Origin of the sequence: Polaribacter cellanae, from assembly GCF_017569185.1 — a bacterium.
Classification (GTDB): Bacteria; Bacteroidota; Bacteroidia; order Flavobacteriales; family Flavobacteriaceae; genus Polaribacter; species Polaribacter cellanae.
In genome coordinates this window covers 173,015-230,685 of record NZ_CP071869.1, presented here as the reverse complement: position 1 = coordinate 230,685, position 57,671 = coordinate 173,015, and the positions used below count along the sequence as shown (strand labels likewise).

General features: G+C 29.3%; 58 protein-coding genes and 1 tRNA gene (1 of these 59 cut by a window edge). 32 read left to right on the top strand and 27 right to left on the bottom strand.

The window, feature by feature from the left end:
- The 4 genes in view from J3359_RS01115 to J3359_RS01100 are tightly spaced (at most 58 nt apart) and all read left to right on the top strand, a layout consistent with a single transcriptional unit that may run on beyond the window.
- Positions 1–571, top strand: the 3' portion of a protein-coding gene (locus J3359_RS01115) for a TonB-dependent receptor (protein WP_208078915.1). Its footprint begins 878 nt before the window's first position; only the last 571 of its 1,449 coding nucleotides appear in the window; its start codon lies beyond the left edge, outside the window; its stop codon occupies positions 569–571.
- 58 nt (positions 572–629) lie between these two features.
- Positions 630–1,178: an RNA polymerase sigma factor gene (locus J3359_RS01110; protein WP_208078913.1), complete on the top strand. Its 549-nt coding sequence runs from the start codon at positions 630–632 to the stop codon at positions 1,176–1,178.
- Between the two features lie 32 nt (positions 1,179–1,210).
- Positions 1,211–1,759, top strand: a complete 549-nt coding sequence (locus J3359_RS01105) for a hypothetical protein (RefSeq protein WP_208078911.1) — start codon at positions 1,211–1,213, stop codon at positions 1,757–1,759.
- 4 nt (positions 1,760–1,763) lie between these two features.
- A complete protein-coding gene (locus J3359_RS01100) occupies positions 1,764–2,225 on the top strand; it encodes a sensor of ECF-type sigma factor (protein WP_208078909.1) in 462 nt (153 codons plus the stop codon).
- A gap of 43 nt (positions 2,226–2,268) precedes the next feature.
- On the opposite strand, the gene J3359_RS01095 is transcribed toward J3359_RS01100, so the two are convergent.
- The 4 genes from J3359_RS01095 to kdsB form a co-directional block, all read right to left on the bottom strand.
- Positions 2,269–2,463, bottom strand: a complete 195-nt coding sequence (locus J3359_RS01095) for a hypothetical protein (RefSeq protein ID WP_208078907.1) — start codon at positions 2,461–2,463, stop codon at positions 2,269–2,271.
- Between the two features lie 116 nt (positions 2,464–2,579).
- Positions 2,580–2,840, bottom strand: a complete 261-nt coding sequence (locus J3359_RS01090) for a hypothetical protein (protein WP_208078905.1) — start codon at positions 2,838–2,840, stop codon at positions 2,580–2,582.
- Between the two features lie 40 nt (positions 2,841–2,880).
- Complete coding sequence (locus J3359_RS01085; protein ID WP_208080385.1) at positions 2,881–3,573, bottom strand: HAD family hydrolase; 693 nt, start codon at positions 3,571–3,573, stop codon at positions 2,881–2,883.
- Positions 3,574–3,584: 11 nt separating this feature from the next.
- Positions 3,585–4,316 (bottom strand): 3-deoxy-manno-octulosonate cytidylyltransferase, encoded by a 732-nt coding sequence (gene kdsB / locus J3359_RS01080; protein ID WP_208078903.1) that lies wholly within the window; start codon positions 4,314–4,316, stop codon positions 3,585–3,587.
- Between the two features lie 102 nt (positions 4,317–4,418).
- Here kdsB and J3359_RS01075 point away from each other — a divergent pair, with 102 nt between their 5' ends.
- Both J3359_RS01075 and J3359_RS01070 read left to right on the top strand, forming a co-directional pair.
- Positions 4,419–4,586 carry a lmo0937 family membrane protein gene (locus J3359_RS01075; RefSeq protein ID WP_207972193.1) on the top strand — a complete coding sequence of 56 codons (168 nt, stop codon included), beginning with the start codon at positions 4,419–4,421 and terminating at the stop codon, positions 4,584–4,586.
- Between the two features lie 175 nt (positions 4,587–4,761).
- Positions 4,762–5,226: a DUF4199 family protein gene (locus tag J3359_RS01070; RefSeq protein WP_208078901.1), complete on the top strand. Its 465-nt coding sequence runs from the start codon at positions 4,762–4,764 to the stop codon at positions 5,224–5,226.
- 161 nt (positions 5,227–5,387) lie between these two features.
- Here the strand turns inward: J3359_RS01070 and J3359_RS01065 are convergent, their stop codons facing one another.
- Positions 5,388–6,260, bottom strand: coding sequence for an OmpA/MotB family protein (locus tag J3359_RS01065; protein ID WP_208078899.1), 873 nt, complete (start codon positions 6,258–6,260; stop codon positions 5,388–5,390).
- 173 nt (positions 6,261–6,433) lie between these two features.
- The gene (locus J3359_RS01060; protein WP_208078897.1) at positions 6,434–9,130 is read right to left on the bottom strand and encodes a valine--tRNA ligase; all 2,697 of its coding nucleotides are present in this window, start codon (positions 9,128–9,130) and stop codon (positions 6,434–6,436) included.
- A 124-nt stretch (positions 9,131–9,254) separates the two neighbouring features.
- Here J3359_RS01060 and J3359_RS01055 point away from each other — a divergent pair, with 124 nt between their 5' ends.
- A complete protein-coding gene (locus J3359_RS01055; protein WP_208078895.1) occupies positions 9,255–9,662 on the top strand; it encodes a DUF1573 domain-containing protein in 408 nt (135 codons plus the stop codon).
- On the opposite strand, the gene J3359_RS01050 is transcribed toward J3359_RS01055, so the two are convergent.
- Positions 9,659–10,999, bottom strand: a complete 1,341-nt coding sequence (locus J3359_RS01050) for an aspartyl protease family protein (RefSeq protein ID WP_243765969.1) — start codon at positions 10,997–10,999, stop codon at positions 9,659–9,661. The genes J3359_RS01055 and J3359_RS01050 overlap by 4 nt on opposite strands.
- A gap of 154 nt (positions 11,000–11,153) precedes the next feature.
- Between J3359_RS01050 and J3359_RS01045 the strand changes: the two genes are divergently transcribed.
- The 10 genes from J3359_RS01045 to lipA all read left to right on the top strand — a co-directional run bounded on the left by J3359_RS01045 (position 11,154) and on the right by lipA (position 19,971).
- Positions 11,154–12,344, top strand: a complete 1,191-nt coding sequence (locus tag J3359_RS01045) for a pyridoxal phosphate-dependent aminotransferase (RefSeq protein WP_208078893.1) — start codon at positions 11,154–11,156, stop codon at positions 12,342–12,344.
- Positions 12,345–12,453: 109 nt separating this feature from the next.
- A complete protein-coding gene (gene murB / locus J3359_RS01040) occupies positions 12,454–13,482 on the top strand; it encodes a UDP-N-acetylmuramate dehydrogenase (RefSeq protein WP_208078891.1) in 1,029 nt (342 codons plus the stop codon).
- 581 nt (positions 13,483–14,063) lie between these two features.
- Complete coding sequence (locus J3359_RS01035; RefSeq protein ID WP_208078889.1) at positions 14,064–14,921, top strand: neutral zinc metallopeptidase; 858 nt, start codon at positions 14,064–14,066, stop codon at positions 14,919–14,921.
- A 128-nt stretch (positions 14,922–15,049) separates the two neighbouring features.
- Entirely contained in the window at positions 15,050–15,253 is a 204-nt protein-coding gene (locus tag J3359_RS01030; RefSeq protein ID WP_208078887.1) for a membrane or secreted protein, read from the top strand.
- 15 nt (positions 15,254–15,268) lie between these two features.
- Positions 15,269–16,375, top strand: coding sequence for a glycosyltransferase (locus tag J3359_RS01025; RefSeq protein WP_208078885.1), 1,107 nt, complete (start codon positions 15,269–15,271; stop codon positions 16,373–16,375).
- Positions 16,366–16,929 carry an RNA polymerase sigma factor gene (locus J3359_RS01020; RefSeq protein ID WP_208078883.1) on the top strand — a complete coding sequence of 188 codons (564 nt, stop codon included), beginning with the start codon at positions 16,366–16,368 and terminating at the stop codon, positions 16,927–16,929. Before J3359_RS01025 ends, J3359_RS01020 begins: the two co-directional genes overlap by 10 nt.
- 2 nt (positions 16,930–16,931) lie before the next feature.
- The gene (locus J3359_RS01015) at positions 16,932–18,152 is read left to right on the top strand and encodes an Nramp family divalent metal transporter (RefSeq protein WP_208078882.1); all 1,221 of its coding nucleotides are present in this window, start codon (positions 16,932–16,934) and stop codon (positions 18,150–18,152) included.
- A gap of 38 nt (positions 18,153–18,190) precedes the next feature.
- Complete coding sequence (locus J3359_RS01010; RefSeq protein WP_208078880.1) at positions 18,191–18,520, top strand: hypothetical protein; 330 nt, start codon at positions 18,191–18,193, stop codon at positions 18,518–18,520.
- Entirely contained in the window at positions 18,507–18,815 is a 309-nt protein-coding gene (locus J3359_RS01005; protein WP_208078878.1) for a type II toxin-antitoxin system RelE/ParE family toxin, read from the top strand. Before J3359_RS01010 ends, J3359_RS01005 begins: the two co-directional genes overlap by 14 nt.
- 286 nt (positions 18,816–19,101) lie before the next feature.
- The gene (gene lipA / locus J3359_RS01000) at positions 19,102–19,971 is read left to right on the top strand and encodes a lipoyl synthase (protein WP_208078877.1); all 870 of its coding nucleotides are present in this window, start codon (positions 19,102–19,104) and stop codon (positions 19,969–19,971) included.
- Positions 19,972–20,468: 497 nt separating this feature from the next.
- Here the strand turns inward: lipA and J3359_RS00995 are convergent, their stop codons facing one another.
- Together J3359_RS00995 and J3359_RS00990 are read right to left on the bottom strand one after the other, a co-directional pair.
- On the bottom strand, positions 20,469–21,827 hold the full coding sequence (locus J3359_RS00995) for a pyridoxal-phosphate dependent enzyme (protein WP_208078875.1): 1,359 nt from the start codon (positions 21,825–21,827) through the stop codon (positions 20,469–20,471).
- A 75-nt stretch (positions 21,828–21,902) separates the two neighbouring features.
- Entirely contained in the window at positions 21,903–23,138 is a 1,236-nt protein-coding gene (locus J3359_RS00990; protein ID WP_208078873.1) for an ABC transporter permease, read from the bottom strand.
- Between the two features lie 4 nt (positions 23,139–23,142).
- Between J3359_RS00990 and J3359_RS00985 the strand changes: the two genes are divergently transcribed.
- Together J3359_RS00985 and J3359_RS18475 are read left to right on the top strand one after the other, a co-directional pair.
- Positions 23,143–24,390 carry an exo-beta-N-acetylmuramidase NamZ family protein gene (locus J3359_RS00985; RefSeq protein WP_208078871.1) on the top strand — a complete coding sequence of 416 codons (1,248 nt, stop codon included), beginning with the start codon at positions 23,143–23,145 and terminating at the stop codon, positions 24,388–24,390.
- 153 nt (positions 24,391–24,543) lie between these two features.
- Positions 24,544–24,666 (top strand): GIY-YIG nuclease family protein, encoded by a 123-nt coding sequence (locus J3359_RS18475; RefSeq protein WP_208080383.1) that lies wholly within the window; start codon positions 24,544–24,546, stop codon positions 24,664–24,666.
- A gap of 305 nt (positions 24,667–24,971) precedes the next feature.
- Here J3359_RS18475 and carB read toward each other — a convergent pair whose 3' ends face one another.
- The 4 genes from carB to rpmH form a co-directional block, all read right to left on the bottom strand.
- The gene (gene carB / locus J3359_RS00975) at positions 24,972–27,827 is read right to left on the bottom strand and encodes a carbamoyl-phosphate synthase large subunit (protein WP_208078869.1); all 2,856 of its coding nucleotides are present in this window, start codon (positions 27,825–27,827) and stop codon (positions 24,972–24,974) included.
- Between the two features lie 74 nt (positions 27,828–27,901).
- On the bottom strand, positions 27,902–29,422 hold the full coding sequence (gene eptA / locus J3359_RS00970) for a phosphoethanolamine--lipid A transferase EptA (RefSeq protein ID WP_208078866.1): 1,521 nt from the start codon (positions 29,420–29,422) through the stop codon (positions 27,902–27,904).
- On the bottom strand, positions 29,409–30,251 hold the full coding sequence (locus J3359_RS00965; protein WP_208078864.1) for a phosphatase PAP2 family protein: 843 nt from the start codon (positions 30,249–30,251) through the stop codon (positions 29,409–29,411). The genes eptA and J3359_RS00965 overlap by 14 nt, the downstream gene beginning before the upstream one ends.
- Positions 30,252–30,413: 162 nt before the next feature.
- Entirely contained in the window at positions 30,414–30,575 is a 162-nt protein-coding gene (gene rpmH / locus J3359_RS00960; RefSeq protein ID WP_088352940.1) for a 50S ribosomal protein L34, read from the bottom strand.
- A gap of 223 nt (positions 30,576–30,798) precedes the next feature.
- On the opposite strand from rpmH, the gene pyrG reads away from it, so the two are divergent.
- Positions 30,799–32,412, top strand: a complete 1,614-nt coding sequence (gene pyrG / locus J3359_RS00955) for a CTP synthase (RefSeq protein ID WP_208078862.1) — start codon at positions 30,799–30,801, stop codon at positions 32,410–32,412.
- Positions 32,413–32,617: 205 nt separating this feature from the next.
- Complete coding sequence (gene yidC / locus J3359_RS00950) at positions 32,618–34,513, top strand: membrane protein insertase YidC (RefSeq protein WP_208078860.1); 1,896 nt, start codon at positions 32,618–32,620, stop codon at positions 34,511–34,513.
- Between the two features lie 141 nt (positions 34,514–34,654).
- Here yidC and J3359_RS00945 read toward each other — a convergent pair whose 3' ends face one another.
- Together J3359_RS00945 and J3359_RS00940 are read right to left on the bottom strand one after the other, a co-directional pair.
- Complete coding sequence (locus J3359_RS00945) at positions 34,655–35,788, bottom strand: cysteine desulfurase family protein (protein WP_208078858.1); 1,134 nt, start codon at positions 35,786–35,788, stop codon at positions 34,655–34,657.
- A 23-nt stretch (positions 35,789–35,811) separates the two neighbouring features.
- Positions 35,812–36,360: a DUF8465 domain-containing protein gene (locus J3359_RS00940; RefSeq protein ID WP_208078856.1), complete on the bottom strand. Its 549-nt coding sequence runs from the start codon at positions 36,358–36,360 to the stop codon at positions 35,812–35,814.
- Positions 36,361–36,423: 63 nt separating this feature from the next.
- Between J3359_RS00940 and J3359_RS00935 the strand changes: the two genes are divergently transcribed.
- Positions 36,424–37,107 (top strand): low molecular weight phosphatase family protein, encoded by a 684-nt coding sequence (locus J3359_RS00935; RefSeq protein ID WP_208078854.1) that lies wholly within the window; start codon positions 36,424–36,426, stop codon positions 37,105–37,107.
- Here the strand turns inward: J3359_RS00935 and ppk2 (J3359_RS00930) are convergent.
- Positions 37,055–37,840: a polyphosphate kinase 2 gene (gene ppk2, locus J3359_RS00930; RefSeq protein WP_208078852.1), complete on the bottom strand. Its 786-nt coding sequence runs from the start codon at positions 37,838–37,840 to the stop codon at positions 37,055–37,057. The two genes, J3359_RS00935 and ppk2 (J3359_RS00930), sit on opposite strands and share 53 nt — an antisense overlap.
- Before the next feature lie 5 nt (positions 37,841–37,845).
- Positions 37,846–38,697, bottom strand: coding sequence for a polyphosphate kinase 2 (ppk2, locus tag J3359_RS00925; protein WP_208078851.1), 852 nt, complete (start codon positions 38,695–38,697; stop codon positions 37,846–37,848).
- 110 nt (positions 38,698–38,807) lie between these two features.
- Here ppk2 (J3359_RS00925) and J3359_RS00920 point away from each other — a divergent pair, with 110 nt between their 5' ends.
- Positions 38,808–39,758 carry a lipid A deacylase LpxR family protein gene (locus J3359_RS00920; RefSeq protein WP_208078849.1) on the top strand — a complete coding sequence of 317 codons (951 nt, stop codon included), beginning with the start codon at positions 38,808–38,810 and terminating at the stop codon, positions 39,756–39,758.
- A gap of 244 nt (positions 39,759–40,002) precedes the next feature.
- Here J3359_RS00920 and J3359_RS00915 read toward each other — a convergent pair whose 3' ends face one another.
- Positions 40,003–41,427, bottom strand: a complete 1,425-nt coding sequence (locus tag J3359_RS00915; RefSeq protein ID WP_208078847.1) for an ATP-dependent DNA helicase — start codon at positions 41,425–41,427, stop codon at positions 40,003–40,005.
- Positions 41,428–41,530: 103 nt separating this feature from the next.
- On the opposite strand from J3359_RS00915, the gene J3359_RS00910 reads away from it, so the two are divergent.
- From J3359_RS00910 to J3359_RS00900, 3 genes are read left to right on the top strand one after another with little or no spacing between them, the layout of a single operon-like run.
- Positions 41,531–42,262 carry a hypothetical protein gene (locus J3359_RS00910; RefSeq protein WP_208078845.1) on the top strand — a complete coding sequence of 244 codons (732 nt, stop codon included), beginning with the start codon at positions 41,531–41,533 and terminating at the stop codon, positions 42,260–42,262.
- 10 nt (positions 42,263–42,272) lie between these two features.
- Positions 42,273–43,067 (top strand): DUF3822 family protein, encoded by a 795-nt coding sequence (locus J3359_RS00905; RefSeq protein ID WP_243765968.1) that lies wholly within the window; start codon positions 42,273–42,275, stop codon positions 43,065–43,067.
- On the top strand, positions 43,064–43,618 hold the full coding sequence (locus J3359_RS00900; protein ID WP_208078842.1) for an RsmD family RNA methyltransferase: 555 nt from the start codon (positions 43,064–43,066) through the stop codon (positions 43,616–43,618). The genes J3359_RS00905 and J3359_RS00900 overlap by 4 nt, the downstream gene beginning before the upstream one ends.
- A 64-nt stretch (positions 43,619–43,682) precedes the next feature.
- Here the strand turns inward: J3359_RS00900 and J3359_RS00895 are convergent, their stop codons facing one another.
- The 5 genes from J3359_RS00895 to J3359_RS00875 are packed head-to-tail and all read right to left on the bottom strand — an operon-like array spanning position 43,683 to position 48,761.
- Positions 43,683–44,636 carry an AAA family ATPase gene (locus J3359_RS00895; RefSeq protein ID WP_208078840.1) on the bottom strand — a complete coding sequence of 318 codons (954 nt, stop codon included), beginning with the start codon at positions 44,634–44,636 and terminating at the stop codon, positions 43,683–43,685.
- Positions 44,636–46,021 carry a peptidylprolyl isomerase gene (locus tag J3359_RS00890; protein ID WP_208078838.1) on the bottom strand — a complete coding sequence of 462 codons (1,386 nt, stop codon included), beginning with the start codon at positions 46,019–46,021 and terminating at the stop codon, positions 44,636–44,638. Before J3359_RS00890 ends, J3359_RS00895 begins: the two co-directional genes overlap by 1 nt.
- The gene (locus tag J3359_RS00885) at positions 45,987–46,832 is read right to left on the bottom strand and encodes a hypothetical protein (RefSeq protein ID WP_208078836.1); all 846 of its coding nucleotides are present in this window, start codon (positions 46,830–46,832) and stop codon (positions 45,987–45,989) included. Before J3359_RS00885 ends, J3359_RS00890 begins: the two co-directional genes overlap by 35 nt.
- Positions 46,832–48,469, bottom strand: a complete 1,638-nt coding sequence (locus J3359_RS00880; RefSeq protein WP_208078835.1) for a peptidylprolyl isomerase — start codon at positions 48,467–48,469, stop codon at positions 46,832–46,834. Before J3359_RS00880 ends, J3359_RS00885 begins: the two co-directional genes overlap by 1 nt.
- A 10-nt stretch (positions 48,470–48,479) precedes the next feature.
- Positions 48,480–48,761: a DUF493 family protein gene (locus J3359_RS00875; protein ID WP_208078834.1), complete on the bottom strand. Its 282-nt coding sequence runs from the start codon at positions 48,759–48,761 to the stop codon at positions 48,480–48,482.
- Positions 48,762–48,857: 96 nt separating this feature from the next.
- Here J3359_RS00875 and J3359_RS00870 point away from each other — a divergent pair, with 96 nt between their 5' ends.
- The 5 genes from J3359_RS00870 to J3359_RS00850 all read left to right on the top strand — a co-directional run bounded on the left by J3359_RS00870 (position 48,858) and on the right by J3359_RS00850 (position 53,351).
- Complete coding sequence (locus J3359_RS00870; protein WP_208078833.1) at positions 48,858–49,400, top strand: AAA family ATPase; 543 nt, start codon at positions 48,858–48,860, stop codon at positions 49,398–49,400.
- The gene (locus J3359_RS00865; protein ID WP_208078832.1) at positions 49,397–51,289 is read left to right on the top strand and encodes a RecQ family ATP-dependent DNA helicase; all 1,893 of its coding nucleotides are present in this window, start codon (positions 49,397–49,399) and stop codon (positions 51,287–51,289) included. The genes J3359_RS00870 and J3359_RS00865 overlap by 4 nt, the downstream gene beginning before the upstream one ends.
- Position 51,290: 1 nt before the next feature.
- On the top strand, positions 51,291–52,235 hold the full coding sequence (gene fmt / locus J3359_RS00860; protein ID WP_208078831.1) for a methionyl-tRNA formyltransferase: 945 nt from the start codon (positions 51,291–51,293) through the stop codon (positions 52,233–52,235).
- A gap of 191 nt (positions 52,236–52,426) precedes the next feature.
- Positions 52,427–52,699, top strand: coding sequence for an HU family DNA-binding protein (locus J3359_RS00855; protein WP_088324842.1), 273 nt, complete (start codon positions 52,427–52,429; stop codon positions 52,697–52,699).
- 94 nt (positions 52,700–52,793) lie between these two features.
- Positions 52,794–53,351 carry a YqgE/AlgH family protein gene (locus J3359_RS00850; RefSeq protein WP_208078830.1) on the top strand — a complete coding sequence of 186 codons (558 nt, stop codon included), beginning with the start codon at positions 52,794–52,796 and terminating at the stop codon, positions 53,349–53,351.
- A 172-nt stretch (positions 53,352–53,523) separates the two neighbouring features.
- Here the strand turns inward: J3359_RS00850 and J3359_RS00845 are convergent, their stop codons facing one another.
- The gene (locus J3359_RS00845; RefSeq protein WP_208078829.1) at positions 53,524–54,357 is read right to left on the bottom strand and encodes an aminotransferase class IV; all 834 of its coding nucleotides are present in this window, start codon (positions 54,355–54,357) and stop codon (positions 53,524–53,526) included.
- Between the two features lie 98 nt (positions 54,358–54,455).
- Positions 54,456–54,839 (bottom strand): START-like domain-containing protein, encoded by a 384-nt coding sequence (locus tag J3359_RS00840; RefSeq protein WP_208078828.1) that lies wholly within the window; start codon positions 54,837–54,839, stop codon positions 54,456–54,458.
- Positions 54,840–54,949: 110 nt separating this feature from the next.
- Here J3359_RS00840 and J3359_RS00835 point away from each other — a divergent pair.
- Positions 54,950–55,023, top strand: a tRNA-Met gene (locus J3359_RS00835).
- A 97-nt stretch (positions 55,024–55,120) separates the two neighbouring features.
- On the opposite strand, the gene J3359_RS00830 is transcribed toward J3359_RS00835, so the two are convergent.
- Both J3359_RS00830 and J3359_RS00825 read right to left on the bottom strand, forming a co-directional pair.
- Complete coding sequence (locus J3359_RS00830; protein ID WP_208078826.1) at positions 55,121–56,014, bottom strand: IS1595 family transposase; 894 nt, start codon at positions 56,012–56,014, stop codon at positions 55,121–55,123.
- Positions 56,015–56,123: 109 nt separating this feature from the next.
- Positions 56,124–57,374 carry an SGNH/GDSL hydrolase family protein gene (locus tag J3359_RS00825; RefSeq protein WP_208078824.1) on the bottom strand — a complete coding sequence of 417 codons (1,251 nt, stop codon included), beginning with the start codon at positions 57,372–57,374 and terminating at the stop codon, positions 56,124–56,126.
- Between the last annotated feature and the right edge of the window lie 297 nt (positions 57,375–57,671).

Below are 57,671 nucleotides of genomic sequence, written 5' to 3'. Positions count from 1 at the left end.
TTTCGAAATTACTTTAAGTAATTTAAGTGCAGAAGGAAAAATTAACGAACGAGATTTCTTAGACAGAGCAGAATTATTATGTTCTCTTGGGCAAAATGTTATGATTACCAGTTTTCAACAATATTTTAAATTGGTAGAGTATTTTAGTGAATTTACAAAAGAGAGAATGGCATTGGCAATGGGTGTTCACAACCTTATTCAAATTTTCGATGAAAAATACTACCGAAATTTAAGTGGTGGAATTTTAGAAGCTTTTGGTAAACTTTTCTACAGAGATTTAAAAGTTTATATGTACCCTTATAAAGATAAAGCGTCTGGAGAATATATAAACAGCGATAATTTAAAGGTACATCCAAGAATGAAAGAATTGTATAAATTCTTTAAAAACAACGGAAAACTTATAGATATAAAAGACTTCGATCCAGAAATTTTAGAAATTTTCTCTAGAACCGTTTTAAAAATGATTATGGATGGAGAAAAAGGCTGGGAAGAAATGCTGCCAGAAGGAATCGACGATTTAATTAAACAAAAAAGATTGTTTGGCTACTCTCGTTCTCGCGTAAAAAAATAAATTTCGTTTTTAAATTAAACCTTTTTAAAAATTAGTTGTCCTATAAAAAAAACCAATCTTGACAGACGAAATTGTTCTAGTAAAACAACTTAAAACCCCTCAAACACGAGATAAAGCGTTTAGAGAATTAATTTCCCTGTACAAAGAACGATTGTATTGGCATATTCGTAAAATAGTAATTTCGCATGACGATGCAGACGATGTTTTACAAAACACCTTTATTAAAGTTTACAAAAATATCGATAAATTTAACCAAAAAAGTAAATTATTTTCGTGGATGTATCGAATTGCTACAAACGAATCTATTTCCTTTATTAATAAAAGAGCAAAAGAAAGAAATGTAGATATTTCTGAAATACACGAACGATTAGCCTCTACTTTAGAGAGTGATGTTTTTTTCTCTGGGAACGAAATTCAGCTTATTTTACAAAAAGCCATTGCAACACTTCCACAGAAACAACAGTTAGTTTTTAATATGAAATATTTCGAAGAATTAAAGTACGAAGAAATCTCTAACATCTTAGAAACTTCTGTTGGAGCATTAAAAGCCTCTTACTTTCACGCAGTTAAGAAAATAGAAAGTTATATAAAAAATAAAACCAATTAAACCTTTATACAAAAATAGGGTCTAAAAGATATATGGAAAAAGATATTAAAAATAGCGAAGATTTTTTAAAATCGATTACTGGTAAAAATACTGGTTTTTCTGCTCCATCGAATTATTTTGATACTGTAGAAGATCGTTTTTCTTCATTTATTTTTGAAGAATCTCTACCAAAAAAAAATATATTTAAAGTACCAGACAATTATTTTAATACTTTAGAAGACACCATTTTAAATACGGTTGCTCCTAAGAACAAAAAAACAAAAGTAATTTCTTTAAAATCTAGAATTTTAAAATTAATTCCTGTGGCTGCTGCTGCATCTATTTTACTTTTTATTGGGTTAAATTACTTTAATACTTTAAACAATACAACAGAAGTAAATTTTGACTCTGTTGCAGAAACGGATATTGAAAATTGGGTAGTAGATAATTTTAATGAACTATCGAACGAAGATTTTGCTAATGTTTTAAATAGCAATATTATAAACGAAAATGATTTTGCTTTTACAAATATTAAAGATGATGCTATTGAGGATTACATTATTTCTACAGAAAACGCATCTATTTTAAACGAAATTGATTAAAAAAATGAAAAAAAATATTTTAACTTTTACATTTTTATTTCTATCTCTTTTCCAAGTATTTGGACAAGAAAAAAAAGAAAGCAGAGAAAAAATTAAGGCTTTAAAAGTTTCTTATTTTACAGAAGAGCTCCAACTCTCTAGTGTTGATGCTGAAAAATTTTGGCCTATTTACAATGTGCATGAAGAAAAAATAGATAATTTAAGGAACAAATGGAGAGTAGATATTAAAAATAAAATTAAAGATGCTGGTAATTTAGAAGACTTATCTGAAGCTGAAGCTAAAAAGCTAGTTTTAATGAATGAAGACCTTGGTAAAAAAATGATTGCAGAAAAAGAAGATTTCCTAAAAAAAGTATCGCAATTTCTTCCTTATAAAAAAATATTAAAATTGTATATTGCTGAAAGAGAATTTGGTAGAAAACTAATGCGAAAATACGGAAAAGACAAAAAGAAAAAAGAAAAATAGATATTCTTAAAATAAAAAAAAGAGGCTAAAAAGCCTCTTTTTTTTATTTCATTAATGTCATACAAACATATAATTCTGGTTTGTTTGCTGTAAATTGTTTAAGCCAAATTGTTAACTCATCTATTTCGTAAGGTAACAATCTATTAAGGGCTTTTTCTAACTCTTTGCAAAATAAGTCCGAATTAAAACTTACTTTTTTTAATACAGTTTTCGTGTATTCAAACATTGCTCTTGCCATAGTTGTAATTTTAACGTAATAAATAATCCATTTCGTATAACTCCCCTCAAATTTAAGCAAAAAAACCATCAATTTTTAATTGATGGTTGTTAAATAATGTTTACAAAATGTTAATGTTACAGTTTGTTCGCTTTTTCAATTAAAGCAGTTGCCTTTGTTTCCAATTCAGCATTTACTTCTTTTAAATGTGCTTTTTTATTTTCTACACCTTTTGCATTAATCTTTCCAATTAATTCATCAAAAGTTTCAATAGTTTCGTCGATAATTGCTTCAGCTTTTTCTTTATCTGCATTTGCATGCATTTTTTCTGAAACGTATCCTATAATATCTCCTAATGTATAGTTGATATCTTTTTTTAAGTTTTTTATACTTGCCATGTCTTTTTTATATTTAATGCTACAAATTTAGCGTATTTATTTAAATGAGCGATAAAACTTCGTTGATATTTGTTAATGTAGCATATTCCGCATTTTCTTGTTCTTTCTGTGAAACCTCTTCATGCACCCAAGTCGTGTGAAAAGGAACGTGAATTGCAGATGCTCCAATGGCTATTAATGGTAAAACGTCTGACTTTAAAGAGTTTCCAATCATTAAAAATTCTTCTGGTTTTATATCTAAATGTCCAATCAGTTTTTTGTAATCTTTCTCTTTTTTGTCGCTCATTACTTCTATATGATGAAAGTATTTTAGCAAATTCGATTTTTCTAACTTTCTTTCTTGGTCTAACAAATCGCCTTTTGTAGCAACAATTAATTTATATTTTCCTTGCAGAGATGCTAAAACGTCTTCAATTCCTGCTAAAAGTTCAATGGGTTTTTCGAGCATTTCTTTTCCAATGTTCAATATTTTTTCGATGGTTTGTTGCGAAATCTTATAATTAGATAGCTCCAAAGCACATTCTATCATAGAAAGTACAAATCCTTTTACTCCATAACCATAATGGATTAAATTTTTAATTTCGACTTTAAAAAGCTCTTGATCTATCTTATTTTTAGTTTCGTATTTAGAAAGTAACTTGGTAAACTCCTCCTCTGCTTCTCTAAAGTAGGTTTCGTTTACCCACAAAGTGTCATCTGCATCAAAAGCAATTACTTTTATAGTTTTAGGAATTCTATTCAAATTTATAAGTTTAAATATTTTTTTGCTTTTTCTAAATCTTCAGGAGTATCAATACCAACAGTCTCCACAGAAGTTTCTATCATTTTTATTTTTTTTCCAATTTCTTGGTAACGAATGGCTTCTATTTTTTCTGCAGTCTCTAAAGGTGTCATTGGTGTTTTGTAAAAATCCAATAAAGCTTGTTTTCTAAAAGCATAAACGCCTTTGTGTTTGTAATATTTTACATCTACGTTTGTATCTCTATGATAAGGAATTACACTTCTCGAAAAGTAAATGGCTAAATTATTTACATCTGTAATTACTTTAACGTTATTAGGGTTTTCTATATCTTCTTTATTTGTAATTTGTACTTTTAAAGATGCTAAGTCTACTTCATTTTTAATATCTTCTTTAAAGACATCTATTAGTTTAGATAGAGAAATCTCATCTATAAAGGGCTCATCTCCTTGAACATTAATTACAATATCTGTTTGGATATCTTCTACAGCCTCTGCAATTCTATCGGAACCACATTCGTGTTCTTTTGTACTCATAATTACATTTCCACCAGCATTAGAAATATTTTCTCTAATAATTTCCGAATCTGTAACCACATAAACTTCGCTAAATAAATTGGTGTTTAAAGCAGCTTCATAGGTTCTTAAAATTATAGATTTTCCTCCTAAATCTTTCATTAATTTACCAGGAAAACGAGATGCACTGTAACGTGCAGGAATCATTGCAATAATTTTCATACCTGTCTTTTTAGATGCATCAAAGATAATATTTAATTGAATAGAGTTAATCTTTGCTATACTATTTTTATAATTTTGAATTGAACAAAAAAAATTATTATTATGAGAAGTATATTATGGCTTGTAGCTGTCGTTTGTATTATTATTTGGGCGTTAGGTTTTTTAGGAGTCGTTCCTGGAATCGCAACTGGTAGTTTAATTCACATTCTATTAGTAATCGCAATAATTGTAATTTTATACAACATTATATCTGGTAGAAAACCGCTATAATCAGCAACCAAAAAAAACATTGAAAAACCGAATGCTAACATTCGGTTTTTCTTCTTAAAAATTACAGGTTAGCAATCATAAATAATTGATACTATTTATTTTATCGATTAATTATGATAAAATTTCATAATTTTTCTTAATTTTGTTTAACCATTAACAATAAAAATTAAACATTATGTCGTCAAGTAAAATTATTATAAAACACGCATTATTAATTACCTTATTAATTGGAGGTTTTTTCTTTACCTGTAAATTATTAGGATTGGAAGAAAACCCATATTTACGTTTTTTAAACTTATTATTTGTACTTATAGGTATTAAACAAGCTATTAAAACAAATATTTTTGAAAACAAAGAAACCAATTATTCAGCAAATTTAGGAATAGGAATACAAACATCTGTAGCTGCAGTTATACTTTCTATTATTGGTATTGTAGTTTACGTAAAATTTATAAATCCCCAGTTTTTAACTGTAATGAATAATTCTTTTCTAATTGGTGGAGATTTATCACTGGCTGAAATTGTACTTACTTTACTTATCGAAGGAATGGCTTCGTCTGTTATTGGCGCTTTTATAATTATGCAGTTTTATAAAAATTACGATAAAAAAAATTACAGAAATAAAAAAGAAAATATATAAAAAGAAGTTGTTTTAAAAGTACTAAAATTTGTTATTTCGACTATAATGGAGAAATCTTATTTATTGAATTTCAATATTTTATATTCCCCTACTTTATTCGGAATGATAACTAAATTTACTTTTAAAACAGCTTCTTTTTATTAAATATTAATTACAAAAAATTAGTTTTTCTCAATTACTCCATCTTCTGCAAGTAATGCAAAAAACTTATCTAAGTTAGGTAGAATTACTATTCTTGTTCTTCTATTTTTTGCTCTATTTTCGCTACTTGTATTAGGCACCAAAGGCATTGTATCTCCTCTACCAGAAGCAATTAAACGACTTCCATCTATATTAAATTTATTTTGTAGAAGCCTAACAATAGAGGTTGCTCTTTTTACACTTAAATCCCAATTATCCTCTACAACTGCATTATTTATGGTTCTAGAATCTGTATGTCCTTCAATCATTACATCCATACTTGGTTCAGATTGAATAATATCTGCCAACTGTGTAATTAACTTATAAGCACTTTTTTTAACCCTGTAACTTGCTGTGTTAAACAACAATTTATCTGATACAGAAATCATAACCACGGTTTGGTCAATATCAATATCTATATCTTCAGAATTTTTAATATCAGAAAGACCTACAGAATTCATTAGATTATAAGAAACAGCCAAATTTAAAGAATCTTTTAACGTTTTTGCTTCTGCCAACTTTGCAGGATCTACTTTTGCCAAAGTTTCTCTCATTCGTTCTCTTGTTTTGTTTGAGATAACTGCGGTTTTACCAACCATATCTAGTTTAACATCGTTCTCGTTTTTTAGTGTTACATTATCATTTTGCAAAGAGTTAATCTTCGCATTAAAACGATCTACACGTTGTTCTATTTTGGCAAACTTTGCTTCTAAAGCTTCTTTTTCTAAAGTTGTTTTTTGAAGATTACCTTTCGTATTTACATACTTACTTTCTAAAGCAGCATACTTTTTCTTTGATACACAAGAAGTTGCAAGCAATGCAAAAACTGTAATTGGAATAAAAATTTTTCTCATCTTTTTTAGGGTTTTAATAGTTAACTTTATAACGTTAGAATAAGATTGATATTCTATTTCTAAAGTCGAAAAATCTATTTTTATATTTTTTTAACAAAATGTTAAGATAAACAAAAAATCCTTCAAAATTTAAATTCTGAAGGATTTTGTACTATAAATATTGAAGTAAAAATTTATTTTAAAGAATTTAAACTCCCAATTATCGTTTCTATTTTCGCCAAAGTATCTGCTTCTTTTTTACGTTCTAAAGCTAATACTTTTTCTGGTGCATTAGAAACAAAACGTTCATTCGATAATTTCTTTTGAATGCCCACTAAAAAGCCTTCTGCTCTTTTTAACTCTCCAGATAATTTTTCAATTTCTGCCTCTACATCTATATTTTCAATAGAAATTGGAATAAAGTATTCATTCGATTTTACTCTAAAAGATGCGCCTTCTACTTTTTCTGAAACGGTTTTTATAGTTGATGTATTTGTTAGTTTTTGAATAACTTCATTAAACTGATTTGAGTTCTTTTCATTATCTATTACAAATAACTCAACTGCATCTTTAAAAGAAATATTTTTATCTTTTCTGATGGTTCTAATTCCTGAAACCACGTTTGATGCAAATTCAAAACCTGTAATAATTTTAGAATTAAATTCTTTAACCTCTGGGTATTTTGCGATAATTAAAGCTTCACTTTTAGTTCTATCTGCAATATATTGCCAAATTTCTTCTGTTAAAAACGGCATAAATGGATGCAATACTTTCAGGTTATTTTCTAAAACTGTAATAATTGCATCGAACGTTGTTTTGTCTATAGGTTTTTGGTATGCAGGCTTTACAATTTCTAATAACCAAGAAGAAAAATCGTCATTTATCAATTTATAAATCGCCATTAAAGCGTCTGACAACCTATATTTAGAAAAATGATCTTCAATTTCTGCCAAAGCTTTTTGAAATTTCGCTTCATACCATTCTAAACCTATTTTAGCTGTTGCTGGTTGTTCTAAACTAGCATCTACTTCCCAACCTTTTATCAAACGGAAAGCATTCCAGATTTTGTTGGCAAATCCTTTTCCTTGTTGACATAAATCTTCGTCGAACATTAAATCGTTTCCAGCTGCAGAACTTAACAACAAACCAACCCTTACTCCATCTGCTCCATAATCGTCAATTAACTTTAAAGCATCTGGCGAGTTTCCTAAAGATTTAGACATTTTACGTCTTTGTTTATCTCTAACTAAACCTGTTAAATAAACATTTTGGAAAGGTTTTTCATCTTTATATTCATATCCTGCAACAATCATTCTTGCGACCCAGAAAAATAAAATATCGGGGCCTGTAACTAAATCGTTTGTTGGGTAATAGTATTTTATTTCTTCGTTTTCTGGATTTCTAATTCCGTCGAAAACAGACATTGGCCATAACCAAGAAGAAAACCAGGTATCTAAAGCATCTTCATCTTGAGTTAAATCGGAAGTTTGAAGTTGGGAGTTTGAAGTTTTTTCTTTTGCAAGCAAAAGTGCTTCCTCAATATTCTCTGCAACAACAAAATCTTCTTTTCCATCTCCATAGAAATACGCAGGAATTTGTTGTCCCCACCAAAGCTGACGAGAAATATTCCAATCGCGCACATTTTCCATCCAATGACGATAGGTATTTTCGAATTTCTTTGGAAATAAGTTGATTTCTGCATCTTCACCCAAAACAGCATCAATAGCAGGTTGTGCTAAATCTTTCATTTTTAAAAACCATTGGTCGGACAATCTAGGCTCAATTACTGCTTTGGTCCTTTCTGATGTTCCTACTTTATTGGTATGAACTTCCGTCTTTACTAAAAATCCTTTTTCTTCTAATTCTTTCGAGATTTCTTTACGAACTACAAACCTATCTTTTCCTTGATAATGCAATCCGAATGAATTTAAAGAAGCATCGTCATTAAAAATATCTATTACTTCTAAATTGTGCTTATCTCCAAGGTTCTTATCATTTTCATCGTGAGCAGGAGTTACTTTTAAACAACCTGTTCCAAACTCCACATCTACATATTCATCTTCGATAATTGGAATAATTCTTCCACATAAAGGCACAATTGCTTTTTTTCCTTTTAAATGTGTAAAACGCTCGTCATTTGGGTTAATACATATTGCAGTATCTCCAAAAATTGTTTCTGGTCTTGTTGTAGCAATTGTTAAATAAGTCTCCTCTAACTCCTCACTGTTATTTGAAGCATCTTGCTCAGTTCCCTTTCCTTCGGAAAAGGTTGAGGATAGGATTTTATACTTCAAATAATATAAATTTCCTTGTCTTTCTTCATGAATTACTTCTTCATCTGAAAGTGTTGTTTTTGCTTCTGGATCCCAGTTTACCATTCTATAACCTCTGTAAATTAAGCCTTTGTTGTATAAATCAACAAAAACTTTAATTACAGATTCCGACATTTCTGGATCCATCGTAAACGCCGTTCTTTCCCAGTCGCAAGAAGCACCTAATTTTTTTAATTGTTCTAGAATAATTCCTCCATATTCATCTTTCCAAGCAAATGCATGCTGTAAAAATTCTTCTCTAGTTAAATCGCTTTTTTTAATTCCTTTTTCTTTTAATTTCGCAACCACTTTGGCTTCTGTAGCAATAGATGCGTGATCTGTTCCAGGAACCCAACAAGCATTTTTGCCCAACAAACGTGCACGTCTAATTAACACATCTTGTATTGTGTTGTTTAACATGTGTCCCATGTGTAAAACTCCTGTTACGTTTGGAGGTGGAATTACAATGGTGTAAGGCTCTCTTTCATCTGGTGTTGAATGAAAATAATTGTTTTTCATCCAGTAATCATACCACTTATCTTCTACTTTACTTGCATCGTATTTAGATGGAATTGTCATACTTTGGTATCCTTTTTGATATTAAGTTGACAAAAATACAAAACTCTAAATTCGTAGAGAATATTAGTGATTGATTTTTTAATACAAATTATTAATCTTAATTTTACATTATAAATATTTAATTATGAAAACTTTCGGAATCTTTATAGTCGTACTTTTTATTTCATTTTCTATAAATGCTCAAGAATTTAAATTCGAAAAAGAAACAATTGACTATGGAAAAGTCGCAAAAAACTCTAATGGCGTTCGAACATTTATTTTTACAAATGTGGGTGACGCTCCATTAATTATAGACAGAATACAGTCTTCTTGTGGTTGTACAGTTCCAGAAAAACCAGAAAAACCTATAATGCCTGGCGAAAAAGGTAAAATTAAAGTTTCTTACGACACTAAAAAACCTGGTGGATTTTCGAAACAAATAACTATTTTCTCGAATGCGAAAACACCTAGAAAAATAATAAAAATAAAAGGTTTTGTCGCAAAAGGAATTTCTTTAGAAAAAGAAAAAAGCTTGTTATCGGAAGATAATTAAACCTTTTTTTGCAACCTAAATTCGAACTTTAAGATTATTCCTTTTCTATTTACAGTAATTCGAATTCTTTTATTATGCCTTTCTTTAAATTTATTTACAATGTCGTTTAAAGTATAATTATGAGCAGGTTTTCTATTAATTTTAACAATTACATCCTCTGGTTTTAAACCCGCTCTAAATGCTGGTGACCCCATAACAACTGTTCTTATTTTAAATGAAGGCCTAAATTTATAAGAAAAATTAGTTACAAAAGAAATTGTATTATTTCCATTAACTTTATTGTTATATCTATCTGTAAGCTTTTTTACGGATTCTTCTTTTACCAATTGTTTCCCATCATAAACAACATCTAAACCACTCATATTGTAATTAAAATCTTGTTTAAAAGAACCATTTTTTTTTAGCATAATTTGGCTATTAGGATAATCTAACCAAATCTTAAATCGCTTTAGAACATTCCCTCCAATACTTCCGTTTCTTTTTTTAAATTTTCTCGCATTCTTTGTGGAAGTCGTATCTAAAAAAGAAACAGTTGGTTCTTTTATATTAAAATTGCCAATTACTAATTTTGGAATTCTACTTCTGTTGCCAAATATAGCCCCACTTAAACCTTCTCCTAAAATATCTTTAAAATAGCGTTTTGGAGTTACAATGTCTTTTTTTGTATGTTCAAATAACCAAAGGGCATCACTTCCACCAGAATCAATTAATAATTTTACATCTGTTAATTTTTTTCTAATCGTATCTAACTGAACTTTTACATTAACATAGGGTTTTTTTCGATAAAATTGAATTGGTAAAACCTCGCACTTTCGGCATTTTTTATATGAGTATGTTTTGGCATTATAAAAATGTAAAACTTTTGTTCTGTAATTTATTTTTATAATAAAATTCTTCAATAAATTATACCCAATAATACCATGAATTGTTGTGCCCATTTTACTGGACAAATCAAAATAATCTTCTAAAATTACATATAAGGTTTCATTAAAACCAACAATTCCATTTAGCGATAGTTTGTTGTTTTTAGACAATAATGCATCTACAGACTCTCCTCCTCCCAAACCTCTTAAAGCTACTTTTTTAGGGTTTGATAAACCAATACTATCGTTTTCCGATAAATTAAAAATAATGGTTTTGTTTACACCAGAATCTAAAATAAAGGAAAGTTCTTTTCCATTAATTTCTATAGGAATTATAATTAAATTGTTAATTAACCTAAACTTTATCCGTTCTTTTTTAGCATCAGCATTTAAAAAACGAAAACCTTTCTGACCATAGTTTTCAGGAACTATCATCAACAATAAAAAAATTAAAGAAATTATTATTTTTTTCAAAGAAGTAAGTATTTTTGACTTCTCTAAAATACAAATTAACTTTTATCTTTTTACGCTTTTGGCAAACTTTTAACCATTAAGTTTCTAGTAGAACATTCTTTGTTGTAAAATATATTTTGCAAATTTGCAGAGATAAATTTTAGAATAAAATATTATGCCATCAATATCTAGAAAAGGAACACAAATGCCAGAATCGCCAATTAGAAAATTGGTACCTTATGCAGAAGATGCTAAAAAAAGAGGAGTGAATGTTTTTCACTTAAATATTGGTCAGCCAGATATTAAAACACCTCAAGTAGCTTTAGATGCTGTAAAAAACAACACTATAGAAACCTTATCTTATGCACGATCTGAAGGCTCTGAAGCATACAGAACCAAATTAGCAAAATATTATATAAATAACAACATTCCTGTTAACTCAAACAATATTGTAATAACAACTGGTGGTTCTGAAGCATTGCTTTTTACCATTGGAAGTATTACAGATCCAGGAGACGAAATTATTATTCCAGAACCATTTTATGCAAACTATAATGGTTTTTCTACGGCTTCTGGAGTAACAGTAGTTCCTGTAATTTCTAAAATTGAAAATAATTTTGCACTGCCAAAAATTGAAGATTTTGAGAAATTAATTACAGAAAAAACCAAAGCAATTTTAATTTGTAATCCTGGAAACCCAACTGGTTATTTATATTCTGAAGAAGAAATCGAAAAATTGAAAAAGATTGTCTTAAAACACGATTTATATTTAATTGCAGATGAAGTGTATAGAGAATTTGCCTACGATGGTTTAAAACACACTTCTGTTTTATCTTTAGAAGGTTTAGACCAACATGCCATTGTTATCGATTCTGTTTCGAAACGTTATAGTATGTGTGGTGCAAGAATTGGTTGTATTGTTTCAAAAAATGAAAATTTTATAAAAACGGCAATTAAATTTGCGCAAGCAAGATTAAGTCCTCCAACATATGCATTATTGGCAAGTGAAGCAGCTTTAGATACACCACAATCTTATTTTGATGCTGTTATCGAAGAATATGTTTCTCGAAGAAATACATTAATTACAGAATTAGAAAAAATTAATGGCGTAAAAGTTGCCAAACCTAAAGGTGCTTTTTACTGTGTTGCCCAACTACCAGTAAAAGATTCTGATGCTTTTGCACAATGGCTATTAGAAGATTTTAATTTGAATAACGAAACAGTAATGGTTGCTCCTGCAAGTGGGTTTTACTCGACAGAAGGAGAAGGAAAAAACCAAATTAGAATGGCGTACGTTTTAAATAAAAACGATTTAAAACGTTCTGTAAAAATTTTAGCAGAAGCTTTAAAACAATATAAAAATTAATATAATTTAAAAAAATTACTTTATAAAAATAGCTTATAAATGTCTGTTCGAGTGCAATCGAGAACCATTACAACCTTTCTACTGCGCTCAAGGAGACAAATAAATTACATTGAAAGTCCAACAAAACATATCACTTAAAAATTACAATACGTTTGGTATTTCTACAAATGCCAAACGTTTTGTTTCTATATCTTCTTATTACGATTTACAACAATTGATAAAAGTTGAAAAAGACCTTTTTTTAATTTCTGGCGGAAGTAATATGTTACTTACTAAAGATATCGAAAAATTGGTTGTTCATATTGATATGAAAGGAATTTCTATTGATAATGAAGATGATAATTTTGTGTATATTACTGTTAATGCTGGTGAAAACTGGCACGAATTCGTCCTGTTTTGTATTGCTGAAAATTATGGGGGAATTGAAAATTTATCTTTAATTCCTGGCAATGTTGGTACATGTCCAATTCAAAATATTGGTGCTTATGGAGTTGAAGTTAAAGATACCATTATAAAAGTAGAAGCCATTGAAATTGAAACAGGTAAAAGAGTTACTTTTTCAAATAAAGATTGTGAGTTTGGATATCGAAATTCAATTTTTAAAAACAAATTAAAAGGAAAAGTAATTTTAACTGCGGTTAGTTTTAAATTAACGAAGAAAAAACATCAATTAAATACTTCTTATGGAGCCATTGAAGCTGAATTAGCTTCAAAAAACATTAGAAAACCTACTTTAAAAGACATTTCTGATGCTGTTATTGCCATTAGAAAATCGAAACTTCCAGATCCAAAAGAAATTGGAAACAGTGGTAGTTTTTTTAAGAATCCTGTAATTTCTAAAGAACAGTTTTTAAAACTTCAAAAAGAATATCCAAACATTCCATTTTACGAAATAAAACCTTTCGACTGTGCTCAAGGAGACATTACCTACAAAGTTCCTGCTGGTTGGTTGGTAGAACAAAGTGGCTTTAAAGGAAAACGTTTTGGCGATGCTGGTGTTCACGAAAAACAAGCATTGGTTTTAGTAAATTATGGCAATGCTTCTGGTGAAGAAATTTACGCACTTGCTAAAAAAATTCAAAAAAAGATTTCAAAGAAGTTTAGAATTCCTTTAGAAATTGAAGTAAATGTAATTTAACGTGAGTTCGATTTAAGTAACAAAACAACATACAATTACATCTTACCAATTAATAAACAGCCATTTAGTTTTTTTTGTATCATTTAGACGATAGAGGAAATCTCATAACTTATTGTAAGATTTCTCTTCCTAAGTTCGGAATGTTATTGATTTACAAAAGAAAAATATTTAAGTGGTAAATAATCAATTAGTAATATATCAAACTCACGTTAATTTAAGAGTCCTTTCTCTTCAATATTTCTAAATAACGCTTTTATCTTTTGTTTTTTTTTAATTCTTCACCTGCAAATAAGAAGTTCTTGCAATGTTTTAAATCTTCTCAGTAACTAATTTTAGTTTAAAAACATCTTTTCTAAAAATAGTATAATTAAAACCCATAAGAAAATTAGCCTAAATTTTACACTATTAATATTTTACACTAAAAACAAAATTAAAACGATTTCGTATTAACTAATAACACCAAAAACAACCTTAATTTTACACAAAAAATAAAAAATTAACCTTTTTAACATAATTTTCTCATCACTCTTACGTTGTAATATATAACAAATTAAGTTCAAACCCTTAAAACTTAACTAAAAATGAAAAATTTAAAAAAATTATTATTCCTTATTACACTAACATTTTTTTTTCAAAACTGTACTACAGAAGAAAATATAACCTCTAACACAAATGGCCCTGAAAGCATAATGGAGCCAAGTAATTTAAATTTAGAAAATACAAACAGCTACACTTTAAGCAAATTTGGGAAAGATTCTTATTGGGCTAATTATATTGTAGATAGACCAACAACAGATTTTTTAAAGAAACAACACAATGCAAGTGCTACTTTTTTTGGTATGGGAAATGTACCAATATACTTTGCAGGAGGTTCTGGAACTTTTAATGCACTTTCCTTTTCTCAAGGATATATTGTTTGGGGAGAAGAACTTTTGGCAGGTGCTAAAGGTTATGGAAATGCAGCTATAGCGTATGTTGTAGCTCATGAAATGGCACATCAAATACAATTTAGAGACTCTAGAATTCCTAGTAATAATCATGTAAGTGCTACAGAGTTAGAAGCAGATGGTTTTGGTGGATATTATATTAGAAAAAAATTTACTAGCAACTGGACAACTGCTGCAGGTGCTTATAGGTTTTCACAAACTTTAGCAGGTCCTTTAGGAAGTTCTCATGGTACTGCTCCACAAAGAAGATCTGCATACAGACTAGGTTATTTATTGGCGGAAAATGGTACATATTCTAATAGAAATTTCGATTCTAACTTTTTTTATTACTTTAGAAAATATGTATTAGATGGACAACTGAAAAAAAACCTGAAAAAACCTGAAACAATTGATAAAGAAGCTCACGATAATATTTTATCTCACTTAAAAGAACTTCATGACATTTATACTGGAAAAATATCTGAAAAAGAATTTATGAATCTTAACAATTAAAACTAAATAAAATTTTAGAACTTAATTTTTTAAAAACTGTCTATAATAGACAGTTTTTTTTTGTCAAAAATTTTTCAAAAACTCAAAAAAACATAATTATTTGTATCTTTGTAAAACAATACTATTTTATGAAATTATTTTTTATCACATTAGGTTTATTAGCCCTTGCTGTTCTTGGAATTGCAATAAAAATTTGGGCAAAAAAAGATGGTAAATTTGCAGGAACTTGTGCAAGCCAAAATCCAATGTTAAATCAAGAAGGTGAAGCTTGTGGTTTTTGTGGAAAAACACCAGATCAGTTCGAAAATTGTTCTGAACCTCAACATAACTAATTCTCTCTTTAATTTATGATTTTACCTGTACTTTTCTACGTCTTTGTAGTTTTTGCAGGCATACAAATCGTATATTATCTTGTTTTTTCCTCTTTTTTATTTTTTGATAAAAAACAGCAAAAAAAATATGTGAAAGAAATTCCTATTTCTGTTATTATTTGCGCAAAAAACGAAGCTAAAAATCTACAAAAATTTCTTCCTTTTATTATTGAACAAAATTATTCCGATTTTGAAATTGTTCTCATAAACGACGCTTCTTCAGATAAAACTCGAGAAATAATGGAAGAATTCAAGAAAAAACATGCCAACATAAAAATAATTAATGTAGAAAATATTGAAGCTTTTTGGGGAAATAAAAAATACGCATTAACACTAGGAATAAAAGCCGCTAAAAACGAACATTTACTCTTTACAGATGCCGATTGTAAACCCATTTCCAAAAATTGGATTGCAGAAATGAGCAAGAATTTCACGCGAGAAAAATCGATTATATTAGGATATGGAAAATACAAAAAAGAGAAAAATTTAGTAAACCTATTTGTTCGTTTTGAAACATTGTTAACTGCAATTCAATATTTTGGTTATGCAAAGTTAGGTTCTCCTTACATGGCTGTTGGTAGAAATTTAGCGTACAAAAAAGCTGAGTTTTTTAGTGTGAAAGGTTTTATAAACCATATACATATTAAATCTGGTGATGACGATTTATTTATTAAAGATGCTGCAAATAAGAAAAATACCATTATTTGTACAAAAGAAGATAGTTTTACAATTTCCAAAGCTCCAAAATCATTTAAAGAATGGTTTCGTCAAAAAAGGAGACATATTTCTACTTCCAAACATTATAAATTTAAACATCAATTCTTTTTAGGACTCTTCTTTGTCTCTAAAGTACTATTTTTCTCTTTGGCAACTACTCTATTTTTCTATGATTCTTGGGAAATTATCCTATCGATTGTTTTGGGGTATTATTTCATTCAATTTTTAGTCGTTGGCTTTTCAGCAAAAAAATTAAAAGAACCACAAATTATCTTTTTGTTACCTTTTTTAGAAATTGGATTATTATTATTTCAATTTATTATATTTATAACTAATTTGATTTCAAAACCCAATCATTGGAAATAGACAACACAAAAATTGAACAAAATATTACAAAAGCGAAAAATGGCAATCAGGCTGCATTTCGTTTTCTGTTAGATTCTTTTTGGGGAGATGTTTACAACTATCAATTAAAACGCACGAAAAGCGAAAATGATGCAGAAGATATTGCCATTCAAACTTTTTCGAAAGCGTTTGACAAAATAAATAGTTTTGATGAAAAATACGTTTTTAAAACATGGTTAATTACTATTTCTAAAAATGTTCATATCGACTTACTTCGCAAAAAAAACAGTTCTATTTCTGTGGAAACAACCAAAGAACAAGAAGATAAAGTTTATTTGGTGGTTGATGAAAATCCAACGCCAGAAGACAAAATAATTCGAGAACAAAATTTAGCAAAATTGTTAAGAGACATTAAACAATTAAAGCCTAAATACCAAGAAGTTATTCAGTTGCGTTATTTCCAAGAATTAAGTTACAAAGAAATTTCTGAACATATTAACGAACCAATAAACAACGTAAAAGTAAAGCTTTTACGTGCTAAAAAATTGTTGTCCGAGATAATTAAGGAGTCTTAATAATGAAAAAATCCTTCTTACAATCTATAGGTCCAGGTTTGTTATTTGCAGGCGCAGCAATTGGGGTTTCTCATTTGGTGCAATCTACAAAAGCAGGTGCCGAATTTGGCTTTGGTTTGTTATGGGCTTTGTTGTTGGTACATCTTTTTAAATATCCGTTTTTTCAATATGGACCACGTTATGCAGCTGCAACAGGAGAAACTTTATTGGATGGTTATCGTAAATTAGGAAAAGGCGTTTTGGTTGCCTATTATATTATTAATTTTGCGACGATGTTTACCATTCAAGCTGCTGTAACCATTGTTACTGCTGGTTTGGCTTCACAATTATTTGGCTTTACAAACGATTTGGTTTTATGGTCTATCATTTTGTTATTTGTTAGTTTAATTTTTTTAGTTGTCGGAAAATATAAGTTATTAGATAATGTAATGAAATACATTATTGTTATCCTAACAATTAGTACCATTATTGCAGTTTTAGTGGCACTTTTTAGCACCAAAGAAGTTTTTGATGTTACTCAAATTTTACCATCAGGAACTGTAGAAATCACTTTTTTAATCGCATTTTTAGGTTGGATGCCTGCTCCTTTAGATGTTTCCATTTGGCATTCTATTTGGTCTGTGGAAAAAGACAAAACAACCATTATAAAAACCAAACCAAAAGACGCAATTTCCGACTTTAATATTGGTTATATTGGCACCCTATTTTTAGGAATTTGCTTTGTACTTTTAGGAGCATTAGTCATGTACAAATCTGGAGAAACCTTCTCGAACAAAGGAGGTGTTTTTGCTTCGCAATTGATAAACTTGTACACCAAAAATTTAGGTGATTTTTCTTATATTTTTATTGCAATTGCTGCGTTTACAACTATGTTTAGTACTACCATTACTACTTTAGATGCTTCTCCAAGAGCCATGAATAGAACCACAAAACTGTTATTTAACAAAGAATTAAAATATGGTTATTGGTTTTGGATTCTTTTCCTTTTTGCAGGTACTTTTTTAATTTTGAAATATTTTATGGATAATATGGGACTTTTAGTAAAAGTTGCTACTATTTTATCTTTTTTAACAGCGCCATTTTATGCGATTCTAAACTATGTTTTAGTCACTGGAAAACATATGCCAAAACAACATCAACCTAATATTTATTTAAAAGGTTTAAGTATTGTAGGTATTGTGTTTTTAATCGGATTTAGTATTTGGTTTTTGATGAATATATAAAATATTTGTTTATATTTATACTTTAAAACTCCATATATATGAATAGAGTGAGTGTAATTTATGAATATGATGCTATAATTGAGAAATTAGCAGACGATATTAAAAACAGTGATTTTAAAGTTCAATATTTTTTAAAACTATTGAATTTAAAAAGTAGTTTTTTTTATAAGAAAATTCGTGAAAAAAGATTTACAAGTGAAGAACTAAAATTAATTTCTAAAGATTTATATCCTGATGAATTTCAAGACTATAAAGAAGAATTAATTGATAAGTTAATAGAAAAGTCTAAACAAGAAATTAAAGAAGGTAAAGTTTCAAACTTTGAAGATATTTTACAAGAAAGTAAAATAAAATATGGAATTTTATAATATTATTTCCTCTAAATTATCTGACAAAACCTACCAAAGTAATATTGAATATTTAGAAGAATTATGGACTATTAAGGAGGTAATTAATTTTATTAAAAAGACGGAAGAAGTAATAACAATACTTAAAACTTCTCCAAGAACATTCAAAAAATACAAAAATCATAAAAGTATACACCAAATAGTAATTGTAAAACAAATTACTTTATTTTATGAAATCAATGAAAAAAATGTTCACCTTTTATTTTTCTTCAATAATTATCAAGACCCAAATAAAATTAAAAAATTATTAGAATAGTAAAATTGAATCTTTACATAAATCTGTAAACTTATTTTAAATTAATCATGAACCAGATCTACGCATCAGGAAAAAGCAATTATATATTAGAATTGACGAAAAAATTAAGTCTAAAGAAGAAAGAAATTCTTGCTTCAAATAACTTATCTGAAGGAGAAAAAAAAGCAAAAATTGCTTCCATAGATAAATCTTATCGTTGGAAAAGAAAACTCGCGGAATACTGTAACTTTTAACTTTTCTTTTCTGTTTTTTACTTCGTATCTTTGCATTCTAATAAAGAACGAAAATGGCTGTAGACTCTGTAATCCTTCCTGAAAGACCCAAAAAACCAAAATGGTTGCGTGTAAAATTACCAGTTGGTAAAAAATATACAGAATTAAGAGGTTTGGTAGACAAATACAAACTAAACACTATTTGTACAAGCGGAAGTTGCCCAAATATGGGCGAATGTTGGGGAGAAGGAACTGCAACATTTATGATTCTTGGAAACATTTGTACACGTTCTTGTGGTTTTTGTGGTGTAAAAACAGGAAGACCAGAAACTGTAGAATGGGATGAGCCAGAAAAAGTGGCACGCTCAATTAAAATTATGAGCATTAAACATGCTGTAATTACTTCTGTAGATAGAGACGATTTAAAAGATGGTGGTTCTATTATTTGGGCAGAAACTGTAGATGCAATTCGTAGAGCAAACCCAAATACAACTTTAGAAACTTTAATTCCAGATTTTCAAGGAAATACAAAACAAATAGATAGAATTATAGAAGTGCATCCAGAAGTGGTTTCGCATAATATGGAAACTGTAAGAAGATTAACTCGTGAAGTTAGAATTCAGGCGAAATACGATAGAAGTTTAGGTGTTTTAAAATACCTAAAAGAAAACGGAATGCGTACCAAAACTGGCTTAATGTTAGGTTTGGGGGAAACTGAAGAGGAAGTAATACAAACCATGAAAGATTTACGTGAAGTAAATTGCGACATTATTACGATTGGTCAATATTTACAACCTACCAAAAAACACTTACCTGTAAAGGAATTTATAACTCCAGAACAATTTAAAAAATACGAAACCTTAGGATTAGAAATGGGTTTTATGTATGTAGAAAGTGGTGCTTTGGTGCGTTCTTCTTACAAAGCACACAAACATGCTATATAATTGTTAAAAAACTCTAAAAATATATTTTCAAATAATTTTTGGCACACAGATTGCAAAAGCATAATTCGAAGAGACGTAGTAAACCTCTTTCATTGTGTAAATTTATTTGAATTAGTTAGTTAGTTAAAAAAACCATTTCGTTTGAGATGGTTTTTTTTGATTTTTTTGAAGTTTCATTTTTAAATTTTATGGTCTAGATTCAGTTTCTTTAGCAATTGCTTGTGCTTAAATCGCAAAACTGTTTTACTCTTAATAGATTTGTATAATATATTTCTGTATTAAAATTACCACAATAAAACAGAAATGGTATAAATTATGAGATTTCTTCTATCGTAGAAATAACATAAAAAACTACATATCAAAAAATAAATAAATTAAAGCAAGATTATATATTTTTTATAAAATCAATCTCACGTTATATTAACAAGCTTTCAATTGTACTCAAGCTGGCATTAAACTCAAAAATTTAAATTTAGAACAAAGAACTTTAAACCAATTTACATTGCACTAATTATGTCGTACTTTGTAATAATATGATAATTCCCATTCTCTAAATCCACCAAAACAGCCTGATTTTCTTTTGTTATCAACTTAGAAATGGCATCTAATTTTGCCGATTTTTTTACAATAGGATATGGGTTTCCCATAATATCTTTAATTGGCTTATCTGCAATATTTTTATCGGCAATAAAATTATGTAACAAAACAGATTCGTCAATAGAACCCACAAAACCATTAACATCTTTTACAGGAATTTGACTAATTTTAAAATCGCGCATTCTTTCAATGGCGTGCGAAACCAATTCTTCTGTTTGCACAGTTACCAAGGTTCTTTTTTCATCATTTTTTACCAAATCTGCAGCAGTTTTAATATCTTCTTCTAGAAAACCTCTATCTCGCATCCAATCGTCGTTAAACATTTTACCCACATATCTACTTCCATGATCGTGAAACAACACCACAACAACATCGTCTTTCGTAAAATGATGTTTCAATTGCAACAATCCTTTGATGGCAGAACCTGCAGAATTCCCAACAAAAATTCCTTCTTCTTTGGCTATTTTTCTTGTGTAAACAGCAGCATCTTTATCAGTTACTTTTGTAAAACCGTCAATTAGAGAAAAATCGACATTTTTTGGTAAAATATCTTCTCCAATTCCTTCTGTAATGTATGGGTAAATTTCGTTCTCGTCGAAAATACCAGTTTCGTGATATTTTTTAAATACAGAACCATAGGTATCTACTCCCCAAATTTTAATATCGGGGTTTTTCTCTTTCAAATATTTTGCAACTCCAGAAACTGTTCCTCCAGTTCCAACACCCACTACAAAATGCGTGATTTTCCCCTCAGTTTGTTCCCAAATTTCTGGTCCAGTTTGCTCATAATGTGCAGTCGCATTACTTGGATTGTCATACTGATTCACATACCAAGAATTAGGCGTTTCTGTTCCTAAACGTTTAGAAACTGAATAATAAGAACGAGGATCGCTTGGTTCTACATTTGTTGGACACACAATTACTTCTGCACCCACAGCACGTAAAATGTCCATTTTTTCTTTCGATTGCTTGTCCGATATTACAAAAATACATTTGTAACCTTTTACAATTGCTGCCAAAGCCAAACCCATTCCTGTGTTTCCAGAAGTTCCTTCGATAATGGTACCTCCAGGTTGTAAACGTCCATCTGCTTCTGCATCTTCAATCATTTTTAACGCCATTCTATCTTTTACGGAATTTCCTGGGTTAAACGTTTCTACTTTCGCCAACACCAAAGCATCTACCTCTTTTGTAACTGAATTTAATTGTACCAAAGGCGTATTTCCAATGGTTTCTAATATATTTTTTGCGTATTTCATATCGTAAATTTCAATTACAAAGGTAAATTATTTTTTGGGCGTTCCCTAAAGGTTCATATAAACAAAATATAATTTTTAAGCGAACTTAATAGACTTCGAAGGATTTATTTTTGTAATAATGTAAGAAGGAATCAATAGCATTAAAAAACACATAAATAAAGTTCCTAAATTTAAAAGAATAATTGCTTTTAAAGAAATATAAACTGGCATTACATTTACGTAATAAGTTTCTGGATTTAAGGTAATTAATTCGAAAAAATACTGAATTCCAATAATAGATAATCCAATAACATTTCCCCAGAAAAGTCCTTTTAAAATAAGGTAAGAAGCATTGTATAAAAACACTTTTCGAATGCTTGTATTTGTGCTTCCTAATGCTTTTAAAATTCCAATCATTTGCACACGTTCTAAAATTAAAACGAGTAAAGCAGTAATCATATTTATACCAGCAACAAAAATCATAATTATAATTATTACCCAAACATTATTATCGAATAATTTAATCCAATCGAAAACAGTTTGATTTATATCTATAATAGTCTTGCTATTTAAAGTAGCTCCAATTTTACTGTAAATTTCGTCTCCTTTTTCTTTAATTTTATCGAAATTATCTAACAAAACCTCAAAACCACCAACTTGATTTTCGGTCCATTTGTTTAGTTTTTGGACTTCTCTTATGTCGCCAATCATCATATTTTTATCAAACTGAGCAAAACCTGTGTTGTAAATTCCTGTAATTATATATTTTTTATTGGAAGGTAATTTACTCGTAGATGTTTTTAAAAATGTTGCATTAATTGTATCATTTAGTTTTAATTGTAAACGATCTACGATGGTTTTCGATAATAATACATCTCTTGTTCTTGGCTGGTTAAAATCGGGCAACCTTCCTTCTACTATGTATTCTTTAAAAAAAGTCCAATCGTAATCAGATGAAACTCCTTTAAAAATAATACCTTCGAAATCGGTTTTTGTTCTAAGAATTCCTGCTTTTTTTGCAAATATTTGCACATTTTTTATCCCTTCTATATCTTTAAATTCTGGGTAAAAATCTTGGTTAATATCAATGGGAGTTATAGAAACATCGGAATTATTATTATCGTAATTTAAAATTTGAACGTGCCCTTGAAAACCCGCAATTTTATCGCGAATTTTACCTTGAAAGCCAGATGCGATTGCCACAGCAATTAACATTACAGCAATTCCTAATGCAATTGCAGTGATTGCAATTTTTATTATTGGCGATGAAATGCTATTTTTATACTTTTTGCCAGCGATAATGCGTTTTGCAATAAATAACTCGTAATTCAAATTGATGATAAAATTAATTCACCCCAAAAGTACATATTTATTCTTATTTCTATTGTTGAATTTTCAGCTGATTTCGTGCGCCCAAAAAAAGGTTCAAGATTCAAAATTGAATGTTAAAAGTTCGAAAATTAAGGTTTTAAAAATTAAAACTGGCGCAGAACAAACCAATTTATATCTCGACTTATTAAAAGGAAAAAATATTGGGCTTGTTGCCAACCAAACTTCGGTAATAAGGAAAAAAGAAAAGAGTGAAAAGAAAAAAGAGTTTACACACTTAGTAGATAGTTTGCTTTCTTTAGATATTTCAGTAAAAAAAGTATTCTCTCCAGAACATGGTTTTCGCGGAAAAGCAGATGCTGCAGAACTTATAAAAGATGGTTTTGATACCAAAACAGGGTTACCAATTATTTCTATTTATGGAAAAAGTAAAAAACCTTCTGCAAAACAATTAGAAGGAATTGATGTGATGATTTTTGACATTCAAGATGTTGGGGTGCGATTTTATACTTATATTTCTTCGCTTCATTATGTAATGGAAGCTTGTGCTGAAAATGGAATTCCTGTTATAATTCTTGACAGACCAAACCCAAATGCTCATTATATTGATGGTCCAGTTTTGGAAATGGCACATACCAGTTTTGTTGGCAAACATCCTGTGCCTGTGGTTTATGGAATGACCATTGGCGAATATGGACAAATGATTAACGGAGAAAAATGGTTAAAAAATGGCATACAATGCGATTTAAAAGTAATTCCGAATAAAAATTATACACATAATTCTAGATATTCTTTGCCTATAAAACCTTCGCCAAATTTACCAAATGATAAAAGCATTAACTTATATCCAAGCTTAGGTTTTTTCGAAGGAACTACCATTAATGCTGGACGTGGAACAGCATTTCAATTTCAAAGATATGGAGCGCCTTTTTTTAAGAAAACGGATTTCTTTTATACTCCACAAGCAAATGAAGGTGCAAAATATCCAAAGCATAAAGGAAAAATCTGTTATGGAAAAGATTTGAGCAAAACCCCACATCTCTCAAAAATTGACTTGTCTTTTTTAATGGATGCCTACAAACAAACTCCCAAAACAAAAAAGTTCTTTGGCGAAACTTTTACCATACATGCAGGTACAAAAAAACTGCAACAACAACTAGAACAAGGTTTACCTGAAGAAGAAATTAGAGCAAGTTGGGTTGATGGTTTGGAAAAATTTAAAATTATTCGTGAAAAATATTTAATTTATAAATAACCTTGTTATTCCTATTTTCTCCAAGAATAACAAATAGAATATTTTCTTAAATTTATTCTTTAATAATTATCTTATTAAACTTTTCATTTCTAACTTTATATTTTATTCAATATAAACCCAATAAGCAATCCAAAATTCAGTAATAAATGAAAAATATTCACCAATATTACGTGTGTTTTTTGGTTAGTAAATAGAGAAACTTTATATATTGGAGCTACCAATGATTTACAAAGAAGAGTTTACGAGCATAAAATTGGAATAAAAAAGTTTTCCTGAAAAATATGATGTAAATAGATTGGTTTATTTATTTTGAAACATATAAAAATATTGAAGAAGCAGTTACCAGAGAAAACAACATAGAAAAGGAAACATGCTTGGAAAAGTAACAGACAGAGCTTAATTTACACTCCCGTCTTAAAATCTAAACAGCAACACTGTAATACAATTTCTGCATTAAAATTACTGTAATAAAAATTACTTTTTCTTTTTTACTACAAAAAAAAGGTACAGAAAATATGATTTTCTGTACCTTTTTTATTCTTCAAAATTAATTTGTTGCGGTGCTTCTAAAAAGTGTATAATTATTTATTTAAGTACATTTTTCGTCTTGCATATAAGTCGTAAAACTCGTCGTCTTTTAAACTATCGACAAATAAGATACTTTCTCCAGTAGATTTCATTTCTGGTCCTAGTTTCTTATTCACATTCGGAAACTTGTTGAAAGAGAAAACTGGTTGTTTAATTGCATAACCATCTAATTGTGGATTAAAATTAAAGTCCGTAACTTTATTATGACCCAACATTACTTTTGTTGCATAATTTACATATGGTTCTTTGTAGGCTTTCGCAATAAAAGGTACAGTTCTAGAAGCTCTTGGATTTGCTTCAATAATATAAACTACATCGTCTTTTATTGCAAACTGTACGTTTATTAAACCAACCGTTTTTAATTCTCTTGCAATCGTATGTGTATGATCTTTAATTTGTTGTAACACTAAATCTCCTAAATTAAAGGCTGGTAAAGTTGCATTAGAATCTCCAGAATGAATTCCACAAGGCTCTATGTGTTCCATAATTCCAATGATGTACACATTTCCATCTGCATCGCAAATCGCATCTGCTTCTGCTTCAATAGCTCCATCTAAATAATGGTCTAACAACAGTTTGTTATTTGGCATTCTACCTAATAAATCCACTACATGCTCTACCAATTCTTCTTTGTTGATAACGATTTTCATTCCTTGCCCTCCCAAAACGTAAGAAGGTCTTACCAATATTGGGAAATCTAACTCGTCTGCTAATTTTAAAGCTTCGTCTGCAGTTTCTGCAATTCCAAATTCTGGATAAGGAATGTTATTGTCTTTTAACATCGAAGAGAATCTTCCTCTATCTTCTGCAATATCTAAGGCTTCAAAAGAAGTTCCTATAATTTTAATTCCGTATTTTGTTAACTTTTCTGCTAATTTTAAAGCGGTTTGCCCACCTAATTGCACAATAACTCCTTCTGGTTTTTCATGACGAATAATGTCATAAATATGTTCCCAGAAAACAGGTTCGAAATATAATTTATCTGCAGTATCAAAATCTGTAGAAACCGTTTCTGGGTTACAGTTAATCATAATGGTTTCGTAACCACATTCTGCAGCTGCTAAAACTCCATGCACACAACAATAATCGAACTCAATTCCTTGCCCGATTCTGTTTGGTCCAGAACCTAAAACAATAATTTTCTTTCTATCTGTTACAATACTTTCGTTTGCAATGGTAATTTCGCCATTTGCAGTTTCAATTTCGTTTTCGAAAGTGGAATAGTAATAAGGTGTTTTCGCTTTAAATTCGGCAGCACAAGTATCTACCAATTTAAATACACGTTGTACTTTTAATTCTTCTCTTTTTGTATATACTTCACTTTCCAAACAGCTTAACATGTGTGCTATTTGTCTGTCTCCATATCCTTTTTGTTTTGCTTCTAACAATAAATCTCTTTGAATTGTATCAATTGTATAGGTAGAAATTTCTTTTTCTAATTGAAATAATTCTTCATATTGTTTTAAATACCACATGTCTATTTTTGTGATATCGTAAATTTGACTTAAAGGAATTCCCATTGCAATTGCATCGTAAATTGCGAACACACGATCCCAACTTGCATTGGTTAATTTTTCTATAATTTGGTTGTAGTTTGTGTAGCCTTTTCCATCTGCACCTAAACCATTTCTTTTAATTTCTAAAGATTGTGTTGCTTTGTGTAATGCTTCTTGGAACGAACGTCCAATTCCCATTACTTCTCCAACTGCTTTCATTTGCAAACCTAAAGTTCTGTCTGAACCTTCGAATTTATCAAAATTCCAACGTGGTATTTTTACAATTACATAATCTAAAGTTGGTTCGAATAAAGCAGATGTAGATTTTGTAATTCCGTTTTCTAATTCATCTAAAGAATAACCAATCGCTAATTTTGTTGCCACTTTTGCAATAGGATAACCTGTTGCTTTAGAAGCTAAAGCAGAAGAACGCGAAACACGAGGATTGATTTCAATGGCAATAATATCTTCTTTTTCGTCTGGCGAAACTGCAAATTGTACGTTACAACCACCTTCAAAATCTCCAATAGAACGCATCATATGAATTGCCATATCACGCATTTTTTGGTAGGTTTTGTCAGACAAAGTCATAGCTGGTGCCACTGTTATGGAATCTCCTGTATGAATACCCATTGGATCCATATTTTCGATAGAACAGATAATTACAACATTATCGTTTTTATCACGTAATAATTCCAATTCGTATTCTTTCCAGCCCATCATAGCTTTGTCAATCATTACTTCGTGAATTGGAGAAGCTTCTAAACCTCTACTTAACAATTCGTCGAAATCTTCCGATTTATATACGATTGATGCTCCTGCCCCACCTAAAGTGTAAGAAGAGCGAATTACTAATGGAAAACCAAATTCTTGTGCAATTTCTTTTCCTTTTAAGAAGGAAGTTGCAGTAGCTTGTGGCGCCATTGGCACACCAATTTTTAGCATTAGCTCTCTAAACTGTTCTCTATCTTCTGTAATATTAATGGCATCTATATCTACTCCAATCAATTTTACGTCAAAATCTCTCCAAATACCTTTATCGTCTGCTTCAATACAAAGGTTTAATGCAGTTTGTCCACCCATTGTTGGTAAAACAGCATCGATTTGTGGGTGTTCTTTTAAAATTTGAATGATCGACTTTGTAGTAAGAGGCAACAAATAAATATGATCTGCCATAGAAGGGTCTGTCATAATTGTTGCTGGATTCGAATTAATTAAAATTGTTTCAATTCCGTCTTCTCTTAAAGATCTTAGAGATTGCGAACCAGAGTAATCAAATTCACAAGCTTGTCCAATTACAATTGGTCCAGATCCAATAATTAAAATTGATTTTAGTTTGTTATTTTTTGGCATTATGTAGTTGTGTATTTAGTGCGTAAAAATAGTTAGAATTTAACTATATATCAAATTGATTATTTTATTATTAATTATTTAAAAATGCTCTTGTTTTCATCATAAATAGGGCTTTCTATTGCTAAAAAGTCTAAAACACTATGAAAAACATTTTGCTGTGATAAAAATTCGTTCTTTTTTAATTCCTTAGAATTGTCCGATAACCAAACAATAAACGGAATTTCTAATTGTTCTTTTGGTGCAATACTTGCAGGAATTCCATGCATGTACAAGTTACTTTCTCCTAAAGATTCTCCATGATCGGAAACATAAAGCATCGTGCTTTTGTATTCTTTCAATTCTTTTAATTGATTTATTAAAGTCGATAAAATATAATCTGTGTAAAGAATTGTATTATCGTATGCGTTTACCAACTCTTCTTGCGAACAATTTCCTAATTCTACACTTTTACAAATTGGTGTAAATTTATTGAATCTTGAAGGGTATTTTTTGTAATAAGTAGGGCCATGACTTGTACTGGTGTGTAAAACAACTAAAATTTTATTTTTTTTACTTGCCAATAATTGCTCGTTTAAACCACTTAATAAAACTTCATCGTAATTACAACCTTCTCCTTCACAATCTTTTTTTAGTTCTCTTCCTTGAATATAGTTTTTAATATGTACTGGTGGTTCTCCCCAGTTTGATGTTCTCCAAATAACCTCTACATCGTTTCTAAATAAATAATTTGGTAGAATTTCATATAATTTATTACTTTCTTTATGTTCTAAAATACATTTAACGCCTGCTGTTGTGTAAGTTGCACAAGAATTTGCTTTATAAGCGTGTATATTATTTATTTTTGATAAAAGTGGGGTTGTCTCCTTCTCATATCCATATAAAGAAAAATTTGCACTTCTTGCCGATTCTCCAATTACAAGAACAGCAATCGATTTTTCATTATTTTTTATGGTTGCATTTGGCAGTAAAATTTCTTGTTTGTTTTCTTGATTTTTATGATAATAAAACCTAGAAGTATTCACTACATAAGACCAAGGCATTACCAAGGCTCCTAGTGATTTTGAGTTTTTATCAATCCACAACCAATTGCTTGAATTTATATAAACTAAGGTTAAAATAAAAATAAAAGTAAGTATAATGTGCACGAAAAACTTCTTGATTTTTACACGAACTAATTTCGTTTTAACTATAAAAATACTTGGTATAATTCCTAAAAATACAATATATACTATTAAAGTGAAGGAGAAGAAAGCACTGGATTCTTCGTAATTGGTATTTAAAACATTACCAATCATAGATTTGTCTATAATAACACTATATGTATTAATAAAATAGAGTGCAATGGAATTTCCAATCGCAAAAAAAACTAACAAAAATTTACCAACTCTTCGAGAAATTGTTAAACCGATATAAAAAACAAATGCGTTTAAAACGAAGATTAAAATCGCTAAACTTCCAATTAACAAAACACCGTTTAAACTCTTATAATTAATGTTATTCGTAGTAAATTTAAATACTGGTAAATGATATAATACCAAGTTTATAAAACTTACGATAATAGCAAAACGATTTATTTTTATTTTATTTTTTAACATAAATCTTTATCATTAAATAAAATGTTGAAATAATAGCAAATAAAGAGAAGTAAAATATTATCAAGTTAGCCTTTAAAATTTTATGAACTATAGTAAGGCCGCCTGTTATTAAAATAACTATAAAAATTGGGTAATATTTTTTATTTCGAATCCATGCCCAAATATTAAATTTATTATTGATAAAAATTGCCAAAACTGCGCAAATATAACCAATAGTTGCTCCAATTAAAACGTCTAACGGATAATGCGCTCCAACGCCAACGCGAGAAATTACAACAACCAAACCTACTAAAAGAATAAAAACCGACCAAGTTATTTTAGATGTGATTTTTTTCGGCATAAAAGCAAATAACAAAATTGTAATAACACTAAACGTAGTTATAGAGTGCCCTGAAGGTAAGCTTGTTGCTCCTTTTAGAGTTTTACCAATAATTGTAAAACTCTCATTATCGAAAATTGCAGCGGGTCTTGGAACAGCAAAAACTCTTTTTAAAACATAAGAAACTATTAGTGAAATTAATCCTGATGTTAAAACTGCGCCCCAAATTTTAGGTATATAAATAATAAAAATTGTTACTAACGAAAAAATAATTAATGCATCTCCTAATTGCGTTAAATTATACTGCAAACTTGGTAATTGAGATAACTTACCATTCAAATAAAAAAATAAGTTTTCTTGAATTTTAATGTATCCATCAACAGAAAAAGAACTTTTTATAAATAAGATGAAAGCAATAATAAGCAATAATAAAAAAGGTAAAAAAAGTAATTTTAATCTTAATTTATTAAAATTGTTATTTACATTAATGTCTAATTTATTATTTAACATATTTAAATTTAATACTAAAAAACTTATTTAGAACCTCTTCTTTTTAACAACCTAAGTTACTGTACTTAATTCGTTTGTAAAAATAGTTAGCAGTTAGGTATAAAAAAAGGTGTTACTAAAAATAGTAACACCTTAATTATTAACAAATTGTTAATCATTATATTATCTTTTATGTCTTGTTTCCGAAGACACAGAAATTTTCTTTCTTCCTTTAGCTCTTCTACGAGCTAAAACTTTCCTTCCATTAGCAGAAGCCATTCTTTCTCTGAAACCGTGTTTGTTTCTTCTCTTTCTTTTCGATGGCTGATAAGTTCTTTTCGGCATTATATGTATTTTTAAATGACTTCTTTAATATTTTTTGCTCAATGAATTTACCTCATTTAAAGCGTGGGCAAATATACAACTGTTTTTATTTTTGACAAACACAATTTGAAAAAAAATGAAATATTTTTTCTTCACGCAAATCTACAATTTTTAGAAATGTTTTTACCTTTTTTATTTGACAGAATTTTTAGAGTTAGTACTTTTGCGCAAACCTAAGAATACCATGAGTAATACTAAATACGTTTTTGTAACAGGAGGCGTAACTTCATCACTTGGAAAAGGAATTATTGCAGCATCTTTAGCAAAACTATTGCAAGAAAGAGGCTTCTCTGTAACCATTCAAAAATTAGATCCTTATATTAATATAGATCCAGGAACACTAAATCCTTACGAACATGGCGAATGTTATGTGACAGACGATGGTGCAGAGACCGATTTAGATTTAGGGCATTATGAGCGTTATTTAAACATACCAACTTCGCAAGCGAACAATGTAACTACTGGTAGAATTTATCAATCTGTAATAAATAAAGAGCGAAAAGGAGAGTTCTTAGGAAAAACGGTACAAGTAATTCCTCATATTACTGATGAGATAAAACGTAGAATTCAGCTTTTAGGCAAAACTGGCGATTACGATATTGTAATTACAGAAATTGGTGGAACTGTGGGAGACATCGAATCTTTACCTTATGTAGAGTCTGTTCGTCAATTATTATGGGAAAAAGGAGAAGAAAATGCAATTGTTATTCATTTAACTTTAGTACCTTTTTTAGCTGCTGCTGGCGAATTAAAAACAAAACCTACACAACATTCCGTAAAAATGTTAATGCAAAGTGGAGTGAGTCCAGATATTTTAGTGTGTAGAACAGAACACGAAATTTCTGATGAAATTAAACGCAAACTAGCCTTATTTTGTAATGTAAAGAAAGAAGACGTAATACAATCGATAGACGCAGAAACCATTTACGATGTGCCTAACTTAATGTTAGAACAAAATTTAGATACGGTTGTTTTAAATAAATTGAAGCTTTCTTCTAAAGGAGAGCCAGAATTAAAAGTTTGGAACAACTTTTTACGCAAACATAAAAACCCAAAACACGAAGTAGAAATTGCTTTAATTGGTAAATATGTAGAATTGCACGATTCTTACAAATCGATTACAGAAGCATTTATACATGCAGGTTCTTCTAACGAAACAAAAGTAAATGTTCGTTGGGTACACTCAGAAAGTTTAACCCCTAAAAATGCTGAAAAGAAATTAAAAGGTGTTAACGGAATTTTAGTAGCTCCTGGTTTTGGAGATAGAGGAATTGAAGGAAAAATTAGAGCCGTAAAATATGCTCGTGAAAACAATATTCCTTTCTTTGGGATTTGTTTAGGAATGCAAATGGCTGTAATCGAATTCGCAAGAAATGTATTAAATTTAGAGGGTGCTTCTTCTTCAGAAATGAATAAAAGTGCAAAACATCCTGTTATTAACTTAATGGAAAGTCAAGAAAATGTGACTGAAAAAGGAGGTACAATGCGTTTAGGAGCTTGGGATTGCCAACTAAAAAAAGGTACAAAAACCTATGCTGCTTACAAATCTGAAAATATTAGCGAACGTCACAGACATAGATATGAGTTTAACAACACTTATTTAGAGCAAATTGAAGCTGCAGGAATGAAAGCTGCTGGAATAAACCCGAAAACTGGTTTGGTAGAAGTGGTAGAAATCCCTTCACATCCTTGGTTTGTGGGGGTACAATATCACCCAGAATATAAAAGTACGGTTTTAAAACCGCATCCTTTATTTGTAGATTTTATTAAAGCTTCTTTAAAACAGTCGAAACTATAGCTTGTCTGGGTTGAGCGCAGTCGAAACCTAAACTTCTCGACTGCACTCGAAGAGACATTCTAAAACGGAATACTATTTGAACTACTAACCATATCAACAATAATCATAGCAAAATAAACATAAAACAATACTGTTTTGCTACATTTGTCGCCTTTTACTTCGACAAGAAGTTTAAAGATGACAAACTGACATTTTAAAATAACACATGGAACAAAAAAAATTCGACTTCAATTCTTTTATTGGAATGATTTTATTAGGAGGAATTATTCTTTGGTGGATGAACACCAATAGTCCTAAACCTGATACAACTACAGACACAAATACTACACAAGTTGTAGATTCTACAAAGGCAACAAGTAATACAACTACAAACCCTGTTGTTAAAGAAACTACTTTCGAAAACGATTCTATTAAACAATTAGTTTTAAAAAATAAATTAGGTGCTTTCGCGCAAAGTGCAATTTCTGCTTCTAAAGGTGTTACTGTTTTAGAAAATGAAGTTGTTAAATTAACAATTGATAATAAAGGCGGACAAATAAAAGAGGCTTTAGTTAAGAATTTTAAAACTTACGACTCGCTTCCTTTATATATGATTAAAGACAATAATGCGTCTTTTAACATCAATTTTGGAACCACAGACAATAGAATTTTAAACACCAAAGATTTATTTTTTGAGCCAACTGTTACAAAAAACGGCGCAAACCAAGTAGTTTCTTTAAAATTAAAAGTTTCCAAAACCCAATTTTTGGAGTATAGATACGAAATGAAACCTAAAGACTATTTGGTTAATTTTTCTATTCGTTCTCAAGGTTTAGGAAATGTAATTAATTCTTCGAACCCTATTAATTTAGATTGGACTTTAGATGGTTATCGTCACGAAAAAAGTTTAAAAACAGAGAATACGATGTATTCTCATTACTATTATAAAGCAGAAGACGAAGTAGATTATATAAATGCTGGAAAATCGGAAGTGTTAAATGATGTAGATTGGGTTTCTTACAAACAACACTTTTTTACTTCTAGTTTATTGTCTAACAAACCTTTTAATAACGCAACAATTACTTCTACAGATTTAGTTAAAAATGAAGAGATTGATACTGTTTTCACAAAAAGATTCGAACTAAAAACATCTTTAGAATTGTCTAATGGAGAGTTAAATTATAATATGAAATGGTTTTATGGCCCAAATGATTATAATTTATTTAAAACAAAACAATTCGAAGGAACAGATTTAGCAAATTCATCTGATTTAGGTTGGGGAATTTTCGGTTTTTTAAACAGAACTGTTTTTTATCCTGTTTTTAATTTCTTAGAAGGATTTTTATCTAACTATGGATTAATAATTATTTTAATGACCATTGTTGTTCGGATTATTATGTCGCCATTGGTGTACAAATCGTATTTATCGAGCGCAAAAATGAAAGTAATTCGTCCAGAATTAACAGCATTAAATGAAAAATACCCTGGTAAAGAAAACGCGATGAAACGCCAACAAGAAACTATGGCAATTCAGCGAAAAGCAGGGGTTAGCATGATGTCTGGTTGTATTCCTGCATTATTACAAATGCCCGTATTTTTTGCCTTATTTAAGTTTTTTCCTACAAACATTGCATTAAGACAAGAAAGCTTTTTATGGGCACCAGATTTATCTTCTTATGATGTTATTTTTAAGTTACCATTTAGAATTCCTTTTTATGGAGATCACGTAAGTTTATTTCCAATTTTGGCATCTGTAGCTATTTTCTTTTACATGAAAATGAATCAAAGCCAACAAGCAAACATGCAAGCTCCACCTCAAGAAGGTATGCCAGATATGAGTAAAATGATGAAGTATATGATTTACTTCTCTCCTATTATGATGTTATTTTTCTTTAACAACTATGCAAGTTCTTTAAGTTTGTATTATTTTGTTTCTAACTTACTAACCATAGCAATTATGTTAGTAATTAAGAATTTTGTAATTGATGAAGATAAAATTCATGCACAAATCGAAGAAAATAAAAAACGTCCAGAAAAGAAGAAAAGTAAATTTCGCCAAAGAATAGACGATGCTATGAAGCAAGCGCAAGAACAACAAGCACAGCAAAAGAAAAGAAAATAATATTTTTTTATATCTAATTAAAGTCCAAAATTTTACGTTTGGACTTTTTTGTTTTAAATAGTAAAATTGTTATTGGCTGATTGAGTTACTGGATTATTTAGTAAACAAGCCCAAATAACTGAATAACTTTTCTCAGATAAACTAAACCAGCTCCTTAATTTTAGAGATTGTAAAATCTAAATCTTCTTTGGTGGTAAATTTAGAAAACGAAAAACGAATAGAGGTTTTATTTTCCTCTCCATTAAAAAGTATTTCCGATAAAACATGCGACCCCTTGTTACTTCCACTCTGGCAAGCGCTTCCTCCAGAAACTGCAATTCCAGCCAAATCTAAACTGAACAATAACATCTCGTTTTTTATTGGAAAACGAACATTTAAAATGGTGTAACTACTTTTATCTAAATCTGAAGAAAGCCCATTAAAGTGAATATTTTCTGATACTTTTTTAAGTTCAGAAATAAAATAAACCTTTAAACTTTCTATATAGTTTTTATCTTTATTTAAATTAGAAATCGAAATATCTAACGCTTTTTCCATCCCTAAAATAGCGTGTACATTTTCTGTACTCGATCTTGCACCTCTTTCTTGACCTCCTCCATGAAGCATTGGCAAAACACCAAACCCTTTTCTAAAAAATGCAAAACCTACACCTTTTGGCCCATGGAATTTATGTGCGCTTGCAACTAAAAAGTCTAGGTTTTGTTTTTGTAAATCTAAATTATAGTGACCAACTGCTTGCACAGCATCTGTATGAAACAATGCATTGTTCTTTTTACATAAATAGCCAACTTCTTCCACTGGAAGCATATTGCCAATCTCGTTATTTATAAGCATTAAACTAACCAACGTTTTTTCTTTCGATGATTTTAAAATATGCTCTAAATCTGTTAAATCGATGGTTCCAAATTCATCAATATTTACAAATTCTAAAGAAATAGTATGTGTTTTTTGTAAATATTCGCAGGTATGTAAAACTGCATGGTGCTCAATTTTTGAAGTTATTATTCGAGTAACTCCTAAATTTAAAACTGCATTTTGTAAAATTAAATTATCGGCTTCTGTTCCACTGGAAGTAAAAATAATTTCGCTGGCAGTTGCATTAAAATGTTTTGCGATATTTTTGCGTGCAGTTTCTACTGCAGATTTTGCTTTTCTACCAAATTGATGTGTAGAAGAAGGATTTCCAAAATTTTCTGCCATAGAAATTCGCATTATTTCTATAACTTCTTTAGCTATGGGTGTTGTTGCTGCATTGTCTAAATAGACTGTTTTCATCTTACAAAAATACGTTTTCTATGTTAATGCTGTACATTCTGATAAATATAAACCTCAGTAGCTCCTAAACCATATTTTTTGTAGGAAGCATCGTAATATTTTACAGGATATTTATTTAAGAGCGATTGCAATTCCGATTTTAAAACTCCTTCCCCTACTCCATGGATAAAAACAATTTTAGAAATTCGTTTGTTTATCGCGTATTCTACTTTTCGTTTTGCAGTATCTAATTGAAGATTTATCATATCGTAATTATCTAAACCTCTGGTAGATTTTACAAGTTGATTTATATGTAAATCGACTTCCATAATTACTTCTTGTTTCTCTTTTTTAAAATGACTTGGTTTCTTTTTCACATCAGAAATTTTCTCTTGTAAAATAGGGTTGTTAATATCAGAAAATTTCGATAATTTGTGTTGTTCTGTGTCGATTCGAATCAATTCTTTTTCATCAAAATTAAAAACCATACCATCTTCTGTTTCTACAGAAATTATATCTTTATTAATATTAACGACTTTTCCTTTTAAAACATCGTCTAAAACAGCTACTTTATTTCCAATTTCTAAACGCATTCTTAACTTTTTATTAATTTAGGCAAGCCTAATAATCTTTATTTTTGCTACAAAAATAGTCATATGTTAAGTACTTCTATAGTTTCCACCGAAAATTTCTTTAAAAATGCAATAAAAAATGTGCATATAAGTGAAGAAAGAAAAAATTTACTTTTTAAAATTTCGGAAGCAATCGTAAAAGAGTACTTAAAAAATGGTGTTGTAAACCTTAATTTTATCTGCACTCATAATTCGAGAAGAAGTCAGCTTGGGCAAGTTTGGGGTTTTTACACTGCACATTACTTCAAGTTAAATATCCATTCTTTTTCTGGAGGAACAGAGGTTACTGCATTTCATAGAAATACTGTAAAAACATTACAAAAAGCAGGTTTCGATTTTCAGGTTGCAGATTTTTCTCACCAAAATCCTAAATATTTAATTTCGTTTGCTGGCAGCAGAAAAACCATTCTTGGATTTTCTAAGAGATTCGATCATCCAGAAAATAAAGAACCTTTTATTGCCATTACTACTTGTAATAATGCAGATAAAAATTGCCCTTTTATACCAACTGCTATCGAAAGGTTTCATTTACCTTTTGTAGACCCAAAAGCGTTTGACGATACTCCAGAAAGAAAAGAAATGTATTTAAAAACGAATCGCCAAATTGCTGCAGAAATGCATTTTATTTTTAGTGAGGTTCAAAAACAAATTTTTCTTAAACTTCTATATCTCTGTCGTAAGGAATGCTCTTTAAAACGTGATTTATAACGTTTACTCTGGCTTCTGTTTTTCTATTTGCTCTAATAATTTTCCATGGCGAATTTTCTGTATTTGTTTTTTGGAACATTATATTTTTGTATTCTGTATATTGGTCCCACAAATCTTGCGCTCGTTCATCTAACTTTGTCATTTTCCATTGTTTTAATGGATTGCTTTTAATTTCTGCGAAACGTTTGGCTTGTTCTTTTTTAGAAATAGACATGTATATTTTTACCAAGTGAATGCCAGACTCTAAAATCATCCTTTCGAAATCATTTACCTGATTCATAAAAACATCGTACTCTTTTTGTGTGCAAAAACCGTTAACGGGTTCTAAAACTGCTCTATTGTACCAACTTCTATCGAAAAATACAATTTCTCCTGCTTTTGGAAATTGCTCTACATATCTTTGAAAATACCATTGAGTTTTCTCGTCTTCTGTAGGTTTAGAAAGTGCTACAATTCGCATGTGACGTGGGTTAATACGCTCTGTTAATCTTCTTATGGCTCCACCTTTTCCAGCGGCATCTCTTCCTTGAAAAACAACAATAATACGCTCGTTGTTGTTAATCGCCCATTTTTGCAAACGAATTAATTCTACTTGAAGCTTCTTTAATTTCTTCTGATAATCTACATAACGTAAACCTCTTTCTATATTTAAGGGATCTTTAGACAAAAGTGCTAGAAGTCCTTTTTTTGTATTTAATTTATTTACTTGTTTTGTTGTTAGTTTGTTTCCCATTTCTTTTAATCTAAATTATTGTTAGAACGATAATACCTCATTACTACATTTGGATCTGGCGTAATTGCCGTTTTTGCGTCTCTTTTTCCATCATAATCGAACTGAGAAATTACGTGTCTAATTGCTTCTAGTCTGGCTACTTTTTTATCGTTTGTTTTTACCATCATCCAAGGACTGTAAGACGTATGGGTTTTAGAAAACATTTCTGCTTTGTAATGCGTGTATTTGTCCCAAAGAATTTGTCCTTGCTTATCAACAGGGCTAAATTTCCAACGCTTTAAAGGGTTTTCTTTTCGTGCTTCGAAACGTCTTAATTGTTCGTCTTTCGAGATAGACAACCAAAACTTTATAATAATTAACCCATCTTCGTACATCATGTGTTCGAATTCTGGTACTTGCACTAAAAATTCTTTGTATTGTTCTTCTGTACAAAACCCCATAACAGGCTCTACAACAGCTCTATTGTACCAACTTCTATCAAAGAAAACTATTTCTCCAGGGTTTGGTAATTCTTTAATATATCGTTGAAAATACCATTGTCCTTTTTCGACTTCTGTTGGTTTATTTAATGCCACCAATCGACTAGATCTAGGGTTTAAATGTTCCATAAATCGTCTGATATTACCACCTTTTCCTGCAGCATCTCTTCCTTCGAAAATAACAGCCACACGTTTATTTTCTTTAGAAATCCATCTTTGTAATTTTACCAGTTCTATTTGAAGTAGTTTTAATTCTTTTGTATAAGAAAGTGTTTTATTTACCTTGTTAAATAAAACACTTTTATTTTCTATAAGTGTTAATAATTCTTTGTTTGTTTCAATTTTTTCGAAGTCTTCTGCAGTTAACCCTTTCTTCATAAATACCTATATTATATGTTGGTCTAAAAATAACTACTTTTTTTTATTTAGAGGGTTAAAAAAACATCAATTTACAGAAGTTTAATAACATTCTTCTATATTTGTTCTTTATGAAAAAAACAAGCTTCATTTTATTTGTATTCGCAACAATAAATAATTTTTCTCAACAGAAATTTTCGAAAGAAATTAGTTTTATCACAGAAAACGATTTGTACACTTCTGTAAAAAACGACCGCTATTATACAAATGGAATGTTTTTATCTTACAAATACCTCTCTAAATGCAAAAAAGAAAATTTAGAAAAGCGAATTTTCGAATGGAGTATTGGACACAAAATGTATTCTCCATATAAGGCAATTGTTATTTCTAAAGAAGAACAAGACAGGCCTTTTGCTGCGTATTTATATGGAAGTTTCGGGTTGAATAGAATTTATAAAAACAACCAAAATTTTAAAACTTCTGTACAATTAGGAGTTCTTGGTACTTACGCTTATGGAAAAGAATTACAAGATTTTATTCATAATATTTATGGTTTTAGAGAAGCTGTTGGTTGGAAATATCAGGTAAAAAATGCTCTTGCATTAAATTTTAATTTCGAATTTAATAGGCATCTACTAAAAGATAATTCGAATCATTTGGATGTTTCTTGGGTAAATTCCGCAAAAATAGGAACTGTTTTTACAAATTTTTCTACTGGTTTTTACGGAAGAATTGGCTTTAAGTCTTTGCAAAACTTAGTCAATTCAATTGCTTTTAATTCTAATTTTAATAATGTAAACACCAGTTATTTTAGTGAAGTAGAATCTTTCTTTTTTATAAAACCATCTATTAGATATGCTCTTTATGATGCTACATTACAAGGAAGTTTTTTAAATAAAAATAGTGAAGTTACCAACGAACTTGAGCCACTGGTTTTTGGTTTAGAAATTGGTTTAAAGTTTACGTCAAATAGATTCAATTTTGGATACACTTTTAATTTCAATTCTAATAAATCTAAAGGTTTACGTTTTAATAATGGGCATAAATATGGCTCCATAAATATGGCTTATTTGTTGAAGTAAGGAGTTGGAAGTTGGAAGTTTTTAGAATAACTTCAATAAATTCTTTCAGAAATTTAGTAATTCTTTTTAATTAAGATTTAACAAAATAAACGCTTAAAAAAAATCTTTGCGACTTTGTGAATTTGCGAGAGAAAAATTTTAAGTGGCATCTAACAAATATAAAATTCTGTGACTTTGCGAGAAAATTTTGAAACTTGAAACTTAATAATCAATACTTAATTCTTGATTCTTCATTCTTAATACCCTATTCAGTAAAAAAATCGTCCTTAAAACCAATTAAATACAGTTTTTCTTGCGCTCTTGTTATGGCTGTGTATAACCATCTAAAATATTCTTTCGAAACACCATCAGGTAAATAAGGTTGCTCTATAAAAACGGTTTTCCATTGTCCTCCTTGAGATTTATGACACGTCATTGCATACGAAAACTTTACTTGTAAGGCATTAAAATATTTGTTCTTCTTTATCGCCAAAAACTGTTTATATTTCGATTTTTCATGCGCATAATCTTCTTTTACAGCTTCGTATAGTTTATTTGACTCTTCGTATTTTAAAGACGGACTTTCACTCGTTAATGTATCTAAAAGCAACACTGTTTCGAAAGGTTGCATCTCTGGATAGTCTATCATTTTTATTTCTACCTCCGCAAATTTAAAACCATACAATTCTTTAATAGAAAATATTTTTAAAACCTGGCAAATATCTCCATTGGCAATAAAACCAGCTTTAGACGATTCATCTAACCAATAATAATTGTTTTTTACAATCATAATATAATCTCCAGCAGAAATTTCGTTTTCTTGCCCTCTTATATTATAACGTATTTGTTGGTTGTACTGGTTGGCTCTTTTATTAGAACGCACGATAAACGCAGTATCTTCAACTCCTTCATTTTCGTAAGCTCTTACAATGGCATCTTCAATATCATAACCATCTTCTAATCTTTTTATATCTGGGAAATTTACATCAAATTGAAAAGAATCTCCTTGGTTTTGTAGTAAGAGTCTTAAGTTAGTTGCATTGGCTAAAATTCCTGAGTTTTCATGCTGACGCATTACTTCATCTAACTCTATTTCTGCTACGTTTTTTTGATAGTCGTATGTTAATGTATCTTGTTCCAAAGCAGGACTCACATTTAGTTTTACAGGTGGCAACTGTGCAGTATCTCCAATAAAAATAAGCTTGCAATTTTTACCAGAATATACGTAAGAGATTAAATCGCTTAATAAAGATTTAGAATCGAAAAAACTCTGATTCTGTTTTCCATCTGGAATCATAGAAGCTTCATCTACCATAAAAATAGTATTTGTGTGCTTATTCGTTTGCAAAACAAAATCTACAGAACCATTCGCTTGTTTTTTTGGAAAATATATTTTTTTATGAATCGTAAATGCTGGTCTTTTAGAATACAAAGCAATTACTTTTGCTGCTCTTCCTGTAGGTGCTAATAAAACCGCTTTTTTACCTGCAGACCATAAACAATTTACAAAAGTACTTATTGTAGTTGTTTTTCCTGTTCCTGCATATCCTTTTAATAAAAATAAAGCATTTTTATCTTCATTAAAAATAAAGTCACTTAGAAGTTTTAATAGTTTTCCTTGCTTAAAAGTAGGTTCGTGTGGAAATTTATTTATAAGTTCTCTGTTAAATTCGCTTGGTTTTTCTATCATAGAGCATTTAAAACATCAAAGATACATCGATTTGTAAATAAAAGTTTTTATCATTAAAAAAAAATTGTAGATTTGCGATAAGACTATTAAAAAAATATTAAAAATGGGATTAATTGGAATGATTTTAGCAGCAGTATTAGTAGCTGTGCTTTTAGCTATTGTTATAGTTAAGTTTTTACCTTTAAAGTTACGTTGGTTAGCTTCTTTATTACTACTTTTCGTAGCAATATTTTTAGGAATTAAGATTTACAATGGAATTATGGAGCCCATCAATTTTAACAAAGCTAAAGTTAAAAAATTTGCTAAAGTTGTAGAAAATCTTAAAATAATTAGAGATGCTGAAGTAAAACATTACGAAGCGACTGGAAAATACACAGCTAATAAAACGGCTTTAATTAGTTTTGTAGATACTGCTAAATTAGCATTAACGAACACAAGAACTGTTGTAGAGAAGGTAAACAAAGGTGGTGGTATTATTGTAGATGTAGAAAAAAGAGTTACAGATACTATTGGGTATGAGCCTGTTTTAAAGTATTTTGAAGGTAAAGATTACAAAAACATGTTTAAAGTTCCTGGTTTAGAAGGAAAAGAATTTGAATTGGAAGTTGGTACCGTAGAAAAAATACCTGGTTTAGTAGTACCTACTTTTATGGCAAAAACACCTAAAGCAGCACTTCTTAAAGGAGAAAACGAATCTTTAATTAAACAAGAATTGGAAGCTATTGCTACCGATCAAATTAAAGGAGAATATATTTCTGTTGGTTCTTTAGATGAAGTAACTACTGGTGGTAACTGGCCTACTTCTTACGATAAAAAAGGTGAGAAAAGAGAATAGCAATCTTATTTTGAAAAACACAAAAGATAAAAATTTATCCATCCAATTTAATTTGGATGGATTTTCTTTTTCTATCCAAGATACATTATCTAAAAAGGATATGTATTTCTCTGCTTATACTTTTCCTGAAACACAAGCAACTCCAGAAAATCTATTGTTAAAAATTAAAGATATTTTTAAGAATGATACTCATTTACAACAAGATTTTTCGAATGTTGCTGTAATTCATCAAAATAACCTTTCTACATTAGTTCCCAACGAATATTTTAATGAAGATAAATTATCTTCTTATTTAAATTTAAATATAAAAACACTAGCAACAGATTTTATAACTTTTGATGAGATTAATACTATAGATACAAAAAATGTTTACATACCTTATGTAAACATAAACAACTATCTATTTAACAATTTTGGAGAGTTTAATTACAAACATCATAGTTCTGTATTGATTGATAAGTTAATTCAACAGAATAAGAGTGATACAAAAACAATGTATGTACATGTTTCTAAAACCACTTTCGATATTGTTGTTTTAGAAAATAAAAAATTACTGCTCTACAACTCTTTTACATATACTTCTAATGAAGATTTTTTATATTATATTTTATTCGTTGCAGAACAATTAAAATTAGATACTAACGAATTTCCATTGTATTTATTAGGAGACATCATTTTAAATTCAAGATTATACAAAATAACCTACAAATACATTAAAAATTTGTATTTTTTAGAAAGCAAAAATCCTATTTTTAAAGAATTAAATTTAGAAACACACACGAATTTTATACTATTAGGCGAATGAGAATTATTTCTGGAAAATTAAAATCGAGACGTTTATCTGCGCCTAAAAATTTACCTGTTAGACCCACAACAGATATGGCAAAAGAATCGTTGTTTAATATTTTAAACAATACCTATTATTTCGATGCCATTTCTGTAATCGATTTATTTGCAGGTACAGGAAATATTAGCTACGAATTTGCCTCTAGAGGTACCAAAACCATTTATGCTGTTGATGCACATTATGGCTGTATTAAATTTATTAATGAAACCTCAAAAGCGTTTAACTTAGACATTAATACCTATAAAAGTGATGTTTATAAGTTTTTAGAAAAAACTTCTTTAAAAGCTGATGTAATTTTTGCAGATCCGCCTTACGATTTCGAAAAAGAACAATTCTTAAAAATTGTAAATTTAGTTTTTGAAAAAAAAATGCTAAATGAAGAAGGAATTTTAATTGTAGAACATTCTAAACACACAGATTTATCTACACACGAAAAACATAGTTACGATAAACGTTATGGAGGAAATGTTTTTAGTTTTTTTGAAAACGAAATAAAAGAAGAAGCATAAAATTTATTTTAAATCGCAAAAAATACGGCCAAAGCTGTATTTTTTTTATAATCTAATTCGTTTTTTATAACAACGAATTTATAATTTTTTGAATGGTAACTCCTTCTGCTTCTGCTTTGTAATTCTTTACAATTCTGTGAGATAAAATAGGAATTGCAACTGCTTTTACGTCTTCGATATCTGGAGAAAATTTACCATTTACTGCAGCATGCGCTTTTGCTGCCAAAATTAAGTTTTGTGAAGCTCTTGGCCCTGCACCCCAATCTAAGTAAGATTTTACCAATTCTGTTGCTTCTGGAGATTTTGGTCTTGTTTTACCAACCAAACGAACTGCATATTCAATCACATTATCTGCAACTGGTATTTTACGTATTAAATTCTGAATTTCTACAATTTCTGCTCCAGAGAAAATGGAATTTATCTTATTTTGAAAACTTGATGTTGTATTTTTTACAACCTGTACTTCTTCACTAAAGGTTGGGTATTCTAAGTTAATAGAAAACATAAACCTATCTAATTGTGCTTCTGGCAAAGGATATGTTCCTTCTTGCTCAATTGGGTTTTGAGTTGCCAATACAAAAAATGGCAATGTTAATTTATAATGGTTTCCAGAAACTGTTACAGAACGCTCTTGCATTGCCTCTAATAAAGCTGCTTGCGTTTTTGGTGGTGTTCTATTAATCTCATCTGCTAAAATAATATTCGAAAAAATAGGTCCTTTTATAAATTTAAACTGTCTGTTTTCATCTAAAATTTCACTTCCTAAAATATCTGAAGGCATTAAATCTGGCGTAAACTGAATTCTTTTAAAGTTTAATCCCAATGCATCTGAAACTGTATTTACTAATAATGTTTTTGCCAAACCAGGAACTCCAATTAATAAAGAGTGTCCTCCACAAAATATAGATAATAGAGTAAAGTTTACAGCTTCTTGTTGCCCAATAATTACTTTCCCAATTTCAAATTGTAGTTGCTCGTATTTATCAACTAAATTCTTAACAGCTTGCACGTTTGACATTACTTATTATTTATTTCTTTTTTCCAATTCTTTTTAAACTTACAAGAAGCATGGTCTTTCGAAATTTTAATATAAGTATCTTTAATTTTATCTTTAGACCACTTCTCTATAATTTCTTCTTTCTTTTTCTTTAGTGCTAAATCTTGAATTTTCACATAATCTTCTACAATATCTGCTGTATGTGTATCTGTTCTTTCTCTCATTAAGATAAACTTATACATTTTTTCTCCAGTACTAGATTCATCATAAAAAACGTCGGTCATTTCTCCTGTTTTTAAATCATTAACTCTTGCATAAAACGCAGGATCCATTCTTGTTAAATCGAATTTAGATTCTCCTGTATATGGGTTTAAAATAAGCCCTCCATTGTTTTTTGAAGCTTTATCTTCTGAATATTTTTTAACAGCATCTTCGAAAGTAATTTTACCATCTTTAATGTCTTGCTTAATTTCTTCTAATTTTCTTTGCGTTTCTTTTAATTTACTATCTGGAATTGAAGGCTTCATTAAAATATGTGAAGCAACTCTAGTATTTCCTTTAATTTCATGCAATTGCATAATATGATAACCAAAATTAGACTTAAATGGCTCAGAAATTTCACCAACCTCTAAACTAAAAGCCATTTCTTTAAATTCTTTAATAAAATTAGATTCTTTTGTAATTGGGTATTTCCCTCCATTTTGAACAACCCCAGGATCTTGAGAATTAATAACGGCTTTCATTTTAAAACTTGCGCCATCTTCAATTTCCTTTTTAATTTCGTTTAACGTTGCAATAACTCTATCTACTTCTTCTTTTGATGGTTCCGCTTTTAATACGATTTGAGCCAACTCGACTTCTGCAGTAAATTCTGGCAATTCTCCTGCATCTTTTAAACCATTATAATACAAACGAACTTCTTCTGGAGTTACATCTACTTTTTCAGTAATTTTTAACTGCTCTTTTTCTATTAAAATATTTTCTTTTTGAACGCTGTATAATTCTCCTTTTAAATCGTCTAAATCATTAAATCCATAAGATTTTATTACTTTATCTAATGACCCCAATTGTTGAGTAAAATATTGTATACTTCTCTCTACTTTTGCATTAACTTCTGCATCTGTTACTGTAACGCTATCTATTACTGCATGATGTGATAATAGTTTTTGTTGCATTAATTCTTCTAACATTTCGCAATCTGTAAAAGTAACTTTACCTTCACTTGAACGTTTTACTTCTTCTTGAAACTTAGATATATCTGAATCTAAAACAATATTCTTTCCAATAACAACTGCTACACCATCTATTTTTACTTTTTGTGCATGTAGTGTTTGAGGGCCTATAAAAAGAAAGGCAATAACTGGTAGAAATTTAATATATTTTAAAATTGTTATTTTGTGTGGCATCTTTTACTATTATTTTTTCTATATCTCTTATTAATTCGATTTTACGCTTATGTAAAATCATTTGTTTTATTTTAGATTCTATGTAACTTAAAGGTGCTATTTCGTTTCTTAATAAAACATCTTTTATAGCCACCAAATATAAACCTAATGAATCTTGTTTTTGAATGAATTTTGTTTTTTTTAACAGATTTTCTTTAGAAAAAGGTAGTTTTAACAAAATCTTATCTACTTCTGTCCAAACCGAGTCGTTTAAATCGTAAGTTTTAAAACTTAATTGCTTTCTTTCCAATTCTTCTAAATCTTCAATATCGTCTGATTGAAAAAGTTGTATAATTTCTCTTTTGTCCTTTAAATCTTTATCAAACGATAAATATTTAGCTTTTACCAACTCTTCATTTAATTTAAAATTTTTTTTGTTTAAATTATAATAACGCTCTACCTCTTCTTCCGAAATAATAGTATCTAATTTTTGATTGATAATTTCCGATTTATATGTATTAATCAATAAACTTTCTCTGTAATCATTTACTAAAACATCTATTTCCTTTAGGCTTTCTAATGTGCTATTATTTTCTGCTTTTTTTAAAAGAAGTTTTTTAATTGCCCAATCTTGTATGTAGCTCTTTACCAATACTAAACTATCTTCTTTAGAAATATTGGCTGGTAAAATATTTTTTAAATCTTCTCTAAACAGCTTGTCTGTATTTACAATGGCAACAATTTCCGAAGAAGAAGTTTCTTTTTCTTTCACGCTAAAATAGTCGCATGAAAAAAATGTAAGTACACAAAAAACAATTAGTAAAAATCTCATTATTTTTTCTCGTAAAATTTAATTAGTTTTTTAAGTTGTCTTTTATTTACATTTATTTTACTCTTTTTTCTTAAATCTGCAATCCAATTTTTCTCTAAAAAGTTTTGATAATCATTCATTACCTCTCCTCTATTGTTTTTCAACTTTTTAGATGGATATTTATTTTTATTCGTCTCGAAATATTTCTTTAATCCTAAAGTATCTTTGGAAGAAGCGTTCCAAATTTTTTGTTGCATTAATTCGAAAAGTAACAAACCATCTTCGTATTCTTTTAAAGTATATGCATATTCTGGTTCTGTATAAACTAAATTTTCTTTATAATATGCTAAAATTTCTTTATTTTTAAACATATCAAACAGTAAATACACAGGTTTGTGTCTTCTATTTCGAATATAATTAATAAAAGATTCTTGTGTTATTTCTTTATCGTTTATTTTTAAAATAACATTTTGTAAAGAGTCTTTTGGAATCGCTCGAATGTTTTTTCTATCCAATATTTTCTTTGCTTTCTCGCTTTCTGTAATCGAATATTTTGCTTTCAATTTATTAATTACAGTTATTTCCGATAATTGCATTTTAGAGCTTTTTTTAATTTTATTGGTAAGTTCTTTTTTTAATTCGTTAAATGGTTTTACTGGAAACTTTTTAACCAATTTTATAATATGCCATCCAAAACGTGTTTTTACTGGTGCTGCATAATCTCCAATATTTTTAAGTGAAAAAGCGGCATCTTCTATAGACTTTAACATTCTTCTTTTTCGGAACTTTCTTAATTTACCTCCATTTTCTTTCGAATTCCTATCCTCTGAATATTGTTTTACCAACGCTTCGAAATTTCCATTTTTTTGAAGTTTTGCATACACTTCGTCTATTTTCTTTTTACCAACTGCAGTTGTGTCTGCAACTAAAATATGTGCAACTTGTACTTCTCCTAAAGAGGGTCTTTGGGCATCTACTTTTAAAATATGATACCCAAATTGGGTTCTAAATGGTTTTGAAACTTCGCCAATTTTAGTATTGTAGGCAACATCTTCAAATTCTGAAACCATATCGAAAGCAGAAAAATAACCCAAGTTTCCTTTATTTCCTTTTCTACCAGATTTAGGATCGCCTTGGGCAGAATTGTCTTCAGATTCTGCAAAAGCAACCGCTTCGAAATCTTCGCCGTTAATAATTCTATTTCTAATTTTCATTATTTTTTGATAGGCTATTAAAGTATCTTTTGGTGTGGCATCTTTAGGAATTCTTACCAAAATATGTTTCGCCTTAACTTCCTTTTTAGTTCTTGCATACACTTCCTTTACCAAATCTTTTATAAAAGTAGTATCTTGCATATAAGGTGCAGAAAGCTGGTTTCTATACGTTTCTATTTCTCTTTTATAAGATGGTAAAGTATCTAATTGTAATTGATATGCTTCTTTTACTTTTAATTTATAATTGATAAAAAGCTCTAAATTTTTAGTAACATCTTTAGACTCTTCGTTATCGATAACATCTAAATTTTTCTCGTAAACACGTTTAAAATCTTCGACAGTTATTTTTTCGCCATCTATCGTTAGTAAAGTTTTCGACTTATTTTGTCCTAAAACTGTAATCGTTAATAATAAAAAAATAATTAATAAAACGCTGTTTTTCATAATAATAACATTATAAAGATATAATTCCTTCTATTTTTTCTGCTTTTTTATAAAACGAAATTACTTCGTCTGAATTTTCTATCTTTAAAATAATAGAAACACTTACATATTTTCCTGTTTTCGATTTTTTGGTGGTAATAACAGCTCCTCTATTGTCGAAAATATCTTCTACTTCTGTAACCTGATTTTTAGTCGTAGGCACAATAAACTTGTATAAATAATCTGCAGGAAAACTAGTAGTATCGTCTAATTGTACTTTTAATTTGCTATAAAATTCGCTTTTTTTACTCATAATATTCTTAAAAATTTGATAAACTATTTATAAATAGCAAGCCACAAAATTACATTAAAAATTAGTTTTATAAAGGGAATGATTTATTTTTGTAAAATGCAGAAAAAAATTGTGCTTATTGGTGGCCCAGGAACTGGCAAAACATCTGTTCTTAACAGCCTTATTTCCAGAGACTTTTTTTGTATGGAAGAAATTTCTAGAGAAGTTATTTTAAAAGCAAAAGAAGAAGGTATCGATCAACTTTTTTTAACAGAACCGCTTCTTTTTAGCACCATGTTATTAGAAGGTAGAGAAAACCAATACAAAATTGCAGAAAAAACCAACCACGAACTTGTTTTTTTTGATAGAGGAATTCCAGATGTGCATGCTTATATGAATTATTTTAAAACTTCATATCCGCCTTTTTTTATAGAGAAATGTAAAAAATATAAATACGATTGTATTTTTCATTTTTCTCCTTGGCAAGAAATTCACACCACAGATAACGAACGTTACGAAACTTTCGAGCAATCTGTAACCATAGACAAATTTTTAGTGGAAGCTTACGAAGAATTAGGCTACAAAATTATAGATGTACCTTTTGGAACTGTTGAAAAAAGAACAAATTTTATTTTAAATTCGCTTTCTTGCGATTTATGATGTCTCCTGAAAAAATACTCGCCCAATATTGGGGTTTTTCGGAATTTAGAACACCTCAAAAAGAAATAATAACTGCTGTTTTAGAGCAAAAAGATGTAATTACATTGTTGCCAACTGGTGGTGGAAAATCGCTGTGTTTTCAAGTTCCTGCTTTAGTAAAAGAAGGAACTTGCTTAGTAATTTCGCCACTAATTGCCTTAATGCAAGATCAAGTAGAGAATCTTAAAAAATTACATATAAAAGCAGTTACGATTCCTTCTGGAAATAGCCCAGATGAAATTATAACACTTTTCGATAATATAAAATTTGGAAACGTAAAATTCCTTTACATTTCTCCAGAAAGATTGCAATCGCCTTTGATTCAGGAAAAATTAAAAGAAGTAAACCTGAATTTAGTTGCGATTGACGAAGCACATTGTATTTCGGAATGGGGCCACGATTTTAGACCCTCTTACAGAAACATAAAAATTCTAAGAGATATAAATGCTACTGTTTCTTTTATTGCCTTAACAGCAACTGCAAATAAGAGAGTTCTTAAAGATATTGAAGATAATTTAGAGCTAAAAAATGTAAAAATATTTCGAAAATCTTTTTCAAGAAAAAATTTAGCTTATCAAGTTTTTAAAATTGAAGATAAGTTACAACGCTTGTTGCAAATTTTTACAAAAACAAAATCGCCAGCGATTGTGTATGTAAATTCCAGAAAAAAAACAGAAGAAATTGCTAATTTCTTAAACGCAAACAAATTTAAAAGTAGTTTTTATCACGCTGGTTTATCTAAAATTAAAAAGCAAATTTCTTTTGACAATTGGATGACAGAAAAAACACCCATAATTGTCGCCACAAATGCTTTTGGAATGGGTATAGATAAGGCAAATGTAGGTTTGGTAATACATTACAACTTGCCTTTTAGCGTAGAAAATTATGTGCAAGAAACAGGTAGAGCTGGTAGAAACAATAAGAAATCGTTCGCAGCACTTTTGTATAACGAGCACGATATTTTAATGTTTAAAGAACAATTGCAAAAATCGTTGCCCACAATTGCAGAAATTAAAGAAATTCATAAAAAACTCTATCAATATTTTAGAATTGCAAATGGCGAAATTGCAGAAACATCGTTTGATTTTAATATTTTAGAATTTTCTAAAAAATATAATTTTTCTGTTTTAAAAACAGATGCTGTTCTTAAAATAATTTCTAATTACGGAATTATAGAACTTACCGACAATTATAATAAAAAATCTACTTTAAAATTTACGACACACCATTCTTCCATTTTAAAATTCGGAGAAAAAAACCAATCTCTAAAGACCTTTATTGGAGTTTTACTAAGAACTTATGGAGGTCTTTTTGAAAATGAAATTAAAATTGATGAGTTTTTTATTGCCAAAAAAGCACGTATTACTTCTAAAAAAGTAATCGAAAATTTAAAAAAATTACAAGATTTAGAATTTGTAGAATATATTCCTGTTAAAGCGGCTTCTTCACTTTTATTTTTGGTTCCCAGAGAAGATAATATAACAATTAATCGCTTTTCTAAAGATATGAAACAGTTTTTACTTCAAAAAAGTAGGAAGGCAAAAGATTTAGTCAGTTTTATAAAAAATGATACACTTTGTAGAAGTAAGCAACTACTCTCTTATTTCGATGAAAATACTTCAGAAAAATGTGGAATTTGTGATGTTTGTTTATCGGAAGTAAAAATGATTGAAGAAGAAGATCTTTCCAAAAAAATAATGGCTCTTTTAAAGGTTGAAAAAATGCTAACATCAAAAGAAATTAGCGATTCTTTAAATAGTAACGAGCAAGAGATTTTAATACATTTGCGAAACCTTTTGGCGTTGAATAAGGTAATATTAAATCATCAAAATAAATTTCAAAATAAATAAAATGAGAGATATACGCATCGTTTTTATGGGAACTCCAGATTTTGCAGTAACGATTCTTAAAAATTTAGTTGAAAAAAATTATACAATTGTTGGGGTTATTACTGCCCCAGACAAACCTGCAGGAAGAGGAAGAAAATTAAATGAGTCTGCAGTTAAGAAATATGCAAAATCTAAAGATTTACATATTTTACAACCAACAAATCTAAAAAGTGAAGCGTTTACAAAAGAATTAAAAGATTTAAATGCCAATTTACAAATTGTGGTGGCATTTAGAATGTTACCAAAATCGGTTTGGCAAATGCCAAAATATGGAACTTTTAATTTGCACGCTTCTTTATTACCAGAATATAGAGGTGCTGCTCCTATCCATTGGGCAATTGTAAATGGAGAAACGAAAACTGGGGTTACCACCTTTTTTATTGATGATAAAATTGACACAGGAGAGATTATTTTACAACATGAGATGGAAGTTACCAAAGACGAAACTGTGGGAACTTTACATGACAAATTAATGTATTTAGGTGCAGACTTGGTTACCCAAACTGTAGACTTCATAAAGAAAGGAGATGTAAAAACGACGAAACAACCCCATTTAGAAGAAAAATCTGCTCCAAAATTAAATCCTGAAAACTGCAGAATCGATTGGAATGATTCTTTAGAGAATATTTATAATAAAATTCGTGGTTTAAATCCATTTCCTGCAGCTTGGACAATTATATATAATAATAACGAAGAAATCTCTGCGAAAATTTACGAGGTTCAAAAAGAGGAAGAAAACCATAATTTTGAGTCTGGAAAAATAATAAGCTCTAAAAAACAATTGAAAGTTGCTGTCGATAAAGGATACATTATTATAGACGAAATTAAACTTTCTGGAAAGAAAAAAATGGATGCAAAAAGTTTGCTAAATGGCTTTCATTTTAGTGCTGAAGCAAAAATGTTGTAAAGCCTTTATTCGTGGGGTTTTTAGGGTTTTTGGAATTTCAACACTTGCTTTATTAACAATTTGCATACTTTTATTAACAAAAGGGCACTTTTTTGGGGGGCAAATTTGCGTAAACCCACAATCCGTCTATATTTGTTAAGCTTTTAAGCAAAAAAATATTTTATTCAATTAATTTTAAAAATCAATTTATTATGAACAAGTCAGATTTAATCGATGCAATGGCTGCAGATGCAGGAATTTCTAAAGTAGCAGCTAAAGCAGCTTTAGAGTCTTTTACAGGTAACGTAACTTCTTCTTTGAAAAAAGGTGAAAAAGTTGCTTTAGTAGGATTCGGAACTTTTTCAGTATCTAACAGAGCTGCTAGAAGTGGAAGAAATCCACAAACTGGAAAAACGATTCAAATTGCTGCTAAAAATGTAGCAAAATTTAAAGCTGGAGCTGGATTAAGCGATGCTGTAAACTAATTATTATTACAGTTTTAAATAATATAAAAACTCTCTTTTTTAAGGGAGTTTTTTTATTCTATATTTTTCCTATCTTACCTATAAAATCTAATGGATGAAAAAAGTAAAACTACAAAAGGGTAAACTATTGGTTGCAGAACCTGCCATTTTAAACGATAGCTCTTTTAATAGAGCACTTATTTTGTTAGCAGAGCATACAGAAAACAATACAGTTGGTTTTATTTTAAACAAACCTTTAGAATATTCTGTTAATGACTTGGTGCCAGATGTGCGTTGCAATTTTAATGTATATGAAGGGGGACCTGTAGAACAAGACAATTTATATTTTGTACATAAAATTCCTGAATTATTGGATGGCAGCCTAGAAGTTTCTAATGGTATTTTTTGGGGCGGTAATTTTAAACAACTTAAAAAATTGCTAAACGAAGGTTTGTTAGAGGAAAGCGATATTCGCTTTTTCTTAGGTTATACTGGCTGGAGTAAAGGACAGTTAGAAAATGAAATTAAAGAAAATTCGTGGTTTGTTTCCGAAAATGATTTCGAAAACGTTTTTACATTAGATGAGCAAGATCTTTGGAAAAATAAACTACTTCAAAAAGGTGGAAACTATAAATTATGGGCAAATGCCCCTGAAGATTTTAATTTGAATTGATTATTATTATCTTCTTCTTAATTTATAGAATTGAGTAATCGCGTTAGGGATTAAAGCATTTGTTTGAGCTCTTTTATTGCCCTAAACCTAAAGCAAATAAAAAGCGAGTGTCTTTGGCTTCGCTCAAGATAAACTCCAAGTCTGCTCGAACGCACTAAAAATATTTTAAAGATTATTTTCCAGCAATCTGTAAAACTCTTAAATTATTATTCAATTTTTTTCCAAACTCTGTTGTAAACGATTTCTTCTTATAATTGGTTACTGGCTGAATTCCCACAATTGCATTGGTGATAAAAACTTCATCTGCTTTTTGAATTTCAAATGGAGAAATTACAGTTTCTTCTAAAGTAAATTCTTTATTATTTTTAATAATATCCATTACTTTACTTCTTATAATTCCTTTGATACAGCCTTCTGTTAAAGCAGGTGTTTTAACAAGATTGTCTTTTACAATAAAAATATTTCCGTTCGCAACTTCTACGACTCCTTTTCTTTCATTTAGTAAAATACAATTGTCTAGTTCGTTTTCATCTGCAAAGATACTTGCCAATGTATTTACCATTCTGTTATTGGTTTTTATGGTTGATAAAAGTCCAGAATAGTTATAAAAATCTTTAAAAACGTCTATTTGATAGGTTTCTTTTGTTTGGTTATTGCTTGGAGAAACTTCAATTAAATAATCTATTTTATTCGTTTTTGGCGTATACAAACCACCATCTTTTCTATACACATTTAATCGTGCTCTAAAGGAAAGTGCCTCCTCTTGTACTTCTATGGTTTTTAAAATTTCTTGTTCTAAAAACTCTAAAGTAAATTCCATTGGAATTTTCATTCGTAACATTCTCATAGAGGCCATTAATCGAAAATAATGGTCTTCCCAAAAAACAACTTTTTTATTTACTATTTTAATGGTTTCGAAAATTCCATCTCCATATTTAAATCCTCTATTATCGATAGATAATTGTACGTTTTCTTTAAAAAGTAATTCGCCGTTAAAATTAATCATTGATAGTTTTTTACAGATACAAAACTACTATAATTTCGAAGATTTTTTGCATAAAAAAACAGCAATTCTGCTGGTTTTATAAATATTTTAAAAGCTATTTAAGCTCCTATGATATGTCTTAATTCATCTATTTGATTTTCCCAAAGTTGTTTTGCTTCTTCTACCTCATCTTTGTTATCGGCAAAATCGGTAACAATTATAGAAACATCTTTGGTAAGTGGGTCTACTTGAATCTTTAATTCGAAGAAACTTTCGTCGTCTTCGCTTTCTAACCATTTCCAACGGATTCTTTCGTCTGTTTTTTTTGTAATTAATTCTGCTTCTTCTTCTACTCCATCCCAAATAAAACTGAATATTTTTCCTCTAGAATTGACTTTATCTGCAAACCATTCTTGTAAATTAGAAGGTGAAGATACATACTGATACAGCATGTTTGGCGAGGCATGAATAGGAATTTCTAATTCGAATTTTACTTTTTCCATTATTTATTTTGTTAGGTTGACAAGATAAGTATTAATTCTATTTAAAAAAAATTAAAAACACCTCTTGCTTATCTGTAAAATTCAATTATATTTGCACCCTCAATAAATTAGGCGAGGTAGCTCAGTTGGTTAGAGCGCAGGATTCATAACCCTGAGGTCGGCAGTTCAAATCTGCTCCTCGCTACACAATTTCTATAAAAAATGCACTTTTAAAAGTGCATTTTTTTTATTTTAAAATAATGGTTTAGAAAGAAATTATAAATGTTTATTGAGGTCAGTAGTTAAGAACATATCATTTTGTTTTGATACATTTTATCAGATTTGACCATTCTTTGAATTAAATTATCAAAGATATTTATCTTGCTTTGAGATCTATTTAAACGATAACAAAATTCATCTAAATACCTATTTATATTAAAGTCACTTACACAAGAATACGTTGTTCTAATCCAAGATTTTACTTGATGTATCATTGTGTGTAAAGCCATAAAATTTTTACCATTATCACTCTCTATTTGTGTAATCTTATATTCTTTAGATAAAGGACGATACCCTTTCCATAAATCAGTTGTTATTGTTGCATTTTCATCAATATGTTTGGTAAATATTTTCTCTAATTCTTTGGCTGAAAAATTATCTATTTTCAAGGCATACATTCTTTTTATTTTTCCTTTATCAGTTAATTCTACTGCAGTTACGACCTTTTTCTTTTTACTATCATAACTTCTTCCAGGTTTTCCTTTTTCATAACCACCAACTACAAATTCATCGATATGAACATTACCTTTCATTGGATGATTTTCGCTAGATTTCATAGCTTCTCTTACTTTATGCATAAATAAACGAGCCGTTTTTTCCGTGATTCCAAAACGAACTCCCATATAACTTGCTGATAAACTTTTTGTAGTGGTTGACATCTCAAAACAGATAAAAAAAGCTTTACGTAAACCAAACTTTACTTTGTGAAATAAAGTGTTGGCAGAAGCTGTTTCTGTATGGCTACATTTATTACAAGTACGTGCAAAATTCTTGCGAATTTGACTCGTTTTGTTACTACACTTTATGCATTTGAATTCATCTTTCCACTTAATAGTTGCTAAATATTCTTTACAACAATCATCTGTTTTGAAGCGTTCAGTAAACTCTAAAAGGTTTCTTCCTTGAAAAACATCCATAATTCCCTTATTTTATTGACTACAATATATGAAATTATCTACTGACCTCAAAATGTTTATTGAGTAATTTATTTTTACAAAATTGAAAATCGATAAATTCGAAATAAGTTTAGTTTTCTTCTCCATTCACGTAAAAATATCGAATTCGACAGGCATTTCCTTTACTTAAAGGATTCTTTTCTTTTAAAACTTTTATTTTTAAAGTATGTTTTCCATTATCTAAACCAGCCACCAATGTTTTGTACCAAGGTAAGTGCAAGCCAGCACTCCATTTTGTGTATAGATCGTGTTTTACCCAAAGACCATTATCTACTTTGCATGCAATTATTCCTGCATCTGGGCCTGCAGCGATTGCAATTCCTACTGTATCTCCTTTAAATTTAAATTTTAAAGTTTTTTCAACACCATCGTTTAGTAACATTGGTACATTTGTGTAGTTTTCTCTTGTACTTTTTCCATCTGAAGGTTTCCAATTCTCTGTATATTTCCAACCTTTTTGTTTTCCATATTTTTTTATTGAAAACAAGTCTCCTCTATTGTAATTGCCTTTTATTAAGATATTTGGTAATTTATATGAAATTATTTTTTCATCGATATTAAAATCTTTTTGCCAAGCATTTTCTAGAAATTGCTTGATGGAATTGGAATAAATTCCTTGTCCAAATGGTGATGGATGTAAATTTATAAAATCATCTTTCCAAGTAAACTCTCCATAATCTATTCTTTCTGTAACTTCTTTTGCTAGATTTATTGAAGGAATGTTATAATGTCTTGCTACTTTTTCATGATTTTGAATTACTATGGGAATTTTTCCATTTCTGTAAACTTCCATTTTTTTAGGATTTACAAAATGCATCAATACAATATCTGAAGTGGGACTTTTTTCTCGAACGTGTCTTACAATGCCTTCCATCGCTCTTACTTGTTCTTCCGAAGTTCGTCCATTTAACTCGTCGTTAACGGCTGCTTCTTCAAACAGTAAATCAATGGAACCTTTATTTAAAACATCTCGATTTATTCGAAATGCTGCAGGAGTACTTCCCATTGAACTTATACCAGCAGCAATAAATTCGAACTTGGTAGTAGGAAAACGTTGCTTAAGATAATTACAAATAGAATCTCGCCAACCTCCATTATAGGTAATTGAGCCTCCTACAAAAGCGACACGTCCTTTTTTTTGTTGTTCGAACTTGATAAATGAATTTCGAATACCTCCTCTTAAATTATGATATTTAGAGGCATCTAACTTTAATTTTGAAGTCTTAAATCTTTCTTTTTGTGCGAGCATAGTAAAAGTACAACAAATCGTAAAAATAAAAGATAAAAACGTTTTACTATTTATAATTTTTTCTAATTTCATTTCTCTAAATTTTATTTTAAACTATTTCTATATTATTTTATTTATCCTAAAAATACTTCAGAAATTAGAATATCTTCTTCGGAAAGAATTGTAGGTGTAAAAAACTAATATTTTAATAAATCTACACTCATTCTTACTTCTTGGGGAAAACTTGATAATAATACCATTATAATTAAAAAACACTGCACAAAGTTTTTAGATAAATTTTACACTCAGCAACTAATTTAATGCGCTTATTTTCAACTATTTATATAAGTGTTTGTTTTGTTTTCTAATGTATTTACAGTCTCATAAACC

Excerpts from the sequence above, each read along its gene's own strand:
- J3359_RS00920 (WP_208078849.1), top strand. The coding sequence starts at position 38,808 with ATGAAAAAAACAAGCTTCATTTTATTTGTATTCGCAACAATAAATAAT.
- J3359_RS01090 (WP_208078905.1), bottom strand. The coding sequence starts at position 2,840 with ATGGCAAGTATAAAAAACTTAAAAAAAGATATCAACTATACATTAGGA.
- kdsB (WP_208078903.1), bottom strand. The coding sequence starts at position 4,316 with ATGAAAATTATTGCAATGATTCCTGCACGTTACAGTGCATCTCGTTTT.
- ppk2 (WP_208078852.1), bottom strand. The coding sequence starts at position 37,840 with ATGGGAAACAAACTAACAACAAAACAAGTAAATAAATTAAATACAAAA.
- J3359_RS01095 (WP_208078907.1), bottom strand. The coding sequence starts at position 2,463 with ATGGCAAGAGCAATGTTTGAATACACGAAAACTGTATTAAAAAAAGTA.
- J3359_RS00850 (WP_208078830.1), top strand. The coding sequence starts at position 52,794 with ATGAAAAAAGTAAAACTACAAAAGGGTAAACTATTGGTTGCAGAACCT.
- J3359_RS00895 (WP_208078840.1), bottom strand. The coding sequence starts at position 44,636 with ATGTCAAACGTGCAAGCTGTTAAGAATTTAGTTGATAAATACGAGCAA.
- J3359_RS01015 (WP_208078882.1), top strand. The coding sequence starts at position 16,932 with ATGAAAAAATCCTTCTTACAATCTATAGGTCCAGGTTTGTTATTTGCA.
- J3359_RS00830 (WP_208078826.1), bottom strand. The coding sequence starts at position 56,014 with ATGGATGTTTTTCAAGGAAGAAACCTTTTAGAGTTTACTGAACGCTTC.
- yidC (WP_208078860.1), top strand. The coding sequence starts at position 32,618 with ATGGAACAAAAAAAATTCGACTTCAATTCTTTTATTGGAATGATTTTA.
- J3359_RS00875 (WP_208078834.1), bottom strand. The coding sequence starts at position 48,761 with ATGAGTAAAAAAAGCGAATTTTATAGCAAATTAAAAGTACAATTAGAC.
- J3359_RS00945 (WP_208078858.1), bottom strand. The coding sequence starts at position 35,788 with ATGAAAACAGTCTATTTAGACAATGCAGCAACAACACCCATAGCTAAA.
- J3359_RS00935 (WP_208078854.1), top strand. The coding sequence starts at position 36,424 with ATGTTAAGTACTTCTATAGTTTCCACCGAAAATTTCTTTAAAAATGCA.
- fmt (WP_208078831.1), top strand. The coding sequence starts at position 51,291 with ATGAGAGATATACGCATCGTTTTTATGGGAACTCCAGATTTTGCAGTA.
- lipA (WP_208078877.1), top strand. The coding sequence starts at position 19,102 with ATGGCTGTAGACTCTGTAATCCTTCCTGAAAGACCCAAAAAACCAAAA.
- J3359_RS01065 (WP_208078899.1), bottom strand. The coding sequence starts at position 6,260 with ATGAGAAAAATTTTTATTCCAATTACAGTTTTTGCATTGCTTGCAACT.
- J3359_RS00870 (WP_208078833.1), top strand. The coding sequence starts at position 48,858 with ATGCAGAAAAAAATTGTGCTTATTGGTGGCCCAGGAACTGGCAAAACA.
- J3359_RS00855 (WP_088324842.1), top strand. The coding sequence starts at position 52,427 with ATGAACAAGTCAGATTTAATCGATGCAATGGCTGCAGATGCAGGAATT.
- J3359_RS01035 (WP_208078889.1), top strand. The coding sequence starts at position 14,064 with ATGAAAAATTTAAAAAAATTATTATTCCTTATTACACTAACATTTTTT.
- J3359_RS00840 (WP_208078828.1), bottom strand. The coding sequence starts at position 54,839 with ATGGAAAAAGTAAAATTCGAATTAGAAATTCCTATTCATGCCTCGCCA.
- J3359_RS01075 (WP_207972193.1), top strand. The coding sequence starts at position 4,419 with ATGAGAAGTATATTATGGCTTGTAGCTGTCGTTTGTATTATTATTTGG.
- eptA (WP_208078866.1), bottom strand. The coding sequence starts at position 29,422 with ATGTTAAAAAATAAAATAAAAATAAATCGTTTTGCTATTATCGTAAGT.
- J3359_RS00885 (WP_208078836.1), bottom strand. The coding sequence starts at position 46,832 with ATGAGATTTTTACTAATTGTTTTTTGTGTACTTACATTTTTTTCATGC.
- pyrG (WP_208078862.1), top strand. The coding sequence starts at position 30,799 with ATGAGTAATACTAAATACGTTTTTGTAACAGGAGGCGTAACTTCATCA.
- J3359_RS00845 (WP_208078829.1), bottom strand. The coding sequence starts at position 54,357 with ATGATTAATTTTAACGGCGAATTACTTTTTAAAGAAAACGTACAATTA.
- J3359_RS00995 (WP_208078875.1), bottom strand. The coding sequence starts at position 21,827 with ATGAAATACGCAAAAAATATATTAGAAACCATTGGAAATACGCCTTTG.
- J3359_RS01060 (WP_208078897.1), bottom strand. The coding sequence starts at position 9,130 with ATGACAATTCCATCTAAATACGATGCAAGTAAAGTAGAAGATAAGTGG.
- J3359_RS01005 (WP_208078878.1), top strand. The coding sequence starts at position 18,507 with ATGGAATTTTATAATATTATTTCCTCTAAATTATCTGACAAAACCTAC.
- J3359_RS01070 (WP_208078901.1), top strand. The coding sequence starts at position 4,762 with ATGTCGTCAAGTAAAATTATTATAAAACACGCATTATTAATTACCTTA.
- J3359_RS01055 (WP_208078895.1), top strand. The coding sequence starts at position 9,255 with ATGAAAACTTTCGGAATCTTTATAGTCGTACTTTTTATTTCATTTTCT.
- J3359_RS00825 (WP_208078824.1), bottom strand. The coding sequence starts at position 57,374 with ATGAAATTAGAAAAAATTATAAATAGTAAAACGTTTTTATCTTTTATT.
- J3359_RS01025 (WP_208078885.1), top strand. The coding sequence starts at position 15,269 with ATGATTTTACCTGTACTTTTCTACGTCTTTGTAGTTTTTGCAGGCATA.
- carB (WP_208078869.1), bottom strand. The coding sequence starts at position 27,827 with ATGCCAAAAAATAACAAACTAAAATCAATTTTAATTATTGGATCTGGA.
- J3359_RS01030 (WP_208078887.1), top strand. The coding sequence starts at position 15,050 with ATGAAATTATTTTTTATCACATTAGGTTTATTAGCCCTTGCTGTTCTT.
- J3359_RS00865 (WP_208078832.1), top strand. The coding sequence starts at position 49,397 with ATGATGTCTCCTGAAAAAATACTCGCCCAATATTGGGGTTTTTCGGAA.
- ppk2 (WP_208078851.1), bottom strand. The coding sequence starts at position 38,697 with ATGAAGAAAGGGTTAACTGCAGAAGACTTCGAAAAAATTGAAACAAAC.
- J3359_RS00900 (WP_208078842.1), top strand. The coding sequence starts at position 43,064 with ATGAGAATTATTTCTGGAAAATTAAAATCGAGACGTTTATCTGCGCCT.
- J3359_RS01045 (WP_208078893.1), top strand. The coding sequence starts at position 11,154 with ATGCCATCAATATCTAGAAAAGGAACACAAATGCCAGAATCGCCAATT.
- J3359_RS00940 (WP_208078856.1), bottom strand. The coding sequence starts at position 36,360 with ATGCGTTTAGAAATTGGAAATAAAGTAGCTGTTTTAGACGATGTTTTA.
- J3359_RS01010 (WP_208078880.1), top strand. The coding sequence starts at position 18,191 with ATGAATAGAGTGAGTGTAATTTATGAATATGATGCTATAATTGAGAAA.
- J3359_RS00880 (WP_208078835.1), bottom strand. The coding sequence starts at position 48,469 with ATGAAAAACAGCGTTTTATTAATTATTTTTTTATTATTAACGATTACA.
- J3359_RS00915 (WP_208078847.1), bottom strand. The coding sequence starts at position 41,427 with ATGATAGAAAAACCAAGCGAATTTAACAGAGAACTTATAAATAAATTT.
- J3359_RS00890 (WP_208078838.1), bottom strand. The coding sequence starts at position 46,021 with ATGCCACACAAAATAACAATTTTAAAATATATTAAATTTCTACCAGTT.
- J3359_RS00965 (WP_208078864.1), bottom strand. The coding sequence starts at position 30,251 with ATGTTAAATAATAAATTAGACATTAATGTAAATAACAATTTTAATAAA.
- rpmH (WP_088352940.1), bottom strand. The coding sequence starts at position 30,575 with ATGCCGAAAAGAACTTATCAGCCATCGAAAAGAAAGAGAAGAAACAAA.
- J3359_RS00985 (WP_208078871.1), top strand. The coding sequence starts at position 23,143 with ATGATAAAATTAATTCACCCCAAAAGTACATATTTATTCTTATTTCTA.
- J3359_RS00910 (WP_208078845.1), top strand. The coding sequence starts at position 41,531 with ATGGGATTAATTGGAATGATTTTAGCAGCAGTATTAGTAGCTGTGCTT.
- J3359_RS01100 (WP_208078909.1), top strand. The coding sequence starts at position 1,764 with ATGAAAAAAAATATTTTAACTTTTACATTTTTATTTCTATCTCTTTTC.
- J3359_RS01105 (WP_208078911.1), top strand. The coding sequence starts at position 1,211 with ATGGAAAAAGATATTAAAAATAGCGAAGATTTTTTAAAATCGATTACT.